Genomic DNA, 57,029 nt, shown 5'->3' on the forward strand with positions numbered 1-57,029 from the left:
TGCAGGTCATCGCGGCACCGGCCGCCAGCGTCGTCGACGGGCAGGTCACCGGGCTCAGGCCGGCCAGGGCATCGAGCACCGTCACGCCGCTCAGCGCCACGTCGCCGCTGTTCTTCAGCTCGAAGGCATAGGTGATCGTGTCGCCCAGGCCGTACGGGCCGGTCGAGCTCACCGTCTTCTCCAGCTCCAGTGCGGGCATGGGATCGACCGTCACCGTCACCACCGCGGTGTCGCAGACCGCCCCGTGCGGTGCGGCCAGGCACACCTCATAGGTGTACGTGGTGGTCCCGCTGAAGCCGGTGGCCGGCGTGAAGGTGATCCGGCCCGTCGTGGCGTCGACCTGGGTGGTGCCATGCGCCGACGGCACGGTCACCGTCACGCTGCCCGGATCCAGGGTGCCGTTGACCGCGCTGTCATTGTCGAGGACCGAGGTGGTCACCGGCGTGGTCTTCGGAGTGTTGCCCGCATCGTCGTCGGTCGCCTCGACCGCCAGCAGCAGCGTGGTCACCGTCGGGCTGTCGCACGGGGCGGCGGCGGTGCAGGCCGGATCGCCCCCGCCGGTCACGCGCGCACGGTTTTCCACGCGGGCACCGGCCTGGGCGGTCGCGGTCACCGACAGCGTGAACACCGCGCTGTCGCCGGCCGCCAGGCCCTGCGCCACCGCGCAGGTCACCGTCTGCCCGGCGACGCTGCAGCCGGTGACCGGCGTGGTGATCGTCAGCCCCTCGGGAACGGTGTCGGTCACGACCGCTTCGGCCGTGGTCGCCGCGGTGCCGCGGTTGTGCAGGGTGATCGTGTAGTCGAAGACGGTCCCGCGCGGCGCGGTCGCCGGGGCGCTCTTCTCCAGTTCCAGTTCCGGTGCGCCGGCGTTCACCGGGATGACGACGGACGCGCTGCAGACGCCATCGCCCTGGGTGAAGCTGCCGCCGGCCGCGGCGCACGCCACGCCACGGTTGGTGGTCCCTGCGGGCGGCGCGACCGTGGCGGTGTTCTGCACCGTGGTCTGCGCCTGGACCGGCCAGGACGCCGAGGCGGCGAGCAGCACCGCGATGGCGGTACGCGCCAGCCAACCGGACACGGCGCGCGGCAACACGGGTCGGAGCACCACGGCGGTGCCGGTGGTGCGGCGGGAACTCTGGCGGAACAGATTCATGACACTCCCCAAGGACTACCTGCTCGCACGCCCGGGGGCGTACGGCGATGATTTCCGGGCGCTCCCGCCGCGCCCGAGGCACGGTCCGGGAAGGTCCGGGTTGTTTCGTTGCGTTATGGCGCCGCGCTGCCGGCCCGGATCAGCGGTGTGCCGCCACCCCACCGGTCTTCGACGGCCACCGGCCCTCCCCCGGCGCCGCTCCCGGATCCGCCGGCGATGCACGCCGCTCCCCGGCGAGGGCCGGGCGGCAACGGAAACGGTTCGCACAGGACGACATGCCGCGGCTCCGGGGTCAGATGTAGCGCGACCAGAGCACCGACGCGCTCGCCGGTGCAGTGGGCGTGGATTCGCTGCCGCCGCTGCACAGCGGGATCAGCTCCAGGCTGCCGTTGGCCGAGCCCACGTCCACGGTGACTCCGCCCGCGGAGATCACCGTGTTGGCGGTGGCGTTGCTGCCCACGGTCAGGTTGCCGTGGATGGTGACCATGGCGCCGCTGGTGCTCAGGGTCTCGCCCAGCAGCACGCTACCCTTGATCAGCCAGCCGGCGGCGGCCAGGTTCTTCTCGGCGATAACGCCGGTGTTGGCCACGGGCAGGCCGGTATGCACCCGCGGATTGCCGAAGGCGTCCGGGTTGGCCGGATCCTCCCAGGTCACCAGCGCGCTCGGGCTGGCGCACAGGTTGGAAGGATAGAAGGCCCCGCCGCAGGTACGTGCCGCACCGGCATGGTTGGGCGCGGTCAGTGCCAGCGAAGCCCCGCTGTTGGGCAGGCTCACGCTGCCGGCGCTGATCAGGGTGTTGACCAGTTCGGTGGCGTTGCCGCTGACCTGCAGGCCGGCATCGAACCAGAGCACCCCCGGCGGCATCTGCGTGACGCCGTCCAGGCGCCATTGGCCGGCACTCTGGCCGACGTTCAGGCAGCCCTTGTCGTTGCCGTAGCTGCAGGTCATCAGCTGCTGCAGGAGCGTCCGCTGCGCGGGCGTCGGGTCGGCGAGCGGATAGACACCGTCGATGGCGGTTCCGTCGGCGCGCTTGACGTTGCGGATGGTCAGGTACGCGCGGCCTTCCGCGTCGCGCTGGAACACATAGTTCGCCATGGCCAGGAAGTCGCTGGCCTTGAGCGGCTTGACCCGCGCATCGCACCACTTGACGCCCGGCAGGCCCGGGCTGGTGCCGGCCACGTTGTCCTGCAGCGTGGCCGGCTGCGGCGCGGTGGTGGTGCTGAAGCCGCCGGCGATCCGTCCCTGGCCGATGCCGAACGACTCCCAGCCGGTCAGCTTGACGCCGCCGCCGCCCACCAGTTCGGCGATGGTGGCGCCCGGCGTTTCGAGGTTGCCGGCGGCCCAGACCTGGGCATAGCGGCCACGTGCCAGCAGCGGGATGTGGTAGCCCCACAGCTTGTCCACGCTCAGGTCGAAGGCCCCCTGGCGGATCTGGCCGCCGTCCACCGACACCGCCTGGAAGGCCAGCACGTCGGGCAGCCGGGCGTCTTCCGGACCGGAGAGGCGCTCGGCCACCGCGGCGACGCCGCTGACGGCGCCGGTCTGGGGATCGATGTCCAGCCCGGCGTGGTTGAGGTCTAGCAGGAACCGGGTGGCCGGCACCGCCGGGGGATTGCCCTCTGCGGTGGTGATGACGATCAGGCCGTTGCCGCGGTCCGGCAGCAGGACGCCACGGGTCCACGGAACCGGCCCGGTCGCGGACAGCAGCCGGCCGCCGACGACCGAGGTGCCCAGGGCCGCCCCGCTGCCGTCGTGCACGCGGACCGCATAGCCGCCGGCCTGCACCAGCGACACCGAGGTGCCGCTGACGTTGCCCATGTCCACGTTCCGCCCCCACAGCGAGATGCCCGCGGGGATGCTGCCGCCGATGGTGATGTTGTTCTCCGACCAGAGGTGGCCGTTCGCGGTGAGGCTGCCGCCGGACACGTTGGCCGAGCCCTTCACGCAGCCGGAGATGCGCGCGCCGGAGTTGCCGGTGACGCGCAGGTCGCCGGCCACCACGATGTTCTCGTAGTCGGTGGCGTTGACCACGTCCATGTTGCCGCCGGTGTATTCCAGGTCGCCGTTGAACACCATCGGCGCGGCGGGCATCGACGCGCACACCGGCGGCGTGCCCGGGCCGCCGCTGCCCGGCGCCACCTGGTAGACGACATCCAGGGTCGCGGTGGTCAGGGCGCTGCCCAGTCCGGCCTCGCCGGTGACGCGGGCGCTGACCCGGTACTGTCCGCCGCCGTGGTCGTCCACCGCGGTGATGGTCGCCGCGCGCACGCCCAGGGCGCCGAGGCCGGACACGGCCTTGGTGTCGCTGCCGACCCATCCCGGCCAGACCGCCTTGTCCACCTGCAGCAGGTACAGCCGCAGCGCCTCCACGCCGCGCCACGCCGCCGCCTGCGCGGCGGTGGCCGAATGCGTGGTGAGCTGCCGCGACTGCGCGCCGCGCAGCGAGTACACGGTGGCGGCGACGGTCACCGAGACCGCCAGGCCGACCGCCAGCACGATCAGCAGCGTGGCGACACCGCGCTGCCGGCGCGGCGGATGGAAACGACGGCCATTCCTGGACATGGGTGGACTCCCCTGGCGCATCACGACGGGACCGCGGCCGCGGCCAGATTGGGCAGGCACACGGAGAACAGCGGCTCGCCGCTGCCGTCCACGCGCTTGAGCGACACCCGCTGCACGGCCGGCAGGGTGGCGGCGTCCTGCTGCATGTAGGGCAGGCAGGCCGCGCGCTCGAGACTGAAGACATGGCCACCGGCGAGCGACATCCCGCCGCGCTCACCGGCCAGTTCGAACAGGCTGCCGTCGGGGTTCTTCGGCATCAGCGCCATCGGCATGCGCTCGTTCGTGTCCCAGTCGACCGCGGCGACGCTGTCGCAGCTCTTGGGCGGCAGGCGGTAGAGCCCCGCGGTCTCCACCCGCAGTCCGGCGCAGGCGGACGCGCCGTCCTGCAGGTAGCGCCATACCACCTGCCGGCCGGCATCGCTCAGCGCGATCCGGTCGTCGAGGCCCGGCGCCGGCTCGACCCCGAACCCGGCGGCCTGCAGGTCCAGCTGCGCGGCCAGCAGGCCGGCGGCCATCTGGCCGTCGCGCAGGGCAGCGCGCGAGGCGTCGGACGACACCGTCACCATGGTCTTGTAGAGCACCAGCATCGCGGCGATGGTGATCAGCGAGATCACCAGGCCGACCATCATGCTGATCAGGCTCTGCCCGCACTGCCCCCTGCGCGGGCGAGGCATCGAGTGGCACATGTTCATTGCCTCGTCGACAGCAGCAGTGCCGCGTCGTCCGCGTCGGCGCCGCCCAGGCCCAGGTCGCCGGCGGCAACCGCCAGGTCGACCCGCTGCGGGGCGTCCACCGGGTGGGTCACGCCGGCCACGGTGACGTTCGCCGAGGCGCTTTCGCAGGCGATCGCCACCCGCGCATCCCCGGCCGGCAGCGCGATGCGGACATCGCGGCCGTCGCACAGGGCCACGCCATGGCTGTGCAGTTCGCTGCGCAGCCGCTCGACCGCCAGGTTCTCCACCTTGGCATCGTGCTGGCTGCTCATCACCTTGGCGGCGACGTGCGCCAGGCCGGCGCCGATCACGCTGGTGATCAGCACCGCCACCAGCGCTTCGAGCATCATGTCGCCGCGCTGGCCGCGCGGGCGTTCAAAGCAGGTCGACATGCAGGGCCTCCTGGTCGCCGAACCCGATCGCGATGCGGTGGTGGTCCGCTCCGCCGCCGCAGTCGCCGCTGCCGGCCACCTGGCTGCCGCGGTTGTCGAACGCCACGCAGGCGAGATCGCCGACGGCGTTGCCGCTGTCGTCGGCCAGCTGCGTGGTGGTGCCGGTGGGCAGGGTGCCGTTCCATGGCGCCTGCGGACCTCCTGTCACTTTCACCTGCAAGGCATCGCCGCGACGCTCGAGCCATGCGGCCACGTCGCCGGCGGCGACCGCCCCGGGATTGCGCAGGGCCAGCGCCCTCGCCTGGGATACCCCCTCCCAGACGAGGTTGCGGGCCTGCATCTGACGGTTGCTGTCCATCCAGCCCCGGGCGAACGGGGTGCCGGCAGCCGCCAGCACCGCCATCACCGCCACGGTCACCATCAGTTCGATGAGCGATACACCCCCCTGGTGTCGCATCACCAATCCCCCACCAGGCAGCCGGACGGCGCCTGCGGACCGGCATCCTCCAACGTCAACGTGCAGCCTTCGAGCCTGGCGCCCACCCCCGTGGCGGTCAGGACGTAGCCGCTGCCGTCGGCCCGGGCCGAGAAACCGAAGTCCCCCGCCCGTGCGGCCGGTGTCCAGGCGGCAAATGCCGACTGGACCGCGCTGGTGTCGGTGGCGACGACATCGGGATACGCCAGCGTGCGCTGTCGATGGTTCTCCAGCACCGCCGACAGGGCCCGCAGGTCCGCCTGGGCGGTGCGGGTCTTGCTGCGCGCGACATAGTTCCCGTACGCCGGCAGAGCGATGGCCGCGAGGATGGCGAGGATCGCCACCACCACCATCACCTCGATCAGCGTGAAACCCCCGATAGTCCTTCGACCCACGACATTCCCCCCTTGGATGCCATCCCCCGAGAAGTAAAAGCGGCATTGGTCACACTAAATCCCGCCCCTACTTCGGGGCGCAATCGTTGTCCAGTCATGACAACGATGTCAAGTGCTTTCAACCGTATCGGAAAAGAACCCCGCAATTTCTGCGAAAATCCGTCATATGGACGCCCAAGACGCCCGGCTGGTTTTCTGCACCTGCCCCGATACGGCAACCGCACACGCGCTGGCCCGCCACCTGGTGGAGCGGAATCTGGCCGCCTGCGTGAACTTGTTGCCGCCGATGCAGTCTGTCTACCGCTGGCATGGACAGCTGGAACAGGCCGAGGAAGTACAGCTGCTGATCAAGACCTGCGCGGATCGGCTGCCTGCGCTGTCGGCCGCCCTCCAGCGGCTGCACCCCTATGAAGTGCCGGAGATCCTGGCGCTCACCCCCAGTGCCGGGCTGCCGGCGTACCTGGACTGGATTCGGGCACAGACCCGTGAGGAAGACCCACGTTGAAGAGGTTGCTGCACTATTTCGCCCCCCTGCTCCTGCTCGCCGCCAGCGCCCTTCCGGCCTGGGCGATCGACGACAAAGACCTGCTGCCGGTGGACGAGGCCTTCGCCCTGCGCGCCGAAGCGACCGCACGCGACCGCATCGAACTGCACTGGGACATCGCTCCGGGCTACTACCTGTACCGCCACCGCACCCGCGTCGTCGCCGGCCCGGGGTTCGAGGCCGGCGAGCTGCGCCTGCCGGCCGGCGAGAAGAGCCATGACGAGTTCTTCGGCGATGTCGAGACCTACCGGCAACAGCTGAAGGCGGTACTGCCCGGCAGCGCCGACGCCGCCACCGGCACGGTGACCCTGGACATCCGCTACCAGGGCTGCGCCGACGCCGGCGTCTGCTACCCGCCGCAGAAGCGCACCGTGGACGTCGTCCTGCCCGGCGCCGCCGCGGCGGCCAGCGGCAGCGGAGGGAGCAGCGGCGGCGGCGCCCCGATGTTCAACCCGCTGGCGCGCGCCGACGGCGGCGGCCTCACCCTGCCCGGCGCCGACGGCGCGCAGCGCCTGCCGCTGCCCTCGGAACAGGCCTTCGGCTTCGAAGCGGTGGTCGATGACGGCAACCGCCTGCTGCTGCGCTTCTCGCCGGCGCCGGGGTACTACCTGTACCGCGACCGCACCTCGCTGGCGCTGGAAGGCGCCTCCGGCATCCGCCCCGGCAAGCCGCAGTGGCCGGCGGGCACCTCGCACCGCGACGAGCACTTCGGCAACGTGGTGGTGTACTTCGATCCGGTCGACGTCCCGCTGCCCCTGCGCCGCGAACGCACCGACGCCAGCCCCGCGACCCTGGTCGTCACCTTCCAGGGCTGCCAGACCGACGGCATCTGCTACCCGCCGATGACCCGCCGGGTCCGGCTCGCGCTGCCGGCCGGGCAGGTGTCGCCCAGCAACGAAGCGGCCGTCGCCTCGCTGGTCATCCCGCCGCTGCCCAGCGGCCAGGCCGACGACGCCACGCCGACGCCCGCCGCCACCGATCCCGGCGCGCCGACCCCGCTGGTGGTGCGCGCCAACGGCATCGACGACCCCGCGCTGCAGGCCAGCCCCGATGCCTCGGCCGAGAACCCGCGCCGCAGCCAGCCGCCCGCGGCCGCCGGCAGCTCCGATCCGCTGGGATGGATCCTGCTGCTGGCCCTGGCCGGCGGCCTGGTCCTCAACCTGATGCCCTGCGTGCTGCCGGTACTGTCGCTGAAGGTGCTGGGCCTGGTGCAGAGCGGCGCAAGCCGCCAGCACGCCCGCCGCCACGCGCTGTGGTACACGCTGGGCGTGCTCACCGCGTTCGCCGCCATCGGCGCCCTGGTGCTGGCACTGCGCGCCGCCGGCCAGGCCGCCGGCTGGGGCTTCCAGCTGCAGCATTCCTGGTTCATCGCCGCCCTCGTGTACCTGATGTTCGCCGTCGGCCTGAGCCTGTCCGGGGTGTTCACGCTCGGCAGCACGCTGGGCGGGCTCGGGCAATCGCTGGCCAACCGCCAGGGGGCGACGGGCGACTTCTTCACCGGCGTGCTGGCCTGCGTGGTCGCCAGCCCGTGCATCGCACCGTTCATGGGGCCGGCGCTGGGCTACGCCTTCACCGCTCCGCCGGCGATGGCCATGCTGGTGTTCCTGACACTGGGCCTCGGGCTGGCGCTGCCGTTCCTGGTGATCGGCTTCGTGCCGGCACTGGCCCGGCGCCTGCCCAAGCCCGGCCCGTGGATGGAGACCTTCAAGCAGGTGCTGGCCTTCCCGATGTACCTGACCGCGGTCTGGCTGCTGTGGGTGCTGGGCAAGCAGCGCGGCATGGACGCGGCGGCGCTGCTGCTGGGCGGCGGCACGGTGCTGGCGCTGGGCCTGTGGTGGTTCGACCGCAGCCGCTGGCACAGCCGCCGCATCGGCATGGCCCTGGGCGGCCTGCTGATCCTGCTGGCGCTGGTCCCGGTGTGGGGCGTGACCCGCATGGAGACCCCGGCACGCAGCGCCAGCGAAGGCACCCAGGCCTACTCGCCGGAACTGCTGGACCGGCTGCGTGCCGACAACCGCGTGGTGTTCGTCAACATGACCGCCGACTGGTGCGTCACCTGCAAGGCCAACGAACGCAACGTGCTCGACCGCGACGCGTTCCGCGACACCCTCAAGCGCGTGGACGCGGTGTACATGCGCGGCGACTGGACCAATGTCGACCCGCAGATCAGCGCCTTCCTGGAAAAGCACAAGGCGGTCGGCGTCCCGCTGTACGTGGTGTACGGGCCCGGCGCGCCGCCACGGGTGCTGCCGACGGTGCTGACCCATTCGGTGGTCGAGGACGCGCTGCTGCGCGCGGCCCGCTGACATGCGCCGCGCGTCGTGGTGGGTGGCAGGACTCGCGGCGGCGGCCGGGCTCGCCGCCGGCGCGTGGCTGAGCCGCCCGCCGGCCCCGGCGCACGCGGCGATGACCGACACCGACAGTGCCGTGGCCCCGGCACTGGCCCCCGGCGCGCCCATGCCGCACTTCGCCCTGCCCGACCTGGACGGCACCCTGGTGCAGTTCCCCGGGCAGTTCGCCGGGCGGCCCCTGCTGATCAATGTCTGGGCGAGCTGGTGCGCGCCCTGCGTCGAGGAAATGCCCGAGCTGGCGCGCTTCGCCGCGCTCCAGGACGACACCGGCCCACAGGTGGTCGGGCTGGCGCTGGACAGTGCCGATGCGGTGCGCGGGTTCCTGCAGCGGGTGCCGGTGGGCTATCCGATCGTGCTCGACACGCCCGGCCCCCGCGACGCCAGCGTCGCGCTCGGCAACACCCGGGGACTGCTGCCGTACAGCCTCCTGGTCGATGCCCAGGGCCGGGTGCGCAAGCAGAAGCTGGGGCCGTTCAAGGCCGGCGAGATCGAGCACTGGGCCGCGCCGGCGGATCCGCGGCCGGCACCGGCCACGCCCTGAGCGGACGGCGCCGGCGCAGGCACCACCACCGTCCCTGCACGGCCGCCGCCGCGCCCGGCGAAGCTCCCGGGTGCGGCGGCAGGCGGTTCCGTCCGGCGCCGCGCCGGCCCCTCAGTCCCGCGCGCGCGGCCTGGCCACGCGCGCGGCGAATGCCGGCAGCACCAGCAGGGTCAGCGCGGTCGCGGTGAGCAGGCCGCCGATCACCACCGTCGCCAGCGGCTTCTGCACTTCCGCGCCGGAACCGCTGGCGATCGCCATCGGGAGGAAGCCGACGATCGCCACCAGTGCCGTGGTCAGCACCGCGCGCAGGCGACTGGCGGCGCCGTTGATGGCCGCCGGCAGCGGCGGGTCGCCGGCCTCCAGCCGCTCGCGGATCGCCTGCATCAGCACCAGGCCGTTCAGGGTCGCCACGCCGGAGACGGCGATGAAGCCGACCGCCGCCGACACCGAGAACGGCATGCCGCGCAGCAGCAGCGCCAGCAGGCCGCCGACCAGCGCCAGCGGCACGCAGCTGAACACCAGCGCGGCCTCCCTGCCGCTGCGCAGCGCCATCACCAGCAGGCTGGCGATCAGCAGGAACACCACCGGCACCACCGTCGCCAGCCGCTTCTCCGCACGCTGCAGGTTCTCGAACTGCCCACCCCAGGCCAGGTAGGCCCCCGCCGGCAGCGCCACCCCCGCCACCGCGGCCTGCGCCTCGGCCACGAACCCGCCCAGGTCACGGCCGCGCACATTGGCCTGCACCACCACCCGGCGGCTGCCGTTGTCGCGGCTGATCTGGTTCGGCCCTTCACTGACGGCGATGCGCGCCACCGACGACAGCGGCACCGTCCATCCGGCCGGCGTGGCGACCGGCAACGCGGCCAGCTGGTCCGGATCGCTGCGCGCGGCATCGTCCAGCCGCACCACCACGTTGAAGCGGCGGTCGCCCTCGAAGACCTTGCCGGCGGCGGTGCCGCCGATGCCGGTGGCCAGCGCTTCGCTGACGTCCGCGGCGGTCAACCCGTACCGTGCCGCGGCCAGGTGGTCGATCTTCACGTTGAGGGTGGGCAGGCCGGCGACCTGCTCCACCCGCACGTCGGCCGCGCCGTCCACCGCGCGCAGCTTCATCGCCACCTGGTCGGCGACCTTCCGCAGCTGTTCGAAGTCGTCGCCGAAGACCATCACCGCCAGGTCGGTGCGCACCCCGGAGATCAGTTCGTTGAAGCGCAGCTCGATCGGCTGGCTGAACTCGAAGCTGTTGCCCAGCTGCTGCCCTGCCAGTTTCTCGAAGCGCGCCACCAGTGCCTCTTTGCCCAGCTTCGGATCGGGCCAGTCCTTGCGCGGCTTCAGCATGATCACGCTGTCGGAGATGTTGGTCGGCATCGGGTCCAGCGCCGCTTCGGCGGTACCCGTGCGCGAGAACACGGTCGCCACTTCCGGCTGCGTCGCGATGGCTGTCTCCAGTGCCAGCTGCATCGCCAGCGACTGCTCCAGCGAGGTGGACGGCACGCGCAGGGCCTGCATGGCCACGTTGCCCTCGTCCAGCGTCGGCATGAACTCGCGCCCCAGCAGCGAGAACGCGCCGGCCCCGACCCCCACCATCACCAGCACGCCGGCCAGCACCGTGCGCGGATGCGCCACGGCCGTACGGATCGCCGGTTCGATGCGCGCGCGCAGCAGGCGGATCAGCATCGTTTCGTGCCCGCCGTCGTCGGCATGCGCACCGCCGCTCCGCGGCTTCGGCTCGCGCACCAGCAGTGCGGCCATCGCCGACACGAAAGTGAAGGAGAAGATGAAGGCGCCGACCAGGGCCAGCATGAAGGTGGCCGCCATCGGGTGGAAGGTCTTGCCCTCCACGCCTTCCAGGGTGAGGATCGGCGCGAACACCAGCAGGATGATCAGCTGCCCGAACGCCGCCGGACGCGCCATCCCGCGCGCCGACTCGGCGGCCACGCGCAGGCGCTCCATCGCGGTCAACGCACGCCCCAGCTCGGCGCGGCGCTGGCCCAGCATCAGCAGCGTGGACTCGATCACGATCACCGCGCCGTCCACCAGGATGCCGAAGTCCAGCGCGCCCAGGCTCATCAGGTTGCCGCTGATGCCGAAGCGGTTCATGCCGATCACCGCGAACAGGAACGACAGCGGGATCACCAGCGCGGTGATCGCCGCCGCGCGCAGGTTGCCCAGCAGCAGGAACAGCACCGCGACCACCAGCAATGCGCCCTCGGTGAGGTTCCTGGCCACGGTCCTGATGGTCGCGTTGACCAGCTCGCTGCGGTCCAGCACCGGTACCGCCACGATGTCCGCCGGCAGCGAGGCATTGACCTGCGCCAGCCGCGCGGCGGCGGCCTGGGCCACGGTGCGGCTGTTGCCGCCGGCGATCATCAGCGCGGTGCCGAGCACGGCTTCATGGCCGTTGCGGCTGGCCGCGCCCAGCCGCGGCGCGCGGCCCAGGGCCACGTCGGCGACATCGGCCACGCGCACCACCACGCCATCGCGGGTGGCCACCGGCGCCTGCGCAAGATCGTCGGTGGTCAACGCCAGGCCATCGGCGCGCACCACCAGGCCTTCGCCGGCGCGCTGCACGAAGCCGGCACCGGCCTGCACGTTGGCGCGCTGCAGGGCGGTGACCAGATCGGCCAGGCCCAGACCCTGCGCGGCCAGCCGGGCGCTGTCCGGATGCACCGCGTATTCCTTCACGTAGCCACCGATGGTGTCCACGCCGGCCAGCCCCGGGCTGGAGCGCATCTGCGGCGCGATGATCCAGTCCTGCACGGTACGCAGGTAGGTGGCGCGCTCTTCCGGCGTGCGCAGCAGGTCGCCTTCCGGCGTGCGGTAGACCTCGCCGGCCTGCCAGCCGGCATCGCCGGGCCTGGCCAGCCTGGCCGGATCGAACGCGGTGAAGTCCACCGTCCACATCAGTACCTCGCCGAGCCCGGTGGTGACCGGCGACAGCAGCGGCGAGGTGCCGTCGGGCAGGTCGTCGGCGGCCTCGCGCATGCGCTCGGCCACCTGCTGGCGGGCGAAGTAGAGGTCGGTCGCGTCGGTGAAGATCGCGGTGACCTGCGAGAACCCGTTGCGCGACAGCGAACGGGTGGTGGTCAGCCCGGGAATGCCGGCCAGCGCAGTCTCCAGCGGGAAGGTCACCTGCCGTTCGATCTGTTCCGGCGTCAGCGCCGGCGCCACGATGTTGATCTGCACCTGGCGGTTGGTGATGTCCGGTACCGCGTCGATCGGCAGCCTGCCGAGCTGGTACAGGCCCCAGGCCGCGACCAGCGCCGCCAGGAACACCACCAGCCAGCGGAAGCGCACCGCGGCTTCGATGATCAGCTTGAACATGGTCGCCTCCTCAGTGGCCGTGCTCGGCTTCGCCCTTGGCCAGCTCGGCCTTGAGCAGGAAGGCGTTGGCAGCGGCAATGCGTTCTTCGCCGGTCAGCCCGGCGAGCACCTCAACGCGGTCGCCGGCACGCCGCCCGGCCAGTACCGGCTGCACCTTGAAGCCGCCCTCGACGGCCACGAACACCGCACTGCGGCCGTCGACGTTCTGCAGGGCATCGGCGGGCACGCTGAGCGAACCGTCCCGGCCTTCGGTGACCACCACCGCCGATGCCGGCGAGCCGGCCGGCGGCAACGCGGCCTCCAGCGGCGTGGCACGGATCACCGCGACGCCGCCCTGCTGGCGGACGTCGGCGGCCGAACCGGTGACGGTGGCGGTGAAGCCGCCGCCCGGCACGCTCACCTCCAGGGTCATGCCCGGTGCGACCTGCGCGGCCAGCGCCGGCGGTGCGGTGAACACCAGTTCGTTCATCGCCGGATCGGCGACGTCGGCCACCGCGCTGCCGGCGGCGACCACGGCCCCCGGCGTGACCTGCACGTTGCCGACGATGCCGGCCAGCGGGCTGGTGATGCGCACACGGCCGCCGGCATCGGGCGCGCCGCTGGCGGCCACCTGGGCCTGTGCCGCAGCGGCCCGGGCCTGCGCCGCCAGCGCGCGTGCGCGCGATGCTTCCAGCTCCTGGCGGGCGACCACGCCCTGCTCCACCAGCGCCCTGTCGCGGCCATGGGCCAGGCGCGCGGCCTCGGCCTCGGCCGACGCGGCCAGGGCGTCGGCGCGGAACACCGCGGCCTCGCCGCTGACCACGATGGCCAGCGCCTGGCCCTGCGTCACCGGGGTGCCCGGCGCGACCAGCACGCGTTCGACACGGCCGGCCACGGCGGCGGCCACCGAGGCGCGCGCCCCCACCGCCGGCTCGACCCGGCCGGACAGGCGGGTCGAACCGCCACCACCGCGACCGATAGCGACCACCTCGATACCGGACGCCTTGATCTGTTCCGGGGTCAGCTGCACCACGCCTTCATCGGCATCGGCATCGGCATCGGCGGCATGGCCGTGGCCGTCATCGTCTGCGGCCGTGGCAGCGGCCGGTTCCGGCGGCTGCGCATTGCCGGCGCAGCCGCCCAGGAGCACGGCCAGCAGCACGCCGCCGGCCAGGGGGAAAGAACGGGACAGGATCATGGGGCCTCCACAAAGGGTGCGCGCCCTTCAAGGCGCGCAAGAGCGATTTCGGCGCCGACGCGCGACAGGCGCGCATCCACGGCGGCGGCGCGGGCGGCGATGAGGGCGCTGCGCGTGCTGCGCAGTTCCAGCTGCGAGATGCGCCCGGCATCGACGCCGACGCGCGCCAGGCGGTACGCCTCTTCGGCGGCGACCACGCTTTCATCGGCCGCCCGGGTACGGCTGCCGGCCGCCGCCAGCGCCGCCAGCGCCGCCAGCCGATCGGCGCCGCTGTCGCGGCGCTGCCGGTCCAGCCGCGCCTCGGCCGCGCGGCGCTCGGCATGCGCGGCCCGGACACCGCCGGCGTTGCGGTCGAACAGCGGCAGACCAAGGCTGATGCCCAGCGTGTAGGCGCGTTCGCGCTCCTCGCGGAACCGGGTCTGCACAGCGGTGACGCTGAGGTCGGGCAGCGCGCGCTTGCGTGCCACCTCGATCTGCCGGGTGGCGGCCTCGGTCTCGGCTTCGGCGATGCGTACGGCCAGGGCCACACCGCCCGCGCCGCGCGGCAGGGGCGGGGTGCGGTCGAGCAGGCTGCCGTCGATCGCGCGCACCGGCCCATCCAGCAGCGCGGTGCCGGCCAGGCGGGCCAGGGCGGCATCGCGGAAGGCCTGCGCCTCCTCGCGCATGGCAGCGGCGTTGGCCACGTCGCTGCGCGCCTGCACCGCACGCAGGCGTGGTTCGCGGCCCTGCGCGACCATCGCCTCGACGGCGTCGGCATCGGCGCGGGTCAGCGCCAACACCTCGTCGGCCAGGGCATGACGACGCAGCGCGGCTTCCGCCTCCGCGTAGACCGCGGCCAACTGCCCGGCGACATCGCTGCGGCCCTGCGCGCCGCGCAGGCCGGCGGCCTGCGCCTCGGCCCGGGCGGCACGGACGCGCGCGCCCCGCTGGCCCCAGACCTCCAGTGGCTGGGACAGGGTGAGTACGGTCTCGGCCTTGTCCAGGCCGGCATAGGCGCCGCTGCCCCAGGCGTTCTCGGTGGACCAGGACAGGGTGGGATTGGGCAGCGCACGGGCCTGGTCGGCGCGCGCAGCGGCGGCGTCGGCCAGTGCCGCACCCTCGCGGGTGCCGGGCAGCTGGTCCAGGCGTTCAAGCAGGGTGTCGTAGGACGGGGCGGCTTGCGCCGCCGCCGGCATCGCCGGGGCCAGGCCCAGCAACACGGCGACGGCCAGCCCGGCCGCACGCAGCGGCCGACCAGGGACAGTCGACATAGGAAGTTCCGGAATCGAAAAGGAATCAGGACCCGCGGCGACCGCCGCGGGGCAGGTTCAGATCAAGACCGGGGAGGACGCGTGGGGCCGCCCAGCGCGACGGCGTGGGCCGCGGTTCCGGGCGTGGCGACCCACACCGCGGGCGCCGGCTCGCCGTGGGACGGCGACAGCTCGGCAGGAAGACTGAGGCTGGAGTGGTGGCAGTGGCCATGGCCGCAGGCACCGTCCGCGGCCGCATCGTGCGGGCTACCCGCATCGACGGCATCGGCCTGCACCTGCCCGGCCACCGCGTCGGGCTCGACGAGGCAGGCGAACGCCTCCGACACGGGCACCACCACGAAGGCCGCCATCAGCAGCATCAGCAGGTGGAGCACGGTCTTGCGGGAGGCCAGGAGCATGCCGGCGAGGCTAGCAAGCGGTTCTGCGCGGATACAATATCAATGCCCGGCCACGTCCGGCGGCGACCGTAACCCGGGGGCGGAACCGCCAGCAGCGCCCGTGCCCATGCCTTGCGGACGGGTGCCGCCACCGTCCGGATGCCGGCGGGCCTCTTCCGATACCGCCCGCCGCCGCGCGCCATGCGGGCGTTTGGCGCGGGTGTCGGCCGGGGCCGGCGCGGCCCCGCCGGAAGCCCGCGACCCTCGACCGCGCGCACCCTGCGCCTGGCGGCCGGCTTGCCGGGAAGGACCTGGCGGCCGCGGCCGCGGCGTCTGCCGCCGCCGGCCCGTTCCCCGCAGCCGGCGCCAGGCCGGGCCATGGCCGCAGGCACCGCACCTTTTCAAGCAATCGATTGAAACGCCGGCAAGTTCGCCGAACTGGACAGCATTGCCCGGTTCCCGCAGACTGCCGCCCTTTCCCCTCCAACGCTGGCACATGGCACGACTGCTGGTCCTCCACGGCCCCAACCTGAACCTGCTCGGCACGCGCGAACCGGAGGTCTACGGCCACGCCACGCTGGCCGACATCGACGCGGCGCTGCTGCGCCAGGCCGAGGCTGCCGGGCACGAACTGGAGAGCCTGCAGTCCAACGCCGAGCATGTGCTGGTGGACCGCATCCAGGCGGCGCGCACGGACGGTACCGCCTTCATCCTGATCAATCCGGCCGCCTTCACCCATACATCGGTGGCGCTGCGCGACGCACTGGCCGCCGTGGCCCTGCCCTTCATCGAGATCCACCTCTCCAACCCGCACGCACGCGAACCGTTCCGCCAACACAGCTACCTCAGCGACAAGGCCGCCGGTGTCATCTGCGGCTTCGGCGCGGACAGTTACCGTTACGCCATGGACGCCGCGCTGCGGCGTCTCTGAGCCCCTACCCCCGCGCCGTCGCGTCCGCGCGCCGCCGCCGATCCTACCCACGAGGCACCTTATGGACCTGCGCAAAATCAAGAAGCTGATCGACCTGCTGGAAGAATCGAATCTGGCCGAGATCGAAATCAAGGAAGGCGAAGAGTCCGTGCGCCTGTCGCGCACCCCGGTCGGCGGCTTCGCCGCACCGGCCCCCGCGCCGGTCTACGCCGCGGCGCCGGCGGCAGCGCCGGCCATGCCGATGAGCTCGCCGGTCGAGGCCGCCACCGGCGGCACCCCGAAGCCGGGCAACGCACTGCCGGACGGCCACGTGCAGCGCGCACCGATGGTGGGCACGTTCTACGCCTCCTCGGCGCCGGACAAGCCGGCCTTCGTCAGCGTCGGCCAGACCGTCAAGGCCGGCGATACGCTGGCGATCATCGAGGCGATGAAGATGTTCAACCCGATCGAGGCCGAAGTCGCCGGCACCGTGGTGGCCATCCTCGGCGAGAACGGCAGCCCGGTGGAGTACGACCAGCCGCTGTTCGTGATCGCCTGAGGCGCCGGCCATGCTCGACAAAGTCGTAATCGCCAACCGCGGTGAAATCGCGCTGCGCATCCTGCGCGCGTGCCACACCCTGGGCATCCGCACGGTCGCGGTGCATTCCACCGTCGACCGCAACCTCAAGCACGTGGCGATGGCCGACGAGTCGGTCTGCATCGGCCCGGCTCCGTCGACGGACAGCTACCTCAACATCCCGGCGATCATCGCCGCGGCCGAAGTCACCGACGCCCAGGCCATCCATCCCGGCTACGGCTTCCTGGCCGAGAACGCCAACTTCGCCGAACGCGTCGAGGAATCCGGTTTCATCTTCATCGGCCCCAAGGCCGACACCATCCGCCTGATGGGCGACAAGGTGGAAGCGATCCGCGCGATGAAGGCCGCCGGCGTGCCCTGCGTGCCCGGCTCGGGCGGCCCGCTGGGCGACGACCCCGCGACCAACATCAAGATCGCGCGCGAGATCGGCTACCCGGTCATCGTCAAGGCCGCCGGCGGCGGCGGCGGCCGCGGCATGCGCGTGGTCTACACCGAAGGCGCGCTGGTCAACGCCGTGGCCACCACCAAGCAGGAAGCCAAGGCCGCGTTCGGCAACGACATGGTCTACATGGAGAAGTTCCTGGAGAACCCGCGCCACGTGGAGATCCAGGTCCTCGCCGACGGCCAGGGCAACGCCATCCACCTGGGCGAACGCGACTGCTCGATGCAGCGCCGCCACCAGAAGGTGGTGGAGGAAGCACCGGCGCCGGGCATCACCCCGGAGCTGCGCGAGCAGATCGGCAAGGTCTGCGTGGAGGCCTGCGTCCGCATCGGCTACCGCGGGGCCGGCACCTTCGAGTTCCTGTTCGAGAACGGCCGCTTCTACTTCATCGAGATGAACACCCGCATCCAGGTGGAGCATCCGGTGACCGAGCTGATCACCGGCATCGACCTGATCGCCGAGCAGCTGAAGATCGCCGCCGGGCACAAGCTGTCGATCAAGCAGAGCGACATCAAGATCAACGGCCATGCCATCGAATGCCGGATCAACGCCGAGGACCCGGAGACGTTCCTGCCCTCCCCCGGCACCATCACCGGCTTCTACCCGCCGGGCGGCCCGGGCGTGCGCGTGGACACGCACATCTACGGCGGCTACCGGGTGCCGGCCAACTACGACTCGATGATCGGCAAGCTGATCGTGCACGGCCCCGACCGCGACACCGCCATCGCCCGCATGCGGGTGGCGCTGAGCGAGATGGTGGTGGACGGCATCAAGACCAACGTCGCCCTGCAGCAGCGCATCATGCGCGACAAGGGCTTCCAGGCCGGCGGACAGAACATCCACTACCTGGAAAAGCGCCTGGCCGAGCGCAAGAACCAGTCGATCGCACTGACCTGAGCCGGCGCCAGCCGGCGGTGCAGGGAAGAAGAAGGCGGGGACACCCGCCTTCCTCCGTTTCCGCGCAGGAGCGCGACGGGACATTGCCGGGAAGGCGCCATCGCCGCCCAGGAGGCGCCCGTGCCGGCCTGGCGCGCGCATTCGGCCGCCCGCTCGTCTAGGATGCCCGCTTCCGTACCGCCGCCGTCCATCCCATGCCCTTCCTCGAACTCACCCTGCGCTGCACCGAAGCCACCCAGCCCCGCTACGAGAACGCCCTGGAGGACGTCGGCGCACTGGCGGTGACCCTGCTGGACGCCGATGCCGACACCGGCAACGAGCACGCGATCCTGGAGCCGGGCGTGGGCGAGACCCCGCTGTGGAACGCACTGGTGCTCAGCGCCCTGTTCCCCGCCGAGACCAACGCCCTGGCGCTGCTGGCCGCCCTGGAGGCCTTCGACCCCGGCCTGGACTGGCACACCGCCAGCTTCCGCGCGGTCCAGGACGAGGACTGGGAACGCGCCTGGCTGGACCAGTTCGAGCCGATGCGTTTCGGCCAGCGCACCTGGATCGTGCCGTGGAACCACGCGCTGCCGGAGGAGGCCCGGGACGCCGGCGCCGCGGTGGTGCGCCTGGACCCGGGCCTGGCGTTCGGCTCCGGCACCCACCCGACCACCGCGCTGTGCCTGCGCTGGCTGGACCAGCTCGCCGCCGACGGCCGGCTGGAGGGCGCCACCGTGCTCGACTTCGGCTGCGGCTCGGGCATCCTCGCCCTGGCCGCGCTGAAACTCGGTGCCGCCGGCGCGGTGGGCGTGGACAACGATCCGCAGGCCCTGGTGGCGACCGCCGACAATGGCGAGCGCAACGGCACGCGGATCGCCGCCTACCTGCCCGGGGACGAACCCGCCGCCACCTATCCGGTGGTGGTCGCCAACATCCTGGCATCGGCGCTGGACGCCCTGGCCGACCAGCTCGCCGCGCGCACCGCGCCGGGCGGCCGCATCGCCCTGTCGGGCATCCTGCAGGGCCAGGAGGACGAGCTGCTGGAGCGCTACGCGCCCTGGTTCGAGCAGCTCGAAGCCGTCCAGGACGGCGACTGGATGCGCATCACCGGCGTACGCCGTGCTTGAATGAAGGCCCGCCTGGACCGTCCGACATGAGCACACCCCCCGTCCCGCCCCATCCGTCCCTGGCCACGCTGCTGCGCAGCGGGGAGCCGGCGGCCGGGCCGGGGCCGGGCCCGGCCACCGGGGACACGGCGGACGCGGAGGACCGCATGCCGCCGGTAGTGGCAGCCGTGGACACCGGCGCCGCCACCGCGCCGGTGACCGGCGGCGCGTCCCCCAGCTTCCTGCACGCCGCGCGCCACGCCCGTCCCGCAGCCCGGCGCACGCCACGCTGGCAATGGCTGCTGCTCGCGGCGCTGGCCCTGCTGCTGGCGGTGCAGGTCGTGGTCGCCGACCGCGCCACCCTCGCCGCGCGCGCCGGCACGCGGCCGTTGGTCGCCGGGCTGTGCGCGGTACTGCGCTGCAGCCTGCCGCCGTGGCACCAGCCCGACGCGTTCACCATGCTCCAGCGCGACATCCGCCCGCTGCCCGGCACCGAAGGTGTGCTGCAGGTCCAGGCCAGCTTCCGCAACGATGCGCGCTGGGCGCAGGCCTGGCCGCAGCTGCGGCTGTCGCTGGCCGATGCCGATGGACGCGTGACCGGACGCCGACTGCTGTCACCGGACGACTATCTCGGCGGCGCCCACGACCCGCAACAGCGCCTGGCGCCGGGCCAGAGCGCACAGGTCGCCTTCCTGCTGCGCGAGCCGGCCGCGACCACCGTGGCCTACACGTTCGAGTTCCGCTGAACGCCGTCGACGACGGCCGCCACGGGGGCCGGAATGGCGGCGTCCCCGCCCACGCGCTAGACTTCCTCCCCCGCACCGGGCGCACTCGCGGCCCGGCTCCGCTGAATCCTGGAATCCCCTTGAACGCTGCCGCTACCCGTCCTGACAACAGTCGTGGCGCTCCGAAGCCGCCGCTGCGCGAACACGTCGCCCAGGCCGTACGCCGCTACCTGCGCGACCTGGACGGCTGCGATGCCGACGATGTCTACGAGATCGTGCTGCGCGAGATGGAGATCCCGCTGTTCGTGGAAGTGCTCAACCACTGCGAAGGCAACCAGAGCCGTGCCGCCGCCCTGCTCGGCATCCACCGCGCCACCCTGCGCAAGAAGCTCAAGGAATACGGGCTCACCTGAGGCCCTGCCGGACGGGCCGCCGCAACGCCGCCCGCAGAGCCCGGCCCCGCCGCGCTGGAGCACTCACGGCATCCTCTCCACCGCCTATCCGGCGCCGCACGCTCCCTGTGGAGCGCAGCCCCGCTGCGCTGGCCCCCTTCGCGCTCCGCCCGGCCCACCCCGCTTGGCGCAGGCCTTCCGCGGCGCATGCAGGGCACCCTGCGCGTCCGCCGCGGCCACGGATGCGGCGGCGCGGCTACAATACCGCCCCGTTTCCGCTTCCCTCGCCTTCCATGTCCGCTGACCTGCTGCCCGTACGCCGCGCCCTGCTGTCCGTTTCCGACAAGACCGGCCTGATCGACCTGGCCCGTGCGCTGGCCGCGCGCGGCATCGAGCTGCTGTCCACCGGCGGCACCGCCAAGGCGCTCCGCGAGGCCGGCCTGCCGGTCAAGGACGTGTCCGATGCCACCGGCTTCCCGGAGATGATGGACGGCCGCGTCAAGACCCTGCACCCGATGGTGCATGGCGGCCTGCTCGGCCGCGCCGGCACCGACGACGCGGTGATGGCCGAACACGGCATCGCCCCGATCGACCTGCTGGTGCTGAACCTGTACCCGTTCGAATCGGTCACCGCCAGGGCCGACTGCAGCCTGGCCGACGCGGTGGAGAACATCGACATCGGCGGCCCGGCGATGCTGCGCAGCGCCGCCAAGAATTTCGCCCGCGTCGCCGTGGCCACCCGCCCGGACCAGTACGACGCACTGCTGGCCGAACTGGCCGCCAACGACGGCCAGCTCTCGGCCGCCAAGCGCTTCGAACTGTCGGTGGCCGCGTTCAACCGCGTCGCCCAGTACGACGCGGCGATCAGCAACTACCTGTCCGCGGTCAGCGACACCGCCGCCGTGGTGCCGGTGCGCGAGGAATACCCGGCGCAGATGAACTCCACCTTCGTGAAGGTGATGGACCTGCGCTACGGCGAGAACCCGCACCAGAGCGGCGTGTTCTACCGCGACCTGTACCCGGTGCCGGGCACCCTGGCCACCTTCGTGCAGCTGCAGGGCAAGGAGCTGAGCTACAACAACCTGGCCGACGCCGACGCCGCCTGGGAATGCGTACGCCAGTTCGAGGTACCGGCCTGCGTCATCGTCAAGCACGCCAACCCCTGTGGCGTGGCCGTGGCCGCCGATGTCGGCGCCGCCTACGAGATGGCCTACACCACCGACCCGACCAGCGCGTTCGGCGGCATCCTCGCCTTCAACCGCACGCTGGACGCGGCCACCGCCCGGGCCATCCTCGACCGCCAGTTCGTCGAAGTGCTGATCGCCCCGGACTACGAACCGGCCGCGCTGGAGTACGCGACCAAGAAGGCCAACGTGCGCGTGCTGCGCATCCCCGCCGGCGACGCGCGCAACAACTACGACACCAAGCGGATTGGTTCCGGCCTGCTGATCCAGAGCGCCGACAACCGTGGCATGACCGCCGACGAGCTGAAGACGGTGACCCGGCGCGCGCCGACCGCGGCCGAGCAGCGCGACCTGCTGTTCGCCTGGCGCGTGGCCAAGTACGTCAAGTCCAACGCGATCGTCTACGCCAAGGACGAGCGTACCGTCGGCGTCGGCGCCGGGCAGATGAGCCGCGTGTACTCGGCCCGCATCGCCGGCATCAAGGCCACCGACGCGGGCCTGGTGGTGCCGGGCTCGGTGATGGCATCCGATGCCTTCTTCCCGTTCCGCGACGGCCTGGACGCCGCCGCCGACGCCGGCATCACCGCGGTGATCCAGCCGGGCGGTTCGATGCGCGATGCCGAGGTGATCGCGGCCGCGGACGAACACGGCATCGCCATGGTGTTCACCGGCGTGCGCCACTTCCGCCACTGAGCGCGGCGCGTCCGGCGACTGCCGGCACGCGCGCTGCCGCCGGAAACGGCCGCCTAGGGCGGCCGTTTCCTTTTCCCGCGTCGAACGCCGGGCGCCTCAGAACTGGTAGCTGATATCGGCGAACACGCTGCGGCCGATGCCCAGCTGGGCGCTGTTGGCCGGGCGCCCCGGGGTCACCACCGACTGGTCGAACACGTTGCGCACGCCACCGCTGATGCGCAGCGCCTCGTCCGCGGCCGGACGCCAGGACACGAACGCATCGTGGGTCTTGAAGCTGCGGTCGATCAACGGCTGTCCCGCGGCGTTGGCCGGCGGGTTGTTGGGGGCCGCGAAGTACCAGTTCATGCGCCAGCCCAGGTCCACGCCGATCGGGGCGATGTGGTAGCCCGCGCTCAGCAGCAGCTTGTCGGCGAAGGCGTGCGGCACGTCCAGGCGGGTATGCGCATCGCGCACCCGCAGGCGCGAATACACCAGCTCGCCGTTCCAGTCGCCCTGGCGCAGGCTGCCCTCCACCTCCACGCCGCGGCGTTCCACCGCATCCAGGTTCCGGTACTGGTTCAGGCGTCCGCGCAGGGTCCCGCCGGGACCGGTATCGCCCGGCACCGACGGCCGCGGGTCGATGTCCACCAGGCTGATGAAGTCGCTGAAATCCCCCTTGAAGGCATTGACCTTGAACAGCAGCGCGTCCAGCCCCGTGGCCTGGCTGAGGTCCAGCGCGAAACCGGCCTCCCACTCCTTGCCGGTCTCGGCCTTGAGCCCCAGGTTCGGCACCCAGAACGTCCACGGATTGCCGGCACCGGTGGCGTACAGCTCGAACGCGGACGGCGCACGGAAGACTTCCGAGTAGTTGGCGAACAGCCGCAGCACCCCGGTGGCCTGCCAGCCCAGTCCCAGCCGCGGCGACCAGCGCTGGCTGCGGTAGGTCTCGGTCGACTCCTGCGGCAGCGGGTTGCTCAGCCGCCCGGCCTCGCGCTCGAAGCGGTCATAGCGCGCCGCCAGCAGCAGGTCCCATTGCGAGCGCCGGCCGAAGCTCAGGTTGTCCTGCAGGTACAGGCCGTAGTCGCGCGCCTCGGCCGCGGCCAGCAGCGCGTATGCGCGGGTGTACTTGTCGAACTGGTCCTCCTTGCGCCAGGTCAGGTCGACGCCGGCCTGCAGCACGTGGTGCACCGCGCCGGTGTCGAACGTGGCGATGTTCTGCGCGTTGATCCCGCCGTAGCGGTTGCGGTCGATCAGCCCGGTGTACTCGTCCGGCTGCCCGATCAGCTGCAGGTCGTGGACCTTGCGGTCGTACTCGGTGCGGTTGTGGAACGCATCGACCGCCAGCCGCACCCACGGGCTGGCCGGATCGTAGGTCCAGCTGGCGGTGATGTCGTCCTGGGTGTGCACGCCGGTGATAACCGTATCGGCCCACTCGCTGAGGTGCCACAGCGTGTTCCAGGGGTTCTGCACATGCTGGCGGCTGCGCTGCAGCTTGAGGTGCAGCTCGTGCGCCGGCGCCGGCGCATAGCGCAGCTTGAGCATGCCGTCGCGCTTGCTGCTGTCGTTCTCCACCACCTGGCCGCCGGCCAGCTTGTGGTCCCCGGCCTCGGTGAAGCCGAGGCTGAGCAGGTAGTCGAAATCGCGCGTGGCGTTGGTGCCGAACAGCTGTGCCGAACCATGCTGGCGGTTGTTGTGGTTCCAGCCAAGGCGCACCCGCGCGCCGAAGCGTTCCGCGCCGCGCAGCAGGTCGCGCGCGTCCTTGGTGCGCATCTCGACCACGCCGCCGAAGGCGCCGCCGCCATGCACCACGCTGGAGGACCCCCGCACCACCTCGACCTCGCGCAGCAGGTCCGGGTCGACCGAGAACGTGCTGATCTGGTTGGCGAAGTTGAAGGAACGGCGGGCGCCGTCGACCTTGACGATGATGCGGTCGTCGTCGGCGAAGCCGAAACCACGCAGCGTGAAGTTGCGGCCGATGTCGCGGCCCAGGTCGTAGTCCAGGTTGAACCCCGGGACCAGGTTCAGCAGGTCGACCATGCTGCCGACCTGCTCGCGCTCGATGACCTCGGTGGACAGCACGCTCACCGCGCCGGGATAGGACAGCGCATCGCCCTTGATGCGGCGCGCGGTGACCGTGACCTGTTCGAGATTGGCGGCGCGCGGGTGCCGGTCGCCGTCATCGGGATCGCCGGCCGCGCCGACGGCTGCTGCGTCGCTGCCGCCGTCGGCGGCCTGGGCGGCACTGGCCAACCCCAGCGCGATGCCGAGGGTCAAACGGGAAAACAGGGGGGATAGGTGCATGGAATCTCTCGCTCTGGCCTGAAGGAAAAAGGGCTGGCGAGAAACGTCCGCGGATGTGCGGACCGGCTGGCTCTGGAAACGCGGGCGGAGATTAGCAGCGGACCGTAAGGGCAACAAGTAAATCCTTCCGACACCCGCTAGAATCGCCCGTCCCTTCCGATGGATTCCCCAGGCGCCATGCACAGACGGCCCGGCGACGGCGAGCGCGCACCGGCGAAAGCGTCCCTGCGCGGGCGGTGCACGGCCGCTTCCGGCGCGGTGCGTGGCGGCCTGCCGCTGCTGGCGATGCTGCTGGCCGGCTGCGCCGGCGACGCCCCGGACGCCGCGCGCCAGGCGGCGGTGGCCGCACTGGGCGACACGCTGCCCATGCCCTACCGCGACGGACTGGTGGTGGAATCGGCGCGCAGCGAGGGCCGCGACGTGGTGCTGTCGATCCGCTTCCCCGAAGCGACGGTGGCCATGGCCGAGGCCAAGCCGATGCTGTTCCAGGCGTTGCGCGAGGACGAGCAGGCCGCCATGCGCGAACTGTGCGGCCTGGCGGTGCTGGAACCGGTGCTGGCCACCGGCGGCGGCGTGCGCCGGCGCTTCATCGACGCCGACGGCGCGCCGTTCTTCGAGACCCGGCTGGCGCCGGACGACTGCCTTTCTTCTCCACGCTCTTCTCAGGACCCGTCCCCATGAAAATCCTCGTCATCGGCTCCGGCGGCCGCGAACATGCCCTGGCCTGGAAGCTGGCGCAGTCCGCGCGCGTGAGCGAAGTGATCGTCGCCCCGGGCAATGCCGGCACCGCCACCGAAGGCAAGTGCCGCAACGTCGCGGTCAAGGTCACCGACATCGCCGGGCTGCTCGCGCTGGCCCGGGACGAGGCTGTCGGGCTGACCGTGGTCGGTCCGGAAGTGCCGCTGGTGGCCGGCGTGGTCGACACCTTCCGCGATGCCGGCCTGCGCATCTTCGGGCCGACCGCCGCCGCCGCGCAGCTGGAGGGCAGCAAGGCCTACGCCAAGGACTTCCTGGCCCGGCACGGCATTCCCACGGCGTTCTACGCCGTGCACACCGAGGTGGCGCCGGCCCTGGCCTACCTGCGCGAGAAGGGCACGCCCATCGTGGTCAAGGCCGACGGCCTGGCCGCCGGCAAGGGCGTGATCGTGGCGATGACGCTGGACGAAGCCGAGGCCGCGGTGCGCGACATGCTCGGCGGCAACGCCTTCGGCGATGCCGGCGCGCGGGTGGTGATCGAGGAGTTCCTCGACGGCGAGGAAGCCAGCTTCATCGCCATGGTCGACGGCCGCACCGCCCTGCCGATGGCCACCAGCCAGGACCACAAGCGCGTGGGCGACGGCGACACCGGGCCGAACACCGGCGGCATGGGCGCCTATTCGCCGGCGCCGGTGGTCACCCCCGAGGTGCATGCGCGCGTCATGCGCGAGGTGATCGAGCCCACCGTCGCCGGCATGGTCGCCGACGGCGTGCCGTTCACCGGCTTCCTCTACGCGGGCCTGATGATCGACACCGACGGCGCGCCGAAGGTGATCGAGTTCAACGTGCGCTTCGGCGACCCGGAGACCCAGCCGGTGATGCTGCGCCTGCAGTCGGACCTGGTGGACCTGGTCGAGGCCGCGCTCGACGGCGCGCTGGCCGGGGTACAGGCGCAGTGGGATCCACGCCCGTCGCTGGGCGTGGTGATGGCGGCCAAGCCGTACCCGGAAACGCCGGTCACCGGCGACGTCATCAGCGGCCTGGCCGACGTGCCCGGCAGCGCCCAGGTGTTCCATGCCGGTACCGCGCTGGATGCCGACGGCAACGTGGTCAGCGCCGGTGGCCGCGTGCTGTGCGTGGCCGCGCTGGGCGACAGCGTGTCCGATGCCCAGCAGCAGGCCTATGCGGGCGTTGCGAAGATCCACTGGACCAGCGAGTTCCACCGCAACGACATCGGCTGGCGCGCGATCGCACGCGAGCAGCGGTAAGCCCTCGGTGTGACGGAAGGCGGGAAGGGCGGCCTTAAGACCGCCCTTTTGTTGCATGCCTTTGCCGGCGGGATGCACCACCGCACCCGGGCGAGGAGCACTCAACGCCGGGCTGCCCCTGCCGCTCGGCCCTCGCCCCCTCAGCGGTGCACGCTGCCGATGCTCGCCGCGGGATAGCGCGCACCGGCGGCCACGTCCACCGGGAACACCGCGTCGATGCGGGTCCGTTCGTCGGCATCCAGCTCCACGTCGAGCGCGCCCAGGTTTTCCTCCAGGTAGGCCAGGCGCTTGGTGCCCGGGATCGGCACCATCTCTTCGCCCTGCGCCAGCACCCAGGCCAGCGCCAGTTGTCCCGGACGCACGCCCTTGGCGGCGGCGATCGCGTTGACCTGTTCCACCAGCGCCAGGTTGCGGGCGAAGTTCCCGCCCTGGAAGCGCGGCGAATGGCGCCGGTAATCCCCGTCCTCGAAATCCTCGGGGCTGCGGATCGCACCGGTCAGGAAGCCACGGCCCAGCGGCGAGTACGGCACGAAGCCGATGCCCAGTTCGCGCACCGTGGACAACACGCCGTTGTGCTCCGGCTCGCGCGACCACAGCGAGTACTCGGTCTGCAGCGCGGTGATCGGGTGCACCGCATGCGCGCGGCGGATTGTGTCCGGCGCCGCCTCGGACAGGCCCAGGTAGCGCACCTTGCCCTGCTCGACCAGCCGCGCCATGGCCCCGACCGTCTCTTCGATCGGCACGTCCGGGTCCACGCGGTGCTGGTAGTACAGGTCGATATGCTCCACGCCCAACCGCCGCAGGCTGGCCTCGCAGGCGGCCTGCACATAGGCCGGACGGCCATCGACACCGCGCGCCTGCGGGTCGCCCGGATCCAGGCGGATGCCGAACTTGGTGGCCAGGACCACCTGCGCCCGCCGCCCGGCGATGGCGCGTCCGACCAGCTCTTCATTGGTATGCGGGCCATACATGTCGGCGGTGTCGAGCAGGGTGACGCCCCGCTCCAGCGCGCGATGGACCACCGCGATGGCGTCGGCCTCTTCACCACGGCCGCCATAGAACGCGCTCATGCCCATGCAGCCCAGGCCAAGGGCGGAGACCGTCGGGCCGTGACGGCCCAGGGTACGGGTTTTCATGGAATCTCCTCGAGGGGGGAAAGAGACAGGGTGGCCGCGACCGCGTCGGCCGGGGCCACGCCCAGCCGTCGCTGCCGTGCGGCGCCGAGGTACAGGCCGTCGCTGCCGGCGGCGGCACCCCGCAGGCGCCCGGCAGCGATCACCGTGACACCGTCGGTGCCGGCCAGCCGCAACGCGCCCGCCAGCCCGTACCGGACATGGCGCAGCCCCGCGGCGGGGAAAGGACGGCGGCGCATCGGGACATCTCCTGTGGGGCACTTGCCGGACGCGGCCATTCTGCGGCTGGCGCCAGCATCTATAAATCCGCAGAATCGGGATGATTCTTTAAGCAGGACTAATCAATGGCGTCCCATCCCCTGCCCGCCATCGCCGCATTCGCCCGGGTCGCCCACCACGGCAGCTTCACCCGCGCGGCGGCCGAGCTGGACGTGTCGCCTTCGGCGCTGTCGCAATCGATCCGCGCCCTGGAGAAGCGCCTGGGCGTGCGCCTGCTCAACCGCACCACGCGGCGGGTGGCGCTGAGCGAGCACGGGGCGCGTTTCCTGGACCAGGTACTCCCGGGCCTGGAGCGGATCGACGCGGCCTTCGACGATCTCGACGCGCTGCGTGGGGTGCCCAGCGGCCGCCTGCGCATCAACCTGGCACGGGTGGTGGCGCTGCGCACCGTGCTGCCGCGGCTGGCCGACTTCCAGGCGCGTTATCCGCAGATCACCCTGGAGCTGTACGCCGACGACGCCCTGTCCGACCTGGTGGCCGGCGGGTTCGATGCCGGCATCCGCCTCGGCGAGTGTCTGGCGCGGGAAATGGTCGCGCTGCCGGTGAGCCCGCCGCAGGAACTGGCGGTGGTGGCGTCGCCGGCCTGGCTGGCGCGCCACCGCGCGCCACGCACGCCACAGGAGCTGATCGGGCTGGAGTGCGTGCGCTTCCGGCGCATGGGCACCGGCCGCCTGCACCCCTGGGAATTCACCCAGGCGGGCCGCGACATCGAGGTCGACGTCGGCGGCCGGCTGATCGTCAACGACGGTGAGCTGGCACGGCATGCGGCGCTGGCCGGCATCGGCCTGGCCCAGCCGCTGCTGGCCGAAGTCGAGGCGGACATCGCCCGCGGCGACCTGGTACGCCTGCTCACCGACTACACGCCGCCCTTCGACGGCCTCTACATCTACTACCCCGCCCGCGAACAGCTGGCGCCGAAGCTGCGGGTGTTCGTCGATTTCCTGCGCGAAGGCCCGGGCTGAGCGGCGCCGCGCACACGGGGGCGCCGCCCTAGGGATCGAACCCCAGCAGCAGCGGATCGTGGTCCGAGCTGCGCCAAGGGCCAGGCAGGTTGCGGCCCTGGTAGCCCGCCGCATCGGCTTCGTCGGCGTTGATGTGCCACTCCGCCGCACCGCGCAGCCGCGCCGCCATGCCGGGATTGAGCAGCGCATGGTCGAGCCGCCCGCTGAGCCCGTTGTAGACGTAGCTGTAGGGATCGGCCACGCCGGCACGCTGGAAGGCGTCCTGCCAGCCCTCCGCGTGCAGCCGGCGGATCGGCGCCTCCATGGCATAGGCGTTGAAATCGCCCAGCAGCACGGTGTCACCGCTGCCGCTGCCGGTCGGATCGCCCTGCAGCCACGTGTGCAGCAGCCGCGCCGAGGCCTCCCGCGTCGCATTCCAGCAGCCCTGGCCATCGCCCTGGTCGGCATCGGCGCCAAGCGCTTCGCTGCAGCCCTTGGACTTGAAGTGGTTGGCCACGACCACGAACGGCCGTCCGTCGGCCCCCTTGCGGAATGCCTGCGCCAGCGGCACGCGGCTGCGCTCGCCGAACGGTTCGCGCTCCAGCACCGCCGGCGCGCCCAGCGGCGTCACCCGCGAAGCGCGGTAGAGGATGCCCACCCGGATCGGATTGTCGCCCGGGCCCCGGCCGGCATCGACGAAGGCCCAGTCGCCGGTGCCCGCATTGAGCGCGCGCACCAGCCCGGCGATCGCCGACGCCGCACCGTAGCCATCGTTCTCCAGCTCCATCAGTGCGGCGACGTCCGCGTCCAGGCCGCGGATGGTGGCGATCAGCTTGGCCTCCTGCGCATGGAACTGCGCGGGAGTGGCCGCGCCACGCGGCGTCGGGAAACCGCCGCCACGGCCGTCGCCATTGAAGTAGTTCTCCAGGTTGAAGGCCGCCACCCGCAGCCCGCCCTCCACCGTCGGCGCGGGCGGGCGCGCCGGGTCCGGCACCGCGAGCGGCGCGGTCACCCACAGCCGAGGGTCCGCGTCGCCCTGTAGGTCGACCACCCCTTCCACCCCCTGGAACACCATGCCGGTGCGCAGCGCGGTCGCCATGTCCTGCCGGGCCGCATCATCGTCCGCGGCTACCGCAACGGTGTCGAGCAGCAGCCTCCGGCGCGCATTGGCCGCGACCAGCGCCGCATGCGCGGCGGTCCCGGCGGCGGCGCGTTCACTGGGCTGCCAGAGGCGGCCGTCGAACGCGACGATCAGCTCGCCATGGCGTGCGAACCGGTGCTGGCCGCTGAGCGTCAGCGGCGCGGCGATGCGTACCCGCATGCCTTCCAACGCCCGCCAGTCGGCAGGCGCCTCTGCCACGACGGTGACCGCCGGCGCGGACCGGGCCTGCACGGCGGTGGCGGTCTCCGCCTTGAGCACCGTCCGCAGCGCGCCGCGCGTGCCGGCCGGCTGCGACTGCAGTGTGCCGGTCACCCGCAGCCATTGCCCGGCCTGAGCCGGGACCGCCGGATCGAGCAGCACCAGCATGCCGTCGGCGGTGGCCGCGTCGCCATCGCCGGCATCCTGGATGAAGACCCCGCCGCCACGGTCGCGCAGGTCGGCGGTGACCATGCCTTCAAGGGTGGCGCGCGCACCCGGGCGCGGCGGCTGCCCGACCTCGCCGTGCAGCTGCCCGATCGCCACCGGCGGCGGTGCGTCGCGCTGCAGGGAATGGGCCGGCGCGGCGACGGCGGCCAGCGCGGCAAGGACCAGGGACAGGACGGATCGACGCATGGAGGGCAGCACCATCGGAAAACGGAAACGGAAACAAAAACGAAAGCGCCGCCGGAAGGCGGCGCTGCGGCTGCGTGTGGACACCGCTTATTTCAGGTTGGCCAGCATCCAGTCCACGGCGGCATGGATCTGCGCCTCGCTGAGGCCGGCATTGCCGCCCTTCGGCGGCATCACCCCGCCATCGGGGCCGGTATAGCCCTCGATGGCGTGCTTGTAGAGGGTATCGGCACCCTGTGCGATGCGCTTGTCCCAGTGCGAGTGGTCCAGGGTCGGCGCCAGGCCGACGCCGGTCAGGTGGCAGGCGGTGCACAGCTTGTCGAAGATCTCGCCGCCGTCCAGGGTGCCCCCGTAGGCGCCGCCCGCGGCCGCGGCCCGCGCCGCCGCCGCGACGGCCGCCGCGGCCTGCGCCGCCGCGCCGGTGCTGCCGGCGTACACCGCGCCGGCCGGCGCGATGCGCTGGTTGGTGCGTTCGACGGCAAGCGGCGACGGTTCGGTGGGAATCGCGCCCTGCAGGAACGCCGCGAAGATGATCAGCCCGATCGTGATGACGGCCAGAAAGGCGATCACGATGGAAAAACGCTTCAGGAACTGAGAGTCATGATTCCGCACGAGTCAATACCCCTGGCAGGTAGTCGGTGGACCACAGCTGTCGGCCAGTATAGACCAGCGTCCGGGGCCGACCGCAACGCATCCGGCCGGCGCCGTGCCTCGGGCCCGGCGGCCTTTTCCTCCGCCACCGGGCGCCCGGCCCCGCGCGCCCGGGCGTCGGCCACTACCGTGCCGCCGGCAACCCGGCGGCACGCAGGCACAGCGCGCAGACCGCCTCCACCAGCTGTTCGCCGTCGCGCAGGCCGTCGCGGCTGGGCGCGGTCGGCCCGACCAGGGCCTCGGTGAACGCACCGACGATGCAGGCCGCGCTGATGTCCAGGTCCTGGGGCGGCAGCTCGCCCGCCGCCACGCCGTCGGCGAGGATGCGCCTGAACACGTCGCCGAACAGGCGCCGGCAGCGGATGCGCTCGGCATCGACCTGGGGATCGACCGGCTCGGCGATGAAGGCATAGGCCAGGCTCGGGCCCGCCAGTGCCCGGCGCACGAACGAGGCCACCGCCCGCTGCAGCCGCTGCGGCGCCGGCAGCGCCTCGTCCGCGATCGCCGACAGGATCTCCAGTTCGTACGCCACCGCCGCGCTGAGCACTTCCACGAACAGCTCCGCCTTGGACTGGAAATGCCGGTAGATCAGCCCGGTGGAGACGCCGGCCTCGGCCGCGACCGCGGTGACCGGCGCATTGCGGTAGCCCCCGCTGGCGATCAGCCGCCGCGCAGCGGACAGGATCGCCGCCCGGTTGCCGGCAAGGCGTTTCTCCATCCGTTCCGAGCGCTGGTAGGCCATGGCGCGATTCTAGGATCAATTATTGAATTTGTGTTCACTTTTTTATCCGGACCCGCTAGGCTGCGCGGAAACGCCCGTGCCGACGGCCATCCGTCCCCCCACCCCGGAGCGCCCCGCCAAGCAGTACTGGAGCCGCCCCCATGCACGTCCCCACCCTGTCCTTCGATCTCGGCGAAGAGATCGACCTGCTGCGCGACAGCGTGGCGCAGTTCGCCGCGGCCCAGATCGCCCCGCTCGCCGGGGAGGCCGACGCCGCCGGCCGCTTTCCCGCCCACCTCTGGCGCCAGCTTGGCGAACAGGGACTGCTGGGCATGACCGTGGAGGACGCCTACGGCGGCACCGGCATGGGCTACCTGGCGCACGTGGTGGCGATGGAGGAGATCTCGCGCGCGTCCGGCGGCATCGGCCTGTCCTACGGCGCGCACTCCAACCTGTGCCTCAACCAGCTGCGCAAGAACGCCAGCGAGGCGCAGAAGCGCGCCTACCTGCCCAGGCTGTGCAGCGGCGAGCACGTCGGCGCGCTGGCGATGAGCGAGCCGGGCGCCGGCTCGGACGTGGTGTCGATGGCGCTGCGGGCCGAGCGCCGCGGCGACCACTACCTGCTCAACGGCAGCAAGATGTGGATCACCAACGGCCCGGATGCCGACGTGCTGGTGGTCTATGCCAAGACCGACCCGCAGGCCGGCGCGCGCGGCATCACCGCGTTCATCGTCGAAAAGGGCATGAAGGGCTTCAGCACCGCGCAGAAGCTGGACAAGCTGGGCATGCGCGCCTCGCCTACCTGCGAGCTGGTGTTCGACGACTGCGAGGTCCCCGCCGGGAACGTGCTGGGCGAGGTCGGTGGTGGCGTGAAGGTGCTCATGTCCGGGCTGGACTACGAGCGCGTGGTGCTCGCCGGCGGCCCGCTCGGGCTGATGGCCGCGGCGCTGGACGTGGTGCTGCCCTACGTGCACGAGCGCCGGCAGTTCGGCGAACCGATCGGCACCTTCCAGCTGATCCAGGCCAAGCTGGCCGACATGTACGTCGGCCTCAACGCCTGCCGCGCGTATGTCTATGCGGTGGCGCGGGCCTGCGACCAGGGCCGCACCACCCGCCAGGACGCGGCCGGGGCGATCCTGTACGCCGCCGAGAAGGCGACCTGGGCGGCCGGCGAGGCCATCCAGATCCTCGGCGGCAACGGCTACATCAACGACTATCCCACCGGCCGCCTGTGGCGCGACGCGAAGCTGTACGAGATCGGCGCGGGCACCTCGGAGATCCGCCGCATGCTGATCGGGCGCGAGCTGTTCCAGCGCACGGCATGATGGAAGCCGCCCTCCGTCCGGCGTGAGCGCGGCGGTCCGCCATCCGCCGCGCTTCCCCTGTCCCCGCGCAGGGGCGGCGCGCGGCGCAGGGAAGGGACAGAACGTACGGGATGCCCCGCGTGGATCTTCCCGAGGCGTCGCCCGCTCCTCACCCGCCCTTCGGGGCAGCCTCTCCCAGGGGGAGAAGGAAACCGCAGGACATCTGCCATGACCGTACTGAAAACCCGGCTGCAACCCGGCAGCGAGACGTTCGAAGCCAACCGCGCGGCGATGCAGGCCGTGGTCGACGACCTGCACGCCACACTGGAACGCACCGCACGCGGCGGCAGCGAGGGGGCCCGCGCCAAGCACACCGCACGCGGCAAACTGCTGGTGCGCGAGCGGATCGACGCGCTGCTCGATCCGGGCAGCCCGTTCCTGGAGATCGCGCCGCTGGCCGCGCATGGCATGTATGACGACCCGGTGCCCTGTGCGGGGCTCGTCGCCGGCATCGGCCGCGTGTCCGGCGTGGAATGCCTGATCGTCGCCAACGACGCCACCGTCAAGGGCGGCACCTATTACCCGGTCACGGTGAAGAAGCACCTGCGCGCGCAGGAAATCGCGCAGCAGAACCGCCTGCCCTGCCTCTACCTGGTCGATTCCGGCGGCGCCTTCCTGCCGCTGCAGGACGAGGTATTCCCGGACCGCGACCACTTCGGGCGCATCTTCTACAACCAGGCCAACCTGTCCGCGCAGGGCATCCCGCAGATCGCCTGCGTGATGGGCAGCTGCACCGCCGGCGGCGCCTACGTGCCGGCGATGAGCGACGAGACGGTGATCGTCAAGGAGCAGGGCACGATCTTCCTCGGCGGCCCGCCACTGGTGAAGGCCGCCACCGGCGAGGTGGTCAGCGCCGAGGAACTGGGAGGCGCCGACGTGCACACCCGCATCTCCGGGGTCGCCGACCACATGGCCGACAACGACCTGCAGGCGCTGGCGCGGGTGCGTGCGATCGTCGCCAGCCTCAACCGGCGCCCGCCCGCACCCGGCGTGGCGCTGCTGCCCGGCGAGGAACCGCTGTTCGACGCACGCGATCTGTACGGGGTGATCCCCGCCGACACCCGCAAGCCCTACGACGTGCGCGAGGTGATCATGCGCGTGGTCGACGGGTCACGCTTCGACGAGTTCAAGCCGCGCTACGGCAATACGCTGGTCACCGGCTTCGCGCACGTGCACGGGCACCCGGTCGGCATCCTCGCCAACAACGGCATCCTGTTCTCGGAGTCGGCGCTGAAGGGCGCGCACTTCATCGAGCTGTGCTGCCAGCGCGGCATCCCGCTGGTGTTCCTGCAGAACATCACCGGCTTCATGGTCGGCCGCAGGTACGAGCACGGCGGCATCGCCAAGGACGGCGCCAAGCTAGTGATGGCGGTGGCCAACGCGCGGGTGCCCAAGTACACGGTGGTGATCGGGGGTTCCTTCGGCGCCGGCAACTACGGAATGTGCGGGCGGGCGTACTCGCCGCATTTCCTGTGGATGTGGCCGAACGCGCGCATCGGGGTGATGGGCGGCGAGCAGGCCGCCAGCGTGCTGGCCACGGTCAGGCGCGACGGCATCGAGGGCAAGGGCGGGCAGTGGTCGGCGCAGGAGGAGGATGCCTTCAAGCAGCCGATCCGCGACCAGTTCGAGCGGCAGGGCCATCCTTACTACGCCAGCGCGCGGCTGTGGGACGACGGCGTGATCGATCCGGCGGATACCCGCCGGGTGCTCGGGCTGGCGCTGGCTGCCAGCCTCAATGCCCCGGCGCAGGACACGCGGTTCGGCGTGTTCCGGATGTGATGGCCACCGGCATGAGGCATGCCGAACTGGAAGGCCGCGCCTTTGCTTCGGTTCCTGCCGTCGCCTCCGCTTCTCCGGGCTCCCTTCCCCAGCGACGGAGCCGACGGACGAGGCCCGCAGGGCGGGGTGCATCGATGCACGCCGTTTTTCGACACGACAAGGATGCCGTGTCGAACGATCCCGGCGGCGGAGCGGACCCGATGCGCGCCGCGCATCGGACGCGAAGGCAGGGAGTGCTTTCTTTTGGCCACCTTTTCCTTGCACGAGCAAAGAACAGCGGCTCGCCCCCCGACAGGGGAGCGAACGCTTTTCAATCCTTCAAGCTGCCGCCGTGCAGCACGTCATGGACAACGCCATGTTCGACAAGATCCTGATCGCCAACCGCGGCGAGATCGCCTGCCGCGTCATCGCCACCTGCCACCGCCTGGGCATCGCCACGGTGGCGGTGTATTCGGACGCCGACCGCGACGCGCGGCACGTGCGGCTGGCCGACGAGGCCGTCCGCATCGGCCCGGCGCCGGCGGCGGACAGCTACCTGCGCGGCGAGGCCATCCTCGAGGCCGCGCGCCGCACCGGCGCGCAGGCGATCCACCCCGGCTACGGCTTCCTGTCCGAGAACGCCGGTTTCGCGCGGGCCTGCGCCGAGGCCGGCATCGTCTTCATCGGCCCGCCGGCCAGCGCCATCGACGCGATGGGCGACAAGAGCGCGGCCAAGGCGCTGATGCAGCAGGCCGGCGTGCCGCTCACGCCCGGCTACCACGGCGAGCGCCAGGAGCCCGCGTTCCTGCGCGCGCAGGCCGACGCCATCGGCTATCCGGTGCTGATCAAGGCCAGTGCCGGCGGCGGCGGCAAGGGCATGCGCCGGGTCGAGGCCAGCGCGGACTTCGAGGCGGCCCTGGCCAGCTGCCAGCGCGAAGCACAGTCGGCGTTCGGCAACGCGCACGTCCTGGTGGAGAAATACATCGAGCGGCCGCGCCACATCGAGATCCAGGTGTTCGGCGACGGCCACGGCAACATGGTCCACCTGTTCGAACGCGACTGCTCGGTGCAGCGCCGCCACCAGAAGGTGCTGGAAGAGGCCCCCGCGCCCGGCATGAGCGAGGCCCGCCGTGCCGCGATGGGCCAGGCCGCCATCGACGCCGCACGCGCGGTCGGCTACGTCGGTGCGGGCACCGTGGAGTTCATCGCCGCGCCCGGCGGCGAGTTCTGGTTCATGGAAATGAACACCCGCCTGCAGGTCGAGCACCCGGTGACCGAGATGATCACCGGCACCGACCTGGTCGAATGGCAGCTGCGGGTCGCCGCCGGCCAGCCGCTGCCCCGGACCCAGGCGCAGTTGCGCATCCAGGGCCATGCCATCGAAGCGCGGCTGTACGCCGAGGATGCCGATCGGGGGTTCCTGCCCTCCACCGGCCGCCTGCACCATCTGCACCTGCCGGCGGCCGGCGCCCATGTCCGCGTCGATGCCGGGGTCGAGCAGGGCGATGCCATCACCGCCTACTACGACCCGATGATCGCCAAGCTGATCGTCCACGACAGCACCCGGGAACGGGCGCTGCAGCGCCTGCAGCAGGCACTGGGGCACTGCCGGGCGCTCGGCGTGACCACCAATGCCGACTTCCTGCGGCGGCTGGTGATGACCCCCGCCTTCCGCGACGCCGACCTCGATACCGCGCTGATCCAGCGCGAACACGCCGCGCTGGAGGTCGCCCGGCACGCGCCGCACGCCCATGACTGGGCGCTGGCCGCGGTCCTGGCCGCCAGCGCCACCGGCACCGCCGGGCGCGGCGGCTCACCGTGGGCGCTGGCCGACGGCTGGCGCCTGGGGACGGCCGCCCCGCGGCAGGTCACCCTGCAGGCCGGACCGCAGCGGCGCACACTGCCGGTGCACGGTGGCGACGGCCACTGGCAGGTGCGGCTGGAAGACGACACCGTGGTCGTCACCGGAACGGTCGGCATCGATGCCTTCGCACTGCAGGTGGCGGGCGTGCTGCGGCGCGGGCCGTACCTGTACCAGGCCGGCGACCTGCAGCTGCTCGCCGGCGCCTCGGCGCTGCGCCTCACCCTGCACGACCCGGTGGCCGATGCCGCGCAGCCGGGCGACGACGACAGCGGCCTGCTGGCACCGATGCCCGGGCGCGTGGTCGCCCTGCTCGCCGAACCGGGCACGCGGGTCGCACGCGGCACGCCGCTGCTGGTGATCGAGGCGATGAAGATGGAGCACACCCTGCAGGCGCATGCCGACGGCGTGGTCGAGGGCTACCGCGTGCGCAGCGGCGACCAGGTGGAGGACGGCGCGGTGCTGGTGGATTTCCAGGCCGCCGACGCCTGACGGCGGCCGCGCGCGGGCGCCGTCAGCGGCCACCGGCCCTGCCGGACCGGTGGATGCCCCGCCATGCTCCCTGCGCCACCGCACCGCCCTGGCGGTACGGTGGCGCCGCGACCGGCGGCCGGGGTCAGGCCGCCTTTTCCGACGCGAACTGCGCTTCCTCGGTGGAGCCGGTCAAGGCGGTGACGCTGGAAGCGCCCCCCTGGATCACCGTGGTCACGTCGTCGAAATAGCCCGCGCCCACTTCCTGCTGGTGCGAGACGAAGGTATAGCCCTGCCCGCGCGCGGCGAACTCCGGTTCCTGCACCTGCTCCACGTAGTGGCGCATGCCCTCGCCGCGCGCATAGTCGTGGGCGAACTTGAAGGTGTTGAACCAGTTGATGTGGATGCCGGCCAGGGTGATGAACTGGTAGGTGTAGCCCAGTGCGGCCAGCTCGTCCTGGAAGCGCGCGATGGTCCGGTCGTCCAGGTTTTTCTTCCAGTTGAACGACGGCGAGCAGTTGTAGGACAGGCGCTTGCCCGGGCTGGCCGCGTGCACCGCCTGCGCGAACTCGCGGGCGAAGCCCAGGTCCGGGGTGCCGGTCTCGCACCACACCAGGTCGGCGTGCGGGGCGTAGGCCACGCCGCGGCTGATCGCCTGCTCCAGGCCGTTCTTCACGCGATAGAAGCCTTCGGCGGTGCGCTCGCCGGTGACGAACGGTGCATCGTTCGGGTCGACGTCGCTGGTCAGCAGGTTGGCCGCCTCGGCGTCGGTGCGGGCCAGCACGATCGTCGGCACGCCCAGCACGTCGGCCGCCAGGCGCGCCGCCGACAGCTTCTGGATCGCCTCCTGGGTCGGCACCAGCACCTTGCCGCCCATGTGCCCGCACTTCTTCACCGCGGCCAGCTGGTCCTCGAAATGCACCGCGGCGGCGCCGGCGACGATCATGTTCTTCATCAGCTCGTAGGCGTTGAGCACACCGCCGAAGCCGGCCTCGCCGTCGGCGACGATCGGCAGGAAGAAGTCGATCGCGTCCTTCTCCTCCAGCCTGCCGTCGACGATGTTCTTCCACTGGATCTCGTCGGCGCGCTGGAAGGTGTTGTTGATGCGCCGGACCATGGTCGGCACCGAATCGTAGGCGTACAGCGACTGGTCCGGGTACATGGTCTCGGAGCTGTTGCCGTCGGCCGCCACCTGCCAACCCGACAGGTACACCGCTTCCAGGCCGGCCTTGGCCTGCTGCATCGCCTGGCCGGCGCTGATCGCGCCGAAGGCGTTGACGTAGCCCTTCTTCGCCTCGCCGTTGACCAGCTTCCACAGCCGCTCGGCGCCGCGCCGGGCCAGGGTGTGCTCCGGCTGCACGGTACCGCGCAGGCGCACCACGTCGGCGGCGCGGTAGGGACGCGTGATGCCGTGCCAGCGCGGGTTGGTGTCCCAGTCCTGCTGCAGGGCGTCGATCTGTTGCTGATGGGTGCTCATGGTGGACTCCTCGTTGGGCATGGCCTGCGGGTACGGCGCCGACGACCACCGCGGCGCCGGCGGGTGGCCGGCGCCGCGGTCCGGGCCGGACCTGCAGGAAGGAACGGAAAGGCTCAGTCGAGCTGCCGGTAGGCCGGCACGGTCAGGAACTCGGCCAGTTCATCGGCACGGGTCAGCGTGTCGAGCAGGCCGATGGCGTCGGCGATGCGCCCGCCGCCGGGCAGCGCCGTGGTGTCGCCCAGCTTCGCCGGCAGCGTGCGCAGGACGCTGTCGAGCAGGCCGGCATCGATCGCGGTGCCGTCGTCGAGCTGCCGGTCGCCGGCATGCAGCCATTGCCACAGCTGGCTGCGGCTGATCTCGGCGGTGGCCGCATCCTCCATCAGGTTGTGGATCGGCACGCAGCCGTTGCCGTCCAGCCAGGCGGCCAGGTAGCGCACGCACACCTCGACGTTGTTCTCGAAGCCGGCGCGGGTGATGGTGCCCGGGCAGGGCGCGACCAGGTCGTCGCGCGCGACCCGCACGTCGCGGCGCAGCACCGCATGCTGGTTGGGGCCGGGCATGTGCTCGTCGAAGATCGCACGTGCCACCGGGATCAGCGCCGGGTGCGCCACCCAGGTGCCGTCGTGCCCCGCGCGCACCTCGCGCAGCTTGTCGGCGCGCACCCGTGCCAGCGCCTGCTCGTTGGCGGCCGGGTCGTGGTTGATCGGGATCTGCGCCGCCATGCCGCCCATCGCATGCGCGCCGCGGCGGTGGCAGGTCTGGATCAGCAGCTCCGAGTACGCCTTCAGGAACGGCTGGGTCATGGTCACCTGGCCGCGCTCGGGCAGCACCTTGTCGGCATGCCGGCGGAAGGTCTTCAGGTAGGAGAAGATGTAGTCCCAGCGCCCGCAGTTCAGGCCGACGATGCGGCCGCGCAGCGCGTGCAGGATCTCGTCCATCTCGAACACCGCCGGCAGGGTCTCGATCAGCACCGTGACCTTGATCTGCCCCTGCGGCAGGCCCAGCATGCCTTCGATGTGCGACAGCGCGGTTTCCCACAGCGCCGCCTCCTCCATCGACTCCAGCTTGGGCAGGTACAGGTAGGGGCCGCGTTCCTTGCGCATCAGCGCGCGGGCGTTGTGGAAGGCGAACACCGCCGCATCGAACAGGCCGCCGGCGATCGGCTGGCCATCGATCTGCACGTGCTTCTCGTCCAGGTGCCAGCCGCGTGGGCGCACGATCAGCACCGCCTGCTCGGCGGACGGGCGCAGCGCATAGGCCTTGCCCGGCCGCCCGTCCACCGCCGGCGCGGTGTACGCCAGGTCGCCGCGGACCGCGTCGATCAGGGTCTGCTGGCCGGCCAGCACGTTGCGCCAGGTCGGCGAGGTCGAATCCTCCAGGTCGGCCATGAACACCCGCGCGCCGGAATTCAGCGCGTTGATCACCATCTTGGGATCGGTCGGCCCGGTGATCTCCACCCGGCGGTCCTGCAGCGCCGCCGGGATCGGCGCGACCGTCCAGTCACCGGTGCGGATGGCGGCGGTATCGGTACGGAAATCCGGCACCCCGCCCTGGTCGAAGAACGCCTGCCGCCGCCGCCGGGCGGCCAGCCGTGCCTGCCGCTCCGGCTCCACCGAGCGGTGCAGCGAGACCAGCAGCGCCAGCGCACCGGCCGGCAGCAGCGCCGACTGGCCTGCGAGCCGCGGTGCCACGGTGATGCCCGGCGTCGGGCGGACGGGGACGGGGACGGGGACGGGGACGGAAGGATGGCTGCAGTGGGCGGTGGCGACAGCGGACATGGCGGAACCCTGCGGGTGTCGGGGAGCTCCACCGTGCGACCGGAGACGATTATTGGCAAAACAGTTTTTGCAATACAAAACATAAGCTGTGCTAATAATTACCTGAAATGACCCCCGGGACGCCCGCAACGCCGCGTTTTTCCTACAAGTCCGACCGGCTCAAGCCACTGCGCGCGTTCTGCCAGACGGTGCGCCTGGGCTCGGTGTCACGGGCCGCGGAAGCCCTGTTCGTCAGCCAGCCGGCGGTGAGCCAGCAACTGCAGGCCCTGGAACGGGAGCTGGGAGTCGTGCTGTTCGAACGCAGCGGGCGGCGCCTGGTCCCCAGCCGCGAGGGCCAGCTGCTGTACGAGATGGCGCAGCCGCTGGTGGAAAGCCTGGACGGGCTGGAAGCCGGCTTCCGCGACAAGGTCCGTGGACTGGACGCCGGCGAACTGACCGTCGCCGCCAATGCCTCGACGATCCTGTACCTGCTGCCGAAGATCGTCGAGGCCTTCCGCCAGCGCCACCCCGAGGTCCGGCTCACCCTGCAGGACGCGATCAGCGCCGACGGCACCGCCCTGCTGCGCAGCGACGCCGCCGACCTGGTGGTCGGCTCGATGCTCGACGTGCCCGGCGACCTCAGCTACGCGCCGGTCTACGACTTCGAGCAGGTGCTGATCACCCCCCTCGGCCACCCGCTGGCCGGCATGCCGTCCCCCACCCTCGACGACCTCTCGCCGTGGCCGCTGATCCTGCCACCGAAGCGGCAGATCACCTGGCGGCTGGTGGACCTGGTGTTCCAGCGCCACCGCGTGCCGTACACGGTGGCCCTGGAAGTCGGCGGCTGGGAGGTGATCAAGCAGTACGTGGCGATGGACATGGGCATCTCCATCGTCACCGCGCTGTGCCTCAACGACAGCGACCGGGAACGGCTGGCGATCCGCCCGATGGCCGGCTATTTCCCGTCGCGCAGCTACGGCGTGACCGTGCGCCGCGGCAAAGCGCTGTCACCGCAGGCACGCGCCTTCATCGAGCTGATCCGCCCCGACCTGTTCGCACCGCGCCAGTACGACGACACCGGCCCTTCGGAGCGTTGAGGCCACACTGCGACCGAGCAAATACGCGTATCGACGCGTCCTCAGTCCGGTCGAAGTTCGACGTGCCTGCGCATGGCACGCATTCACCTCTCGACCACCACAAGACGGTGACACTGCCCGATCACGCTGGCGGGAGATCACCTTGGCCGCTCCGACACACCCCCGTACCGCCTCCTCCACCGTTGGCGGCATGAGCCGGCGCCAGCAGATACTGCGGCTGCTGCTGCGCTACCGCAATGCCGGGGTCTTCTCCGGGCTGCAGCTCGACGGCGGACCGCTGCGCCGCACCGCACCGCCCGCGGATGCCGATCCGACCCAGTTCGTTGCCGACCTGGAAGCGCTGGGCACCACCTTCGTCAAGCTCGGCCAGGTCCTCTCGACGCGGCCGGACATGATCCCGCCCGAGTACGTGGCCGCGCTGGAACGCATGCAGGAACAGGTCGCGCCGATCCCGGTGGAGCAGGTGCGCGCGGTGATCGAGGAGGAGCTCGGTGCGCCGGTCGCCCGGCTGTTCGCCGAGTTCGACCCCGAACCGCTGGGCTGCGCGTCGATCGCCCAGGTGCACCGTGCGGTGCTGCACGATGGCCGCGAAGTGGCGATCAAGGTGCAGAAGCCGGACGTCGCCGCGCAGCTGCGCTCGGACCTGGCGGTGCTGCGCAACTTCGCCAGCGCCGCCGACCACCTGACCCGGATCGGACGGCGGGTGCGCTTCGTCGATTGGCTCGACGAATTCGCCAAGACCCTGCGCATGGAGCTGGACTACGAGGCCGAGGCCGCCAACCTGGACCGCTTCGGCCGCCACCTGGCGCCGTATCCGGAGCTGTGGGTGCCGCAGCCGCTGTGGGACCTGTGCCGCAGGCGCGTGCTGACCATGGAGCGGGTGCACGGCGTGCGGGTGGATGCGATCCCGCCGGTGCGGCGCACCGAACAGTCGATGCTGCCGCTCGCCGCGGCCCTGGTGCGGGGCTACCTGGACCAGATCTTCGTGCATGGCGAGATCCATGCCGATCCGCACCCCGGCAACCTGCGCGTGACCGACGACCAGCGCCTGGCGGTGTTCGATCTGGGCATGGTCGCGCACGTGCCGCCGCGCCTGCGCGAGCGCCTGCTCAAGGTGCTGTTCGCGGCGGTGGACGGACGCGGCGAGGAAGTGGCCGACGAGATCATCGGCATCAGCACCCGGCTGGAGGACTATGACGAGGAACGCCACCTGCGCCTGACCGGGCAGATGATCGCGCGCTACGCCGCCAACGGCACGCTGTCCGAAGGCCACGTGGTGCTGGAGATCGTGCGCATCGCCACCGCCTGCAACCTGCGCACGCCCCCGGAGCTGAGCCTACTGGGCAAGGCGCTGCTCAACCTGGAAGGCGCTTGCCGGCTGCTGGCCCCGGAACTGGACACCCGGCGCGTGGTCGAGCACCAGCTGCAGCACGTGATGCGCGCGCGCTTCGGCAAGTCGCTGTCGGTCGCCAACCTCGCCAGCGAAGCGATGGAGCTGCAGCAGTTGCTGCGCACCGGCCCGCGGCGGATGTCCGACATCCTCAGCCTGGTCGCGGAGAACCGCCTGCAGATGAAGGTCACCGGCCTGGAGGAATCGCGGCTGATGGAGAACATCCAGAAGGTCGCCAACCGTATCGCCGCGGCCCTGATCACCGCCGCGCTGCTGCTGTCCTCGGTGCTGCTGATGCGCCTGCCGAGCGGCCTGTTCCTGTTCGGCTACCCCGCGCTGGCGATGCTGCTGTTCCTGCTCAGTGTGCTGATCGGGCTGGGGCTGATCCTGAGCGCGCTGCTGTTCGACCGGCGCACGCGGGCACGGGCCCACGAGGAGCGCGGACGCCGCTGAGCGGCCCGCCCCGGCGGCACCGACCACGGCCGCCGGCACCGCCCCGGCAAGCGGCGAAATATGCCGTATCCGGCATAATTTCAATATTACAACGCCGCGGATGCTTCCGTTTCCACGGTTGTTTGGCCGCACGTTGGGCAAACATGCACCGCATCCTGCGGCCATCTCCGCCCATGTTCGCAGCCGGCATTTTCATGCCGTTTCCAGCAAACATTTCAGTCAGGTTTGTATGTGCATGATTCCGTCATCCACCTTTCATGCGCCTGACATGGCGCCGTGGATCGCGCCATGCCTGCATCTGCCAGGGCGCCTCCTGTCTCCACTACCCAAGTGACCGCATGCATTGGACCCTCTGGCTGTATCTGCCTGCGCTGTTTCTGCTGTTGCTGTCCACCGCCACCCTGGCCCGCACCAAGGGCGGCCTGCTGTCGCTGCTGCTGCTCGCACTCAGCGCCTGGTGGCTGATCGACCAGCTCAGTGGCGACGGCATCAACTCGGCCACGCTCTACCACCTGCGCAGCGACATGGAGGGCGCCGGTGTCGGCGACTTCAAGGGCTATATCGCCGCGTTCCTGGTCCTGGTGCTGCTGTCCCTGAGCCCGCTGCTGCTGGCGCGCGTGCGCCGCTTCCGCCTGCCGCGGCACGGGGGCGCACTGTCGGCCGGCTTCGTGGCGCTGCTGGTCGCGGCGACACTGGGCAGCCCGCTGTACGGCGACGCCCGCCGCCTGTACCAGCAGATGAAGCCGGTGGACTACAGCCTGGTGGCGCCGGAGTACGCGGTACCCGCGCAGCCGCTGGCGCGTCCGAAGAACATCGTCTGGATCTACGGCGAGAGCCTGGAGCGCACCTATCTCGACGAGACCGCGTTCCCGGGGCTGATGCCCAACCTGCGGCGGCTGGCCGATGAAGCGCTGGATGTCCGCGATGTCGCGCAGGCCGACGGCAGCGGCTGGACCATCGCCGGCCTGGTGTCGTCGATGTGCGGCGTGCCGCTGACCACCGCCCAGGGCGACGAGAACAGCATGGGCCGCATGGGCCACTTCCTGCCCGAAGCGTTCTGCCTGGGCGACTACCTGAAGCAGCAGGGGTACAGCAACCACTACATGGGCGGCGCCAACGGCCAGTTCGCCGCCAAGGCCGACTTCCTCGCCAGCCACGGCTTCGACGATATCCGCGACCTGGCCTGGTTCAAGCAGCAGCGCATCGCCTCCCGGCACTTCTCCAACTGGGGCATCCATGACGATGTGCTGCTGGAGCGCGCGTTCGACCGCTTCCTGGAGCTGTCGCGCGCCGGCCAGCCGTTCATGCTCACCGCGCTGACCATGGACACCCACCACCCCGCCGGGCACCTGCCGGTGGCCTGCAAGGGCACCCGCTATCCGAGCCCGCATGGCGACATCGGCCTGCTCAAGGCGCTCAAGTGCAGCGACCGGCTGATCTCGCGCCTGGTGGACCGCATCCGCGCCAGCGCATACGCCGACGACACCCTGGTGGTGGTCGCCTCCGACCACCTGGCCATGCCCAACGACCTGAGCAGCGTGCTGGAGAACCTGCACCGGGAGAACCTGCTGCTGTTCCTCGGCAAGGACATCGCGCCGCGGCAGCTCACCGCCGAGGCCGGCACCACCCTGGACTCCGGCGCCACCCTGCTGCACCTGCTGGACCCGGCGCTGGACGCGATCGGCTTCGGCCGCTCGCTGCTGGCCACGCCGCGGCCGGCCAGCGCCAGCGTCGCCGCGCTCAAGTCCGACCCCTCCGACTACGCGCGCTACCGCGCCTTCGCGCGCTCGCTGTGGCTCGGCGACCAGACCCGCATGCTGCGCCTGGACGACGACGAGGTGCTGGTCGGCGTACAGAAGGTACAACCGCCGGTGCTGCTGGAGTACGACGCCCAGTGGGCGCTGGAGTCGGTCTACCTGGAGAACACCTCGCGCAAGTTCGACGAAGCCGATCCTCGCCACCGCCTGGCCTATGTCGACCGCTGCACCGCGTTCGAGGACGGCTCGGCCGACGGCGACTGGTGCGCGCTGCTGGTGGACAGCGACCAGGGCATGCGCCTGTACCGCGATGCGCAGTTGCGCCGCGGGATCGCCATCGACGCGCCGCTGGAGCCGCTGCACGGCCCCCGGCCGAGCGTGCGGCAGTCGCGCATGATCAGCCGCCAGGCGCAACACACCCGCCCCGGCCAGTACGTGCTGGAGCTGTATGCCAGCCAGCGGCCGGCGCGCGCGTTCTGGGTCGAGGCGGTGTCCTCGCAGCGCAAGGTCGTCGTCGCCCAGCAGTGGGTGCAGCCCGACCGCGATGGCCGCATCCGCCTGCCGCTGGGCGTGGACGAAGAGATCGACGACCTGGAGATCCGCGCCTGGCTGAGCCATGCCGAGAAGCTGGCGGTGGACAGCTACGCGCTGCTCCCCGCCGCCCGCGGCCGGCCGCGCTCCTGACGCGCATCCTCGGCAGTCCGGGCGGCACCCCGCCGCCCCCGGCCCCGGTGGGCGTCAGCCTTCGCCGCGCGGCGGCGGCGCGGGCCCGTCGCGCAGCACGTTGATGTCGGTGGGCGTGACCAGGGCGATGCCGTTGGCCGCGGCCTGCTGCAGCAGCGCGAACAGCAGTTCGCTGCGCGTCCCGTAGACCGCGCGGGCGCTGGGCACGTAGGCGAAGCAGTTCATCGCCACCAGGCCACCGCTGATCGAATCGATGAACACCAGCGGCGCCGGCTCGGCCAGGACCTTGTCGTTGCCGGCGAATATCTCCAGCAGCAACTGCCGCAGGCGGCCCACGTCGGTGCTCAGCGGCACCGAGAACTGGATCTGGATGCGGCCCAGCGCGTCGGCCATCGTCATGTTGCGGATGGTCTTGGTGATCAGCTCGGAGTTGGGCACGATCAGCGTGGACTTGTCGCCGACCTGGATCTCGGTCGAACGCACCGAGATGCGGCGGATGTCGCCCTCCTGGTCGCCGATCTTCACCCAGTCGCCGATCTTCACCGGGCGCTCGGCCAGCAGGATCAGCCCGGACACGAAGTTCTGGGTGATCGCCTGCAGGCCGAAGCCGATGCCCACCGACAGCGCGCTGGCAAGCAGCGCCAGCTTCTCGAAGCCGATGCCGAGCGTGGCCAGCGCCCACAGCACCGACAGCACGATGCCCAGGTAGCGCGCCACGGTGCTGATCGAATTGCGCGAGCCCACGTCCAGGCCGGTCTTGGGCAGCCAGGTGTCCACCAGCCACTGCTGCACCACCTTCACCAGCGCCAGGCCGAGCATCAACACCACCGCGGCCCAGAACAGCGCCGAGGGGCGCAGCAGCTGGCCGCCGACCTTCAGGCCGTTGCCGAGCGTGTCGGCCCAGCCGGCCAGCGCGCTTGCACTGCCGAAACCGCGGGTGACCGCGGCGATGCCCAGCACCACCAACCCCACCCGCAGCACCGCCGACAGCAGCACCCCGGCCTGTTCCAGCCGCGCCGGCGCCACCCCCGTGGACAGCCGCAGGGTGCGGCCGAAGGCGCTGCCGGGCGCGAACAGCCACAACGAAAGGTCGTCGCAGAAGCGGGTCAGCAGCAGCACCGCCAGGACCACCATGGTCATCCAGACCATCTGCTGGGCGACGAACAAGGCGAAATTGAGGTAACCCAGCACGGCCGCCACCAGCGCCGCCAGCACGGTCAGGTGCCCCCCCAAGCGGGCCAGCACCAGCCAGCCGCTGCGCGCGGCCCGCGGCGGCTTCGCGCCCGCCGCCGGGTCGGCCTGACGCTCGGCCCGCGCGGCCGCCGCCGCACGGCGCCGGTGCAGCCGGGTCAGGGTCACCAGTGTCGCCATGATCAGCAGCACGTAGGTCAGCGCGACCAGGCCGTCGAGCGCGACCGTGCTCACCTGCGAGGTGCGCGCCGCGCGGTTGATCTCGCGCACCAGCACGGTGACCCAGGTCAGGCCGGCCGCACTCCAGGCCAGCCGGCGCAGCCGCTGCGCCGCCGGATCGTCGATCGCGAGCAGGCGCCACGACGCGCGCCGCGGCTGCAGCAGGCTGGTCGCCAGCGCGGCGATGAACGCCGACACGAAGGTGGCCCAGACGAACGTCCGCGCCACCGACTGCAGCCGCGGCGGGATCGCCGAGATCGCCTCCAGGCTGCCGGTCATCACCAGCGCCGCCAGCCCCGGCAGCGCCGTGCCGACCAGCAGCAGCCAGACGGCCAGCCCGGACCGCCGCAGGCGCCCCGCCGGCGCGCGCTCGGACGCGGCGTAGCGCCACCCGAGCCGCCGCAGCCACAGCCGCAGCGGGAACACCATCAGCAGGGCCAGCCCCGCGCCCAGCAGGGGCGAGCTCCAGCCGTGCGCGGCCACTGCGCTGTGCAGGCCGCTGGCGGCCTGCTGCCGGAAGCCCTGGATGCGGGCGAGATCGCCCGGCAGCTGATTGCCGAAACGCCGCCAGAGCGCGGGCGACAGCGGCGAACCGACCTTGCGCCCGAGCTGCTCCCCGAACTGCTGCGCGCGCGTCTTCTCGATCGATTCGCTCAGCTGCCGCGCGTCCTCCGCCACCAGCCGCCCGCGCTTGATGTCCGCGTCCAGGTGGCTGCGCTGCTGTTCCAGCGCGGCACGCTGGCGGGCGATGCCGCGTTCTTCCGGGGTGCTGTCCTCCACCGGCCCGAGCTGCGCCATGCGTGCATCGAGCTGCTGCAGCTGCGGGGCCAGCACCGCCACCGCCGCGTCCGCATCGCGCTTGGCCTGCAGCGCCTGCTCGGACAGCATCTTCAGGGTTTCCGGCGCCCCGGCATCGGACAGCGAACGGCGTACCGCCTGCAGCGCGCGTTCGGCGCCACCGATGCGCAGCTGCGGCGTCGCGCTCTCCCCGGCGCCGGCATCGGCGGCCAGCACCGGCAACGGTGACAGACTACCGCCGGCCAACAGCACCAGCAGCACCAGCAGGCAACACAGGGGGTGGCGTCGGCGACGGAACAAGGGCGCATCCACAGGCAGGCGCGGACCACCGCGCGTGCCGCGACTATAGATCAGCCCGCGTCCACGCTCTGCCAAGCCGTGCGCATCCCGGAGCGACAGGTGCCCCGGCGCACCGCCGGGCGCCGGCAACGCTCAGTACTTCAACCCGAGCTCGGGCACCTGCGCGCGATGCAGCGCGTACAGCTCCTGGAACTCTTCCTCGCTCAGCTCGTCGGGCGCGTATACCGCCACCGGCTCCCAGTCGCGGTCGGTCGGCAGCGGCTGCCGCGGCCCGGCGCGCAGCGAATAGCTGCCTCCCTGGTATTCCACCAGGTCTGGAACCTCCTCCCAGCGTTCGCGCGCATGGCGCTGCGGGTCCTGCAGAAGAATCACGACGAACATCGGCCTCTCCCGGTGCGGGCCTGCAAGCCTAGCGCAAGCATGGACGCCGCGTGCATGGGCACGTCGCATTCACGGCCGCTGGCCTATAGCTCGGCCGTCCATCCTCCCGGGAGTCTCCATGTCCCATCCCCCCCTGCCCACCGTCGCCCACCTCGACCTGCCACGCTATCTCGGCACCTGGTACGAGATCGACCGCCTGCCGATGCGCCACGAGCCCGAGGACGCCACCGACGTCAGCGCGCACTACAGCCTGGACGAGGACGGCGGCATCCGCGTGCACAACCGCTGCCTCCGCGACGGCCGCCTGGAAGAGGCCATCGGCCAGGCCCGGGCGGTGGACGCCTCCAACAGCCGGCTGGAAGTGAGCTTCCTGCCCGAGGGCCTGCGCTGGATCCCGTTCACCCGCGGCGACTACTGGGTGATCCTGGTGGACAGCGGCTACACCACGGCCCTGGTCGGCAGTCCGGACCGCGCCTATCTGTGGCTGCTGGCGCGCACGCCGCACATGGACGAGGCCCCCCGCCAGCACTACATCGCCTACGCGCGCCAGCAGGGCTTCGACGTGCAGCATCTGATCCACACCCCGCACACCGGCCGGCCGACGGCCTGACCGGCACCCCCGGGCGCACCCATGGACCTGAAGAGCGGCTACCCGTTCTGGGCGATCAGGAACGGGCTGATGCACGCCTATCCCCCGCTGCATGCGCCGTTGCGCTGCGAGGTGCTGGTGGTCGGCGGCGGCATCACCGGCGCCCTGATCGCCGACGACCTGGCCCGCCATGGCCATGGCGTCGCGGTGGTGGAACAGCGCGACATCGGCTGGGGCTCCAGCGCGGCCAGCACCGCGCTGCTGCAGTACGAGATCGACACCCACATGGTGGTGCTCGCCCGGCGTTACGGCGAGGACGCCGCGGTGCTCGCCTACCGCGCCTGCGCCGAAGCGATCCTGCAGCTGCAGGATCGCGCGGCGGACGTGCGCGGCGTCGATTTCCGCCGCGGCGACAGCCTCTACTACGCCAGCCACGCGCGCCACCGCGCCGTCCTGCATGCCGAATATGCCCTGCGCCGCAAGCACGGCTTCGCGGTGCACTGGCTGGAGCCGGACGCCATCCGCGCCGCCTACGGTTTCCAGGCGCCGGCGGCCCTGCTCAGCGACCTGGCCGCCAGCCTGGACCCGTACCGCATGACCCATCGCCTGCTGCGGCGGGTGTGCAGGAACGGCGGCCAGGTGTTCGACCGCACCACCATCGCCCGCCTGCAACCGGCCCGCGGCGGCATCCTCGCGGTCACCAGCGACGGCCTGCCCGTGCACTGTGGCCACGTGGTGATGGCCGCCGGCTACGCCGGCGAGCGCTGGATCGACACGCGGGTCGCCCGCAACCGCAGCAGCTACGCATTCGTCACCGACCCGTTGCCCGCCGCGGCACTGGGACCGTTGCGCCGCACCATGCTCTGGGAGTCCGCGCGGCCCTACCTGTACCTGCGCAGCACCGCCGACCGGCGCCTGCTGGTCGGCGGCGAGGACGATGCCGTGGACCTGCCGGCGCGCCGCGACGCGCGGGTGGACCGCAAGGCGCAGCGCCTGGTCGCCAAGGTCCGGCAGCTGTTCCCGGACCTGCCGCTGGTGCCGGCTTTCGCCTGGGCCGGCACCTTCGCCGAAACCGCCGACGGCCTGCCGTTCTTCGGCGCCCACCCGCACTGGGGGCCGCGGGTGCTGTTCGCCATGGCCTACGGCGGCAACGGCATCACCTATTCGATGCTCGGCGCCGGGCTGCTGCGGGCCACGCTGGAACGGCGGCCGCACCCGCTGGCGGCGCTGTTCGGGTTCTCGCGCCTGGACTGAACGCGCCGGCCACGACAGCCCGGGTTCACCGCCGCCGCGCTAGCGTCGGCGTGTCCCCCCTGCCACGATGACGGCCCCAGCCAGGAGCGCCAGCGCGATGAACCGGTTCCCCATGATCCTTGTCTGCCTGCTGGCGCCGGCCCTGGCGACGGCGCAGCCGGCCGGCAGCACGCCGGGGTCGCTGGACCTGAGCGTGCCGCAGGCGCCGCTGCACTATCTCAACGATCCGTCCTACCAGGCCGATGCCCCGGGTACCTATTACGGCGACCACAGCGGCCCGGCGCCGCGCAGCGACGCCGCAGCCGCGACGATGGTCGACGACAAGCTGCAGGTGCACGGCACGCTGAGCACCGGCATCGGTTACTCCAAGGCCTTCGGCAACAGCCACTGGAGTTCGGCCAACATCAACCTCGGCAAGAGCTACAACACCGACGAAGGCAAGACCCGGCGCGTGGACCTGAACATCCACGTCAGCCAGGGCAAGGGCGCCGGCCCGTTCGGCTACGGCCCGGGTCCCTGGTACGGCGGCTGGTGAGCCGGGGCGGCGGGCGTCAGCCGCCGCAGCGCATCCAGGCGCAGTCGATGGCGTCGAGCGCAAGATGCAGCAGCAGGCCGATGCCGAACAGCCGGGTGCGGCGCGGCAGCAGCAGGCCCGCGTAGACGGCGGCCGCCGGCGCGGTGTGCAGCGGATGGAAGCCGATGCTGCAGCGGTCCGGCGCATACACCGGGTCGGCCAGCAGGTGGTCCAGGTCGATCACCCAGCCCAGCAGCAGGCACAGCCAGGCGCGCGCGAAGCGCGGCCGCCAGAACAGCCAGGCCAGCAGTGCCGGCACTGCCGCATGCAGGCACAGATGCAGGACCGCGCGCAGGCCCATGCCCGCTCAGCGCGTCCGGCGCGGCGGAACCCCGCGCACCGGCCGGCTACGCATCCGCCAGCGACGCCATGTCGATCACGAAGCGGTACTTCACGTCCGCGCGTTCCATCCGCGCGAACGCCTCGTCGATCTGCTGGATCGGAATCGACTCGCACGCCGGGTAGACCTCGCGTTCGGCGCAGAACGCCAGCAGCTCGCGGGTCTGCGCGATGCCGCCGATCAGCGAACCGGACACCTGGCGGCGACCGCGCATCAGCGAGGCGGCATTGACCGGCATCGATTCCAGCGCACCGACCACCACCAGCTGCCCGGCGACATCCAGCAGCCGTACATAGGGGTCCAGGTCGTGCGCCACCGGCACCGTATCGATGATCAGGTCCATCGACGCGGCGGCCGCCTTCATCGCCACCGCATCGCGCGACAACAGGACCCGGTGCGCACCGAGGGCCAGCGCGTCGTCGGCCTTGGCGGCGCTGCCGGTCACCAGGGTCACCTCGCAGCCCAGCGCCACCCCGAGCTTGACCGCCATGTGTCCCAATCCGCCCAGCCCGACCACGCCCAGCCGGGTGCCGGGCCCGGCACGGTGCTGGCGCAGCGGCGACCAGGTGGTGATGCCCGCGCACAGCAGCGGCGCCGCGCGCGCCAGGTCCAGCGCCGGCGACAGGCCGATGGCGAACGCCTCGTGCACCACGATCCGCCGCGAGTACCCGCCCTGGGTGGTTTCGCCACTGAGGCGGTCGCGGCCGTTGTAGGTCATGGTCGGGCCCTGCCGGCAGAACTGCTCCTCGCCGTGGCCGCACTGGTCGCATGCCTGGCAGCTGTCGACCATGCAGCCCACCCCGACCGGATCGCCCACCTTCAGGCCCGCGACCGCGCTGCCCACCGCGGCGACCCGGCCGATGATCTCGTGCCCGGGCACCATCGGGTAGCGGGCACCGCCCCAGTCGTTGCGCACCTGGTGCAGGTCCGAGTGGCAGACACCGCAGTAGAGGATGTCGATCACCACATCGTGCGGGCGCGGCGCACGGCGCGCGATGGCCAGGGGCTGCAACGGCGCACCGGCCGAAAGCGCGGCATAGGCAGGAGTGTGCATGGGGGCGTCCCGGTAGGCTCGCCGCCGATTGTAGCGGGCGGCGGCGACCGCCGGCGTTACACTGTGCGGCCGCCGGGCCATCGCGCCACGGCCGTTCCGGAGTGGTGATGATCAACAACGATGTCCTGCGCAGCCTCCGCTACATGCTGGACCTGGGCGACAAGCATGTGGTGGAACTGGTGCACCTGGCCGATCCCGCGTTCGACGTGGACCCGGCGCAGGTGCACGACTTCCTGCGCCGCGACGACGAACCGCTGTTCGTGGCCTGCCCCGACGCGGTGCTGGCGCGCGTCCTCGACGGCCTGATCCTGCACTGCCGCGGCCGCGACGACGCGCAGCCGCAGCGCGCACCGGAAGCCCGCATCACCAACAACCTGGTCCTGAAGAAGCTGCGCGTGGCCTTCCAGCTCAAGGACGTGGACATGCATGCGATCTTCGACGCCGCCGGCTTCCCGCTGTCCAAGCCGGAGCTGTCGGCGCTGTTCCGCCAGCCGGACCACAAGAACTACCGCCCCTGCGGCGACCAGCTGCTGCGTAATTTCCTCAAGGGCCTGACCACGCGCCTGCGCACGCCGTAACCCCGCCGGCGCAGTACCGCGAACGCCCCGCCGGGCAGGGCCCGGCGCTACAGAACCGCCGCGAACCGCCACGCCTGTAGAGCGGGGCCATGCCCCGCTGGGGCAGTCCCGGGAAAGCCCCGCCGGGCAAGGCCCGGCGCTACAGAACCCCCGCGAACCGCCACGCCTGTAGAGCGGGGCCGCGCCCCCGCTGGAGCAGTCCCGGGAAAATCCCGCCGGGCAAGGCCCGGCGCTACAGAACCGCCGCGAACCGCCACGCCTGTAGAGCGGGGCCGCGCCCCGCTGGGGCGATCCCGATAAAATCCCGCTGCCCGCCATGCGCTGCCCCGTACCACGGGCGCACGGCCAGGCGCCGACGCTGCCGGCTTCCTGGCCCGCTGCTCTCCGTGGGCGGCTTACCCGCTGGAACGCGCGCCGGCCGCCCCCTCCTTGCCGCCGTGGTGGCCCATCTTGGTGTCGCCGTTGATGCCCCGGTTCCGGTTCGCCGTCACCTGCCCGCCCCGGGCACTTTCCGGCAGGTGCGCGCTGTCGCGGTGCCGGTCCGCAGCGGCCGCCCTTGCGGGGGACGGTGCATCGGCGCCCCGCTGGCGATGTCGCTGAGGATCGGGCAGTCCGGCCGCTCGTCGCCCGCGCAGCCTTCGGCCAGGGCCTGGACCGTGGCCACCATGTCCTGCAGCTCGGCGATGCGCTGCGTCAGCACGGCCACGTGTTCCAGCGCCATGCGCTTGACGTCGGCGCTGTGCCGAGTGCGGTCGCGCCACAGCTGCAGCAGCTCACCGATGCGCTCCACGCTGAAGCCCATGTCGCGCGAGCGCTTGATGAACCCCAGCGTGTGGAGGTCGCGCGGACCGTACAGGCGGTAGCCGGCGCCGGTGCGCGCCACCGGACCGATCAGGCCGCTGTCCTCGTAGTAGCGGATCATCTTGGCGGAAATGCCGGTGGCCCTGGCCGCCTGGCCGATGTTCATGCCGTCCTCCATCGCCATGCCTCCGTCAGGCCCGCTCCGGCCGTGGCTGGAAACGCCGCAGCCGCAGCGCGTTGCCGAGTACGAATACCGAGGACAGCGCCATCGCGCCGGCCGCGAACACCGGCGACAGCAGCACGCCCCACAGCGGATACAGCACGCCCGCCGCCACCGGGATCAAGGCGGTGTTGTAGGCGAACGCCCAGAACAGGTTTTGGCCGATGTTGCGCATGGTCGCCTTGCTCAGCGCGATGGCGTCGGGCACGCCCTGCAGGCTGCCGGACATCAGCACCACGTCGGCCGCCTCGATCGCCACGTCGGTACCGGTGCCGATCGCCATGCCGACATCGGCCGCGGCCAGCGCCGGCGCATCGTTGATGCCGTCGCCGACATAGGCCAGGCGCCCATGCGCGGCCTTCAGCCGTTCGACCGCGTCGACCTTGCCCTCGGGCAGCACCTCGGCCACCACCTCGTCGATGCCCAGCTGGCGCGCGATGGCCCCGGCGGTGGCGCGGTTGTCGCCGGTGATCATCGCCACCTTCAGGCCCAGCGCATGCAGGCGGGCGATGGCCGCCGCGGTATCGCTCTTGATCGGATCGGAAACGGCGATGATCGCCGCCAGGCGGCCGTCCAGCGCGGCATACAGCGGCGTCTTGCCCTCCTCGCCCAGCCGCTGCGCGACCGCGGCGAAGGCATCCACTTCCAGGCCGAGCGTACGCATGAAACGGTCCGCGCCCACCTCCACGCGCACGCCGTCGACCTGCGCACGCACGCCATGGCCGGTGACCGATTCGAAGGCCTCCGCCGCGGGCAGCACCAGGTTCTCCGCCGTCGCCGCGGCGACGATCGCCCGCGCGATGGGATGCTCGGAACGGTCCTCGACCGCCGCCACCAGGGCCAGCACCCGGGCGCGGACGACGCCGTCGGCCAGGTGCAGGTCGGTCAGCAGCGGCCGGCCTTCGGTCAGGGTGCCGGTCTTGTCCACCGCCACCACCGCCGCTTCCTTGAGCAGTTGCAGTGCCTCCCCCTTGCGGAACAGGACGCCCAGCTCGGCGCCACGGCCGGTGCCGACCATGATCGAGGTCGGGGTCGCCAGGCCCATCGCGCACGGGCAGGCGATGATCAGCACCGCGACCGCGTTGACCAGGGCGAAGGTCAGCGCCGGTGAGGGCCCGAACACCCACCAGGCGGCGAAGGTCAGCAGCGCCAGCGCCATCACCACCGGCACGAACCACATCGTGATGCGGTCCACCAGGCCCTGGATCGGCAGCTTGGCGCCCTGCGCCTGCTCCACCAGGCGGATGATCTGCGCCAGCACCGTGGCGCCCCCGACCGCGGTGGCGCGCACGCCTAGCGTGCCGGTCTGGTTGACGGTGCCGCCCACCACCCGGGCCCCGGCCGTCTTGGCCACCGGCACCGGCTCGCCGGTGATCATCGATTCATCCACGTAGCTGTCGCCATCGACCACTTCGCCGTCCACCGCGATGCGCTCGCCGGGGCGCACGTCCACCACGTCGTCCAGCGCCACCTGCGCCAGCGGCACCTCCACCGCGCCACCGTCGCGGCGCACGCGCGCGGTCTTCGCCTGCAGCGTGAGCAGGCGCTTGATCGCCTCGGAGGTGCGGCCCTTGGCACGCGCTTCGAGCATCCGCCCGAGAAGGATCAGCGTCACGATGACCGCCGCGGCCTCGTAGTAGACGTTGACCGTACCGGCCGGCAGCAGTCGCGGCAGGAAGGTCGCCACCAGCGAATAGCCGTACGCGGCCAGCGTGCCCACGGCCACCAGCGAGTTCATGTCCGGAGCCGCGCGCAGCAGTGCGGGAAGCCCGGCGCGGTAGAAGCGCCGCCCGGGGAACGCCAACACCAGCGTGGTGAGCACGAACTGCAGCAGCCAGCTGTTGTGCGTGCCCAGCGTGGCGGCGACCGCCGCGTGGAAGGCCGGCACCAGGTGCGCGCCCATCTCCAGCACGAACACCGGCAGGGTCAGGCCCGCCGCCAGCAGCAGGTCGCGCCGCAGTCCGCGCAGCTCGTCGTCGTGGCGGCGGGCATCGTCACCGTCGTCCCGGGCGGCCTCCAGCAGGCGCGCGGCGTAGCCGACCCTGGCGACCGCGGCGACCAGCGCCTCCGGCTCCAGGCCCGCGTCGCCCTGCACCACGCCACGGTGGGTGGCGAGGTTGACGCTGGCCGAGCGCACACCGGAGACCTTGGCCAGGGCGCGCTCGACACGGCCGACGCAGGACGCGCAGGTCATGCCCTCGATGCCCAGCTCGAACGGTGCCGGCGCCGGCACCTCGTAGCCGGCCTTCTCCACCGCCGCGACCAGCGCCCGGCGGTCCACGCCGGCACCTTGCACGGTGGCCCGGCCGGTGGCCAGGTTCACCGCGGCCGCGGCCACGCCGGGCACCGCGGCCAGGGCCCGTTCGACACGGCCCACGCAGGATGCGCAGGTCATGCCCAGCACCGTCAGGTCCTGGGTCCGGTCGCCGTCGCGGGCGGAATCGTGGTGCTTGGGAGTCATCGCCTGCTCACCTGGGGTTGTCATGATGGCGGCACCTTAAAGCTTCCCATGAGGGGAAGGTCAACCGCCCCGGATCATCGCCCGCCGCGCTTGACCTTGCCACCGTGGCAAGCCCCACACTGCCCCTCCCTTCCCGTGAGATCCGCCATGAAACTGCATATCGACGGCATGACCTGCGGTGGCTGCGCACGCAGCGTCACCGCCACCATCAAGGACGTCGACGCCGCCGCGTCGGTCGAGATCGAACTGCCCACCAAGCAGGTGAACATCACCTCGACC

General features: G+C 71.7%; 48 protein-coding genes (1 of these 48 running past the window's edge). 24 read left to right on the plus strand and 24 right to left on the minus strand.

All coding sequences use genetic code 11. The annotated features are described in order from the left end of the window. The 6 genes from K5L01_RS07665 to K5L01_RS07690 form a co-directional block, all read right to left on the minus strand. On the minus strand, positions 1 to 1,153 hold a 1,153-nt coding region (locus K5L01_RS07665; protein ID WP_250063551.1), incomplete at its 3' end, for a DUF7507 domain-containing protein. Positions 1,154 to 1,445: 292 nt separating this feature from the next. After that, a complete protein-coding gene (locus K5L01_RS07670) occupies positions 1,446 to 3,716 on the minus strand; it encodes a hypothetical protein (RefSeq protein ID WP_250063553.1) in 2,271 nt (756 codons plus the stop codon). A 20-nt stretch (positions 3,717 to 3,736) separates the two neighbouring features. Then, complete coding sequence (locus tag K5L01_RS07675) at positions 3,737 to 4,390, minus strand: PilW family protein (protein WP_250063555.1); 654 nt, start codon at positions 4,388 to 4,390, stop codon at positions 3,737 to 3,739. A gap of 14 nt (positions 4,391 to 4,404) precedes the next feature. Continuing rightward, entirely contained in the window at positions 4,405 to 4,821 is a 417-nt protein-coding gene (locus tag K5L01_RS07680; protein ID WP_250063557.1) for a type IV pilus modification PilV family protein, read from the minus strand. Beyond that, entirely contained in the window at positions 4,805 to 5,278 is a 474-nt protein-coding gene (locus K5L01_RS07685) for a prepilin-type N-terminal cleavage/methylation domain-containing protein (RefSeq protein ID WP_250063559.1), read from the minus strand. The genes K5L01_RS07680 and K5L01_RS07685 overlap by 17 nt, the downstream gene beginning before the upstream one ends. Beyond that, the gene (locus K5L01_RS07690; RefSeq protein WP_425603872.1) at positions 5,278 to 5,649 is read right to left on the minus strand and encodes a type IV pilin protein; all 372 of its coding nucleotides are present in this window, start codon (positions 5,647 to 5,649) and stop codon (positions 5,278 to 5,280) included. Before K5L01_RS07690 ends, K5L01_RS07685 begins: the two co-directional genes overlap by 1 nt. A gap of 208 nt (positions 5,650 to 5,857) precedes the next feature. Here K5L01_RS07690 and cutA point away from each other — a divergent pair, with 208 nt between their 5' ends. Genes cutA through K5L01_RS07710 form a run of 3 tightly spaced genes read left to right on the plus strand, consistent with a single transcriptional unit; the run spans position 5,858 to position 9,127 of the window. Then, positions 5,858 to 6,196: a divalent-cation tolerance protein CutA gene (cutA, locus tag K5L01_RS07700; protein ID WP_250064141.1), complete on the plus strand. Its 339-nt coding sequence runs from the start codon at positions 5,858 to 5,860 to the stop codon at positions 6,194 to 6,196. Next, positions 6,193 to 8,541, plus strand: coding sequence for a protein-disulfide reductase DsbD family protein (locus tag K5L01_RS07705; protein WP_425603858.1), 2,349 nt, complete (start codon positions 6,193 to 6,195; stop codon positions 8,539 to 8,541). Before cutA ends, K5L01_RS07705 begins: the two co-directional genes overlap by 4 nt. Position 8,542: 1 nt before the next feature. Continuing rightward, positions 8,543 to 9,127, plus strand: coding sequence for a TlpA family protein disulfide reductase (locus K5L01_RS07710; protein WP_250063561.1), 585 nt, complete (start codon positions 8,543 to 8,545; stop codon positions 9,125 to 9,127). A 111-nt stretch (positions 9,128 to 9,238) separates the two neighbouring features. On the opposite strand, the gene K5L01_RS07715 is transcribed toward K5L01_RS07710, so the two are convergent. The 4 genes from K5L01_RS07715 to K5L01_RS07730 form a co-directional block, all read right to left on the minus strand. Next, positions 9,239 to 12,448: an efflux RND transporter permease subunit gene (locus K5L01_RS07715; protein ID WP_250063563.1), complete on the minus strand. Its 3,210-nt coding sequence runs from the start codon at positions 12,446 to 12,448 to the stop codon at positions 9,239 to 9,241. Positions 12,449 to 12,458: 10 nt separating this feature from the next. Further along, positions 12,459 to 13,625 carry an efflux RND transporter periplasmic adaptor subunit gene (locus tag K5L01_RS07720; RefSeq protein WP_250063565.1) on the minus strand — a complete coding sequence of 389 codons (1,167 nt, stop codon included), beginning with the start codon at positions 13,623 to 13,625 and terminating at the stop codon, positions 12,459 to 12,461. Beyond that, complete coding sequence (locus K5L01_RS07725; RefSeq protein ID WP_250063567.1) at positions 13,622 to 14,875, minus strand: TolC family protein; 1,254 nt, start codon at positions 14,873 to 14,875, stop codon at positions 13,622 to 13,624. Before K5L01_RS07725 ends, K5L01_RS07720 begins: the two co-directional genes overlap by 4 nt. 62 nt (positions 14,876 to 14,937) lie before the next feature. Next, positions 14,938 to 15,273, minus strand: a complete 336-nt coding sequence (locus K5L01_RS07730; RefSeq protein ID WP_250063569.1) for a hypothetical protein — start codon at positions 15,271 to 15,273, stop codon at positions 14,938 to 14,940. Between the two features lie 475 nt (positions 15,274 to 15,748). Here K5L01_RS07730 and aroQ point away from each other — a divergent pair, with 475 nt between their 5' ends. The 7 genes from aroQ to purH all read left to right on the plus strand — a co-directional run bounded on the left by aroQ (position 15,749) and on the right by purH (position 22,181). Continuing rightward, a complete protein-coding gene (gene aroQ, locus K5L01_RS07735) occupies positions 15,749 to 16,183 on the plus strand; it encodes a type II 3-dehydroquinate dehydratase (RefSeq protein ID WP_250063571.1) in 435 nt (144 codons plus the stop codon). Between the two features lie 61 nt (positions 16,184 to 16,244). Beyond that, positions 16,245 to 16,721: an acetyl-CoA carboxylase biotin carboxyl carrier protein gene (gene accB, locus K5L01_RS07740; protein WP_250063573.1), complete on the plus strand. Its 477-nt coding sequence runs from the start codon at positions 16,245 to 16,247 to the stop codon at positions 16,719 to 16,721. A 10-nt stretch (positions 16,722 to 16,731) separates the two neighbouring features. Then, positions 16,732 to 18,099: an acetyl-CoA carboxylase biotin carboxylase subunit gene (accC, locus tag K5L01_RS07745; protein WP_250063575.1), complete on the plus strand. Its 1,368-nt coding sequence runs from the start codon at positions 16,732 to 16,734 to the stop codon at positions 18,097 to 18,099. A gap of 194 nt (positions 18,100 to 18,293) precedes the next feature. Beyond that, on the plus strand, positions 18,294 to 19,208 hold the full coding sequence (prmA, locus tag K5L01_RS07750; protein WP_250063577.1) for a 50S ribosomal protein L11 methyltransferase: 915 nt from the start codon (positions 18,294 to 18,296) through the stop codon (positions 19,206 to 19,208). A 26-nt stretch (positions 19,209 to 19,234) separates the two neighbouring features. Next, positions 19,235 to 19,933 carry a DUF3426 domain-containing protein gene (locus K5L01_RS07755; RefSeq protein WP_250063579.1) on the plus strand — a complete coding sequence of 233 codons (699 nt, stop codon included), beginning with the start codon at positions 19,235 to 19,237 and terminating at the stop codon, positions 19,931 to 19,933. A gap of 119 nt (positions 19,934 to 20,052) precedes the next feature. Then, on the plus strand, positions 20,053 to 20,325 hold the full coding sequence (gene fis / locus K5L01_RS07760) for a DNA-binding transcriptional regulator Fis (protein WP_250063582.1): 273 nt from the start codon (positions 20,053 to 20,055) through the stop codon (positions 20,323 to 20,325). Positions 20,326 to 20,597: 272 nt separating this feature from the next. Beyond that, entirely contained in the window at positions 20,598 to 22,181 is a 1,584-nt protein-coding gene (purH, locus tag K5L01_RS07765; protein WP_250063584.1) for a bifunctional phosphoribosylaminoimidazolecarboxamide formyltransferase/IMP cyclohydrolase, read from the plus strand. Between the two features lie 96 nt (positions 22,182 to 22,277). Here the strand turns inward: purH and K5L01_RS07770 are convergent, their stop codons facing one another. After that, positions 22,278 to 24,461: a TonB-dependent receptor domain-containing protein gene (locus K5L01_RS07770; protein WP_250063585.1), complete on the minus strand. Its 2,184-nt coding sequence runs from the start codon at positions 24,459 to 24,461 to the stop codon at positions 22,278 to 22,280. A 177-nt stretch (positions 24,462 to 24,638) separates the two neighbouring features. Here K5L01_RS07770 and K5L01_RS07775 point away from each other — a divergent pair, with 177 nt between their 5' ends. After that, the gene (locus K5L01_RS07775) at positions 24,639 to 25,142 is read left to right on the plus strand and encodes a hypothetical protein (protein WP_250063587.1); all 504 of its coding nucleotides are present in this window, start codon (positions 24,639 to 24,641) and stop codon (positions 25,140 to 25,142) included. After that, positions 25,139 to 26,425 carry a phosphoribosylamine--glycine ligase gene (gene purD, locus K5L01_RS07780; protein ID WP_250063589.1) on the plus strand — a complete coding sequence of 429 codons (1,287 nt, stop codon included), beginning with the start codon at positions 25,139 to 25,141 and terminating at the stop codon, positions 26,423 to 26,425. The genes K5L01_RS07775 and purD overlap by 4 nt, the downstream gene beginning before the upstream one ends. A 140-nt stretch (positions 26,426 to 26,565) precedes the next feature. Here purD and K5L01_RS07785 read toward each other — a convergent pair whose 3' ends face one another. Continuing rightward, a complete protein-coding gene (locus K5L01_RS07785; RefSeq protein WP_250063591.1) occupies positions 26,566 to 27,561 on the minus strand; it encodes an aldo/keto reductase in 996 nt (331 codons plus the stop codon). Continuing rightward, complete coding sequence (locus tag K5L01_RS07790) at positions 27,558 to 27,797, minus strand: hypothetical protein (protein WP_250063593.1); 240 nt, start codon at positions 27,795 to 27,797, stop codon at positions 27,558 to 27,560. The genes K5L01_RS07785 and K5L01_RS07790 overlap by 4 nt, the downstream gene beginning before the upstream one ends. Before the next feature lie 105 nt (positions 27,798 to 27,902). On the opposite strand from K5L01_RS07790, the gene K5L01_RS07795 reads away from it, so the two are divergent. Continuing rightward, a complete protein-coding gene (locus K5L01_RS07795; protein WP_250063595.1) occupies positions 27,903 to 28,799 on the plus strand; it encodes a LysR family transcriptional regulator in 897 nt (298 codons plus the stop codon). A 28-nt stretch (positions 28,800 to 28,827) separates the two neighbouring features. Here the strand turns inward: K5L01_RS07795 and K5L01_RS07800 are convergent, their stop codons facing one another. From K5L01_RS07800 to K5L01_RS07810, 3 genes are all read right to left on the minus strand, one after another. Then, positions 28,828 to 30,552 carry an ExeM/NucH family extracellular endonuclease gene (locus K5L01_RS07800; RefSeq protein ID WP_250063597.1) on the minus strand — a complete coding sequence of 575 codons (1,725 nt, stop codon included), beginning with the start codon at positions 30,550 to 30,552 and terminating at the stop codon, positions 28,828 to 28,830. An 87-nt stretch (positions 30,553 to 30,639) separates the two neighbouring features. Continuing rightward, positions 30,640 to 31,161 carry a c-type cytochrome gene (locus K5L01_RS07805; protein WP_250063599.1) on the minus strand — a complete coding sequence of 174 codons (522 nt, stop codon included), beginning with the start codon at positions 31,159 to 31,161 and terminating at the stop codon, positions 30,640 to 30,642. A 163-nt stretch (positions 31,162 to 31,324) separates the two neighbouring features. Beyond that, positions 31,325 to 31,942 (minus strand): TetR/AcrR family transcriptional regulator, encoded by a 618-nt coding sequence (locus K5L01_RS07810; protein WP_250063601.1) that lies wholly within the window; start codon positions 31,940 to 31,942, stop codon positions 31,325 to 31,327. Between the two features lie 140 nt (positions 31,943 to 32,082). Here K5L01_RS07810 and K5L01_RS07815 point away from each other — a divergent pair, with 140 nt between their 5' ends. From K5L01_RS07815 to K5L01_RS07825, 3 genes are all read left to right on the plus strand, one after another. Next, positions 32,083 to 33,246, plus strand: coding sequence for an isovaleryl-CoA dehydrogenase (locus K5L01_RS07815; protein ID WP_250063603.1), 1,164 nt, complete (start codon positions 32,083 to 32,085; stop codon positions 33,244 to 33,246). Between the two features lie 207 nt (positions 33,247 to 33,453). Continuing rightward, complete coding sequence (locus tag K5L01_RS07820; protein WP_250063605.1) at positions 33,454 to 35,064, plus strand: carboxyl transferase domain-containing protein; 1,611 nt, start codon at positions 33,454 to 33,456, stop codon at positions 35,062 to 35,064. A 355-nt stretch (positions 35,065 to 35,419) separates the two neighbouring features. Then, a complete protein-coding gene (locus tag K5L01_RS07825; RefSeq protein ID WP_250063607.1) occupies positions 35,420 to 37,396 on the plus strand; it encodes an acetyl-CoA carboxylase biotin carboxylase subunit in 1,977 nt (658 codons plus the stop codon). A 124-nt stretch (positions 37,397 to 37,520) separates the two neighbouring features. On the opposite strand, the gene aceA is transcribed toward K5L01_RS07825, so the two are convergent. Together aceA and aceB are read right to left on the minus strand one after the other, a co-directional pair. Further along, positions 37,521 to 38,852 carry an isocitrate lyase gene (gene aceA / locus K5L01_RS07830; protein WP_250063609.1) on the minus strand — a complete coding sequence of 444 codons (1,332 nt, stop codon included), beginning with the start codon at positions 38,850 to 38,852 and terminating at the stop codon, positions 37,521 to 37,523. Positions 38,853 to 38,965: 113 nt separating this feature from the next. Continuing rightward, the gene (aceB, locus tag K5L01_RS07835; RefSeq protein ID WP_250063611.1) at positions 38,966 to 40,630 is read right to left on the minus strand and encodes a malate synthase A; all 1,665 of its coding nucleotides are present in this window, start codon (positions 40,628 to 40,630) and stop codon (positions 38,966 to 38,968) included. A gap of 107 nt (positions 40,631 to 40,737) precedes the next feature. Here aceB and K5L01_RS07840 point away from each other — a divergent pair, with 107 nt between their 5' ends. The 3 genes from K5L01_RS07840 to K5L01_RS07850 all read left to right on the plus strand — a co-directional run bounded on the left by K5L01_RS07840 (position 40,738) and on the right by K5L01_RS07850 (position 45,990). Beyond that, entirely contained in the window at positions 40,738 to 41,706 is a 969-nt protein-coding gene (locus tag K5L01_RS07840) for a LysR family transcriptional regulator (protein WP_250063613.1), read from the plus strand. Between the two features lie 190 nt (positions 41,707 to 41,896). Next, complete coding sequence (locus tag K5L01_RS07845) at positions 41,897 to 43,549, plus strand: ABC1 kinase family protein (RefSeq protein ID WP_250063615.1); 1,653 nt, start codon at positions 41,897 to 41,899, stop codon at positions 43,547 to 43,549. A 338-nt stretch (positions 43,550 to 43,887) separates the two neighbouring features. Beyond that, positions 43,888 to 45,990: a phosphoglycerol transferase I gene (locus K5L01_RS07850; RefSeq protein ID WP_250063617.1), complete on the plus strand. Its 2,103-nt coding sequence runs from the start codon at positions 43,888 to 43,890 to the stop codon at positions 45,988 to 45,990. 54 nt (positions 45,991 to 46,044) lie between these two features. Here K5L01_RS07850 and K5L01_RS07855 read toward each other — a convergent pair whose 3' ends face one another. Continuing rightward, complete coding sequence (locus tag K5L01_RS07855; RefSeq protein ID WP_250063619.1) at positions 46,045 to 48,498, minus strand: DUF3772 domain-containing protein; 2,454 nt, start codon at positions 48,496 to 48,498, stop codon at positions 46,045 to 46,047. 132 nt (positions 48,499 to 48,630) lie between these two features. Further along, on the minus strand, positions 48,631 to 48,879 hold the full coding sequence (locus K5L01_RS07860; protein ID WP_250063621.1) for a hypothetical protein: 249 nt from the start codon (positions 48,877 to 48,879) through the stop codon (positions 48,631 to 48,633). A 118-nt stretch (positions 48,880 to 48,997) separates the two neighbouring features. On the opposite strand from K5L01_RS07860, the gene K5L01_RS07865 reads away from it, so the two are divergent. The 3 genes from K5L01_RS07865 (at position 48,998) to K5L01_RS07875 (ending at position 51,257) form a co-directional block, all read left to right on the plus strand. Beyond that, a complete protein-coding gene (locus K5L01_RS07865) occupies positions 48,998 to 49,489 on the plus strand; it encodes a lipocalin family protein (RefSeq protein WP_250063623.1) in 492 nt (163 codons plus the stop codon). Positions 49,490 to 49,510: 21 nt separating this feature from the next. Further along, positions 49,511 to 50,722: an NAD(P)/FAD-dependent oxidoreductase gene (locus K5L01_RS07870; protein WP_250063625.1), complete on the plus strand. Its 1,212-nt coding sequence runs from the start codon at positions 49,511 to 49,513 to the stop codon at positions 50,720 to 50,722. Positions 50,723 to 50,819: 97 nt separating this feature from the next. Beyond that, entirely contained in the window at positions 50,820 to 51,257 is a 438-nt protein-coding gene (locus K5L01_RS07875) for a hypothetical protein (RefSeq protein WP_250063628.1), read from the plus strand. A 16-nt stretch (positions 51,258 to 51,273) separates the two neighbouring features. Here K5L01_RS07875 and K5L01_RS07880 read toward each other — a convergent pair whose 3' ends face one another. Beyond that, positions 51,274 to 51,597, minus strand: coding sequence for a DUF6122 family protein (locus K5L01_RS07880; RefSeq protein WP_250063630.1), 324 nt, complete (start codon positions 51,595 to 51,597; stop codon positions 51,274 to 51,276). A gap of 46 nt (positions 51,598 to 51,643) precedes the next feature. Next, positions 51,644 to 52,690, minus strand: a complete 1,047-nt coding sequence (locus K5L01_RS07885; RefSeq protein ID WP_250063632.1) for an NAD(P)-dependent alcohol dehydrogenase — start codon at positions 52,688 to 52,690, stop codon at positions 51,644 to 51,646. A 107-nt stretch (positions 52,691 to 52,797) separates the two neighbouring features. On the opposite strand from K5L01_RS07885, the gene K5L01_RS07890 reads away from it, so the two are divergent. Further along, positions 52,798 to 53,268 (plus strand): YehS family protein, encoded by a 471-nt coding sequence (locus K5L01_RS07890; protein WP_250063634.1) that lies wholly within the window; start codon positions 52,798 to 52,800, stop codon positions 53,266 to 53,268. Between the two features lie 487 nt (positions 53,269 to 53,755). Here the strand turns inward: K5L01_RS07890 and cueR are convergent, their stop codons facing one another. Together cueR and K5L01_RS07900 are read right to left on the minus strand one after the other, a co-directional pair. Beyond that, entirely contained in the window at positions 53,756 to 54,235 is a 480-nt protein-coding gene (gene cueR / locus K5L01_RS07895) for a Cu(I)-responsive transcriptional regulator (protein WP_250063636.1), read from the minus strand. 25 nt (positions 54,236 to 54,260) lie between these two features. Further along, the gene (locus K5L01_RS07900; RefSeq protein WP_250064143.1) at positions 54,261 to 56,750 is read right to left on the minus strand and encodes a heavy metal translocating P-type ATPase; all 2,490 of its coding nucleotides are present in this window, start codon (positions 56,748 to 56,750) and stop codon (positions 54,261 to 54,263) included. 147 nt (positions 56,751 to 56,897) lie between these two features. Between K5L01_RS07900 and K5L01_RS07905 the strand changes: the two genes are divergently transcribed. Further along, positions 56,898 to 57,029: the 5' portion of a heavy-metal-associated domain-containing protein gene (locus tag K5L01_RS07905; RefSeq protein WP_250063638.1), read on the plus strand. It continues 69 nt past the right edge of the window; 132 of the gene's 201 nt are visible here — the first part of the coding sequence; it begins with the start codon at positions 56,898 to 56,900; its stop codon lies off the right edge, out of view.

The sequence above is a fragment of the Stenotrophomonas mori genome (genome assembly GCF_023556335.1).
GTDB classification, from domain to species: domain Bacteria; phylum Pseudomonadota; class Gammaproteobacteria; order Xanthomonadales; family Xanthomonadaceae; genus Stenotrophomonas; species Stenotrophomonas mori.

Coding starts and splice junctions, on each gene's coding strand:
- K5L01_RS07670 (WP_250063553.1), bottom strand. CDS start 3,716: ATGTCCAGGAATGGCCGTCGTTTCCATCCGCCGCGCCGGCAGCGCGGT.
- K5L01_RS07675 (WP_250063555.1), bottom strand. CDS start 4,390: ATGCCTCGCCCGCGCAGGGGGCAGTGCGGGCAGAGCCTGATCAGCATG.
- K5L01_RS07680 (WP_250063557.1), bottom strand. CDS start 4,821: ATGTCGACCTGCTTTGAACGCCCGCGCGGCCAGCGCGGCGACATGATG.
- K5L01_RS07685 (WP_250063559.1), bottom strand. CDS start 5,278: ATGCGACACCAGGGGGGTGTATCGCTCATCGAACTGATGGTGACCGTG.
- K5L01_RS07690 (WP_425603872.1), bottom strand. CDS start 5,649: ATGGTGGTGGTGGCGATCCTCGCCATCCTCGCGGCCATCGCTCTGCCG.
- cutA (WP_250064141.1), top strand. CDS start 5,858: ATGGACGCCCAAGACGCCCGGCTGGTTTTCTGCACCTGCCCCGATACG.
- K5L01_RS07710 (WP_250063561.1), top strand. CDS start 8,543: ATGCGCCGCGCGTCGTGGTGGGTGGCAGGACTCGCGGCGGCGGCCGGG.
- K5L01_RS07715 (WP_250063563.1), bottom strand. CDS start 12,448: ATGTTCAAGCTGATCATCGAAGCCGCGGTGCGCTTCCGCTGGCTGGTG.
- K5L01_RS07720 (WP_250063565.1), bottom strand. CDS start 13,625: ATGATCCTGTCCCGTTCTTTCCCCCTGGCCGGCGGCGTGCTGCTGGCC.
- K5L01_RS07725 (WP_250063567.1), bottom strand. CDS start 14,875: ATGTCGACTGTCCCTGGTCGGCCGCTGCGTGCGGCCGGGCTGGCCGTC.
- K5L01_RS07730 (WP_250063569.1), bottom strand. CDS start 15,273: ATGCTCCTGGCCTCCCGCAAGACCGTGCTCCACCTGCTGATGCTGCTG.
- aroQ (WP_250063571.1), top strand. CDS start 15,749: ATGGCACGACTGCTGGTCCTCCACGGCCCCAACCTGAACCTGCTCGGC.
- accB (WP_250063573.1), top strand. CDS start 16,245: ATGGACCTGCGCAAAATCAAGAAGCTGATCGACCTGCTGGAAGAATCG.
- accC (WP_250063575.1), top strand. CDS start 16,732: ATGCTCGACAAAGTCGTAATCGCCAACCGCGGTGAAATCGCGCTGCGC.
- prmA (WP_250063577.1), top strand. CDS start 18,294: ATGCCCTTCCTCGAACTCACCCTGCGCTGCACCGAAGCCACCCAGCCC.
- K5L01_RS07755 (WP_250063579.1), top strand. CDS start 19,235: ATGAGCACACCCCCCGTCCCGCCCCATCCGTCCCTGGCCACGCTGCTG.
- purH (WP_250063584.1), top strand. CDS start 20,598: ATGTCCGCTGACCTGCTGCCCGTACGCCGCGCCCTGCTGTCCGTTTCC.
- K5L01_RS07770 (WP_250063585.1), bottom strand. CDS start 24,461: ATGCACCTATCCCCCCTGTTTTCCCGTTTGACCCTCGGCATCGCGCTG.
- K5L01_RS07775 (WP_250063587.1), top strand. CDS start 24,639: ATGCACAGACGGCCCGGCGACGGCGAGCGCGCACCGGCGAAAGCGTCC.
- purD (WP_250063589.1), top strand. CDS start 25,139: ATGAAAATCCTCGTCATCGGCTCCGGCGGCCGCGAACATGCCCTGGCC.
- K5L01_RS07785 (WP_250063591.1), bottom strand. CDS start 27,561: ATGAAAACCCGTACCCTGGGCCGTCACGGCCCGACGGTCTCCGCCCTT.
- K5L01_RS07790 (WP_250063593.1), bottom strand. CDS start 27,797: ATGCGCCGCCGTCCTTTCCCCGCCGCGGGGCTGCGCCATGTCCGGTAC.
- K5L01_RS07795 (WP_250063595.1), top strand. CDS start 27,903: ATGGCGTCCCATCCCCTGCCCGCCATCGCCGCATTCGCCCGGGTCGCC.
- K5L01_RS07800 (WP_250063597.1), bottom strand. CDS start 30,552: ATGCGTCGATCCGTCCTGTCCCTGGTCCTTGCCGCGCTGGCCGCCGTC.
- K5L01_RS07810 (WP_250063601.1), bottom strand. CDS start 31,942: ATGGCCTACCAGCGCTCGGAACGGATGGAGAAACGCCTTGCCGGCAAC.
- K5L01_RS07815 (WP_250063603.1), top strand. CDS start 32,083: ATGCACGTCCCCACCCTGTCCTTCGATCTCGGCGAAGAGATCGACCTG.
- K5L01_RS07820 (WP_250063605.1), top strand. CDS start 33,454: ATGACCGTACTGAAAACCCGGCTGCAACCCGGCAGCGAGACGTTCGAA.
- K5L01_RS07825 (WP_250063607.1), top strand. CDS start 35,420: ATGTTCGACAAGATCCTGATCGCCAACCGCGGCGAGATCGCCTGCCGC.
- aceA (WP_250063609.1), bottom strand. CDS start 38,852: ATGAGCACCCATCAGCAACAGATCGACGCCCTGCAGCAGGACTGGGAC.
- aceB (WP_250063611.1), bottom strand. CDS start 40,630: ATGTCCGCTGTCGCCACCGCCCACTGCAGCCATCCTTCCGTCCCCGTC.
- K5L01_RS07840 (WP_250063613.1), top strand. CDS start 40,738: ATGACCCCCGGGACGCCCGCAACGCCGCGTTTTTCCTACAAGTCCGAC.
- K5L01_RS07845 (WP_250063615.1), top strand. CDS start 41,897: ATGAGCCGGCGCCAGCAGATACTGCGGCTGCTGCTGCGCTACCGCAAT.
- K5L01_RS07850 (WP_250063617.1), top strand. CDS start 43,888: ATGCATTGGACCCTCTGGCTGTATCTGCCTGCGCTGTTTCTGCTGTTG.
- K5L01_RS07860 (WP_250063621.1), bottom strand. CDS start 48,879: ATGTTCGTCGTGATTCTTCTGCAGGACCCGCAGCGCCATGCGCGCGAA.
- K5L01_RS07865 (WP_250063623.1), top strand. CDS start 48,998: ATGTCCCATCCCCCCCTGCCCACCGTCGCCCACCTCGACCTGCCACGC.
- K5L01_RS07870 (WP_250063625.1), top strand. CDS start 49,511: ATGGACCTGAAGAGCGGCTACCCGTTCTGGGCGATCAGGAACGGGCTG.
- K5L01_RS07875 (WP_250063628.1), top strand. CDS start 50,820: ATGAACCGGTTCCCCATGATCCTTGTCTGCCTGCTGGCGCCGGCCCTG.
- K5L01_RS07880 (WP_250063630.1), bottom strand. CDS start 51,597: ATGGGCCTGCGCGCGGTCCTGCATCTGTGCCTGCATGCGGCAGTGCCG.
- K5L01_RS07885 (WP_250063632.1), bottom strand. CDS start 52,690: ATGCACACTCCTGCCTATGCCGCGCTTTCGGCCGGTGCGCCGTTGCAG.
- K5L01_RS07890 (WP_250063634.1), top strand. CDS start 52,798: ATGATCAACAACGATGTCCTGCGCAGCCTCCGCTACATGCTGGACCTG.
- cueR (WP_250063636.1), bottom strand. CDS start 54,235: ATGAACATCGGCCAGGCGGCCAGGGCCACCGGCATTTCCGCCAAGATG.
- K5L01_RS07900 (WP_250064143.1), bottom strand. CDS start 56,750: ATGACTCCCAAGCACCACGATTCCGCCCGCGACGGCGACCGGACCCAG.